Source organism: Streptomyces sp. NPDC058701, assembly GCF_042715295.1.
Classification (GTDB): domain Bacteria; phylum Actinomycetota; class Actinomycetes; order Streptomycetales; family Streptomycetaceae; genus Streptomyces.
This window is the reverse complement of the sequence record NZ_JBHXSY010000053.1, coordinates 1-42,601: the sequence shown is the minus strand read 5'-3', so window position 1 is coordinate 42,601 and position 42,601 is coordinate 1. Positions and strand designations below refer to the sequence as shown.

Sequence of the window (42,601 nt, the reverse complement as noted above, 5' to 3'; positions counted from 1 at the left end):
CCCCTCCGGACCACCGAAGGACAACAGCAACAAAGCGTCGTAAGGGGCGGCGGGATGGAGGGCGGCGGGCGGCGGGAGCTGGTCTGACATACCTGGAATCCTGCCACCCGGGATCCCCGGGCGGGAAACGGGCCCGGCTCCCGTCCCACCGCTCAGGACGCGCTACCGGGGCCGCCCGGTCCCGCCGCCCCGGCGCCCGTCCGGTTCTCCCCGCGCGGGTGCCCCGCCGGCGGCCGTAACCTGTACGGGCCTATGACATCCCTTACGGAGGGCCCGTGCCCAGTCCCTACCGCGCGATCTTCGCGGCCCCCGGCACGAAGGCGTTCAGCGCCGCCGGCCTCGTCGGCCGGATGCCCCTGTCCATGGTCGGCGTCGGCATCCTGACCATGATCTCGGAGATCACCGGCCGCTACGCGATGGCCAGCGCGCTCACCGGAACCCTCGCCCTGGCCGCCGCGGTCATCGGCCCGCAGGTCTCCCGCCTGGTCGACCAGTACGGGCAGCGGCGCGTCCTGCGCCCCGCGACCCTCGTCTCGGTGGCCGCGGTGGCCGGCCTGCTGCTGGCGGCCGCGAACGGCCTGCCCGACTGGATCCTGTTCGTGTGCGCCGCCGTCGCGGGCTGCGTACCGAGCGTCGGATCGATGATCAGGGCCCGCTGGACCGTGATCTACCAGGACTCCCCGCGCGAACTGCACACCGCGTACTCCTTCGAGTCCGTCGTCGACGAGGTGTGCTTCATCTTCGGACCGATCCTCGCCATCGGGCTGTCCACCGCCTGGTTCCCCGAGGCCGGCCCGCTGATCGCCGCCCTGTGCCTGCTGGTGGGCGTCTGGCTGCTCACCTCGCAGCGCGCCACCGAGCCCGCGCCGCACCCGCGCGGGGAGCACACGGACCGCACCTCGGCGCTGCGCTCCCCCGGCCTCCAGGTGCTGACGGCGACGTTCGTCGCGACCGGCGCGATCTTCGGGTCGATCGACGTGTCCACCCTCGCCTTCGCCGAGGAACAGGGCTCCAAGTCCTCGGCGAGCTTCGTCCTGGCGATCTGGGCCCTGGGGTCCTGTATCGCCGGAATCGTCTTCGGCCTGCTCCACCTCAAGGGCCGAAACGAAGTGCGCTGGGTACTGGGCGTATGTGCGATGGCCGTGAGTATGATCCCCCTCCTACTGGCCGGGAACCTTCCGTTCCTGGCCGTGGCGCTCTTCGTCTCGGGCCTCGCCATCGCTCCCACGATGATCACCACGATGGCCCTGATCGAGGCGCACGTACCCCGCGCGAAGCTGACCGAGGGCATGACCTGGATCAGCACCGGCCTCGCGGTCGGCGTCGCGGTCGGCTCCTCGGTGACCGGCCTGGTCATCGACGCGGCCGGCGCACAGCGCGGGTACGTCGTCTCCATCGCGGCGGGGACCGCCGCGGCGGCGGTCGCGTTCGCGGGATACCGCCGGCTGACGAAGCCGGCGCAAGGGGAGGAGCCAGCTACCGATGGGGACGGCGACAGCAGGGAAGAGCCGCGGGGCGACCGCGTGGCGTAACTGGGCGGGGAACGTCACCGCCACACCCGCCCGCGTGGTGACCCCGGCCTCGGTCGGGGAGCTCCGGGAGGCGGTCCGCCGGGCCGCCGAGGAGGGACTGCGGGTGAAGGCGGTCGGCACCGGCCACTCCTTCACCGCGGCGGCCGCGACGGACGGGGTGCTCGTACGCCCCCAGGCGCTGGCCGGGATCAAGGAGATCGACCGGGCCGCGGGCACCGTCACGGTGGCGGCCGGCACGGTCCTGAAGGACCTCAACCGGGCTCTGGCCGCCGAGGGCCTGTCGCTCACCAACATGGGCGACATCATGGAGCAGACGGTCTCCGGCGCGACCAGCACCGGCACCCACGGCACCGGCCGCGACTCGGCCTCGATCGCCGCCCAGATCCGCGGCCTGGAGCTGGTCACCGCGGACGGCGGGCTGCTGACCTGCTCCCGCGAGGAGAACCCCGAGGTCTTCGCGGCGGCGCGGCTGGGCATCGGGGCGCTCGGCGTCATCACGGCGATCACCCTCGCCGTGGAGCCGCTGTTCTTCCTCACCGCCCGCGAGGAGCCGATGGGCTTCGACCGGGTGACCGCGGAGTTCGACGAGCACGTCGCGGAGAACGAGCACTTCGAGTTCTACTGGTTCCCGCACACCGGCAACTGCACCACCAAGCGCAACAACCGCAGCCAGGGCCCGGCCGCCCCGCCCGGCCCGGTGAGCGCCTGGATCGAGGACGAGCTGCTGTCCAACGGCGTCTTCCAGGCCGTCAACTCGCTCGGCCGCGGAGTCCCGGCCGCCATCCCCTCCATCGCCCGGGTCGCCAGCCGCGCCCTGTCGGCGCGCACCTACACGGACATTCCGTACAAGGTGTTCACCAGCCCGCGCCGGGTGCGGTTCGTGGAGATGGAGTACGCCCTCCCGCGCGAGCAGCTCGTCGCGGCGCTGCGGGAGCTGCGGGCGGTGGTCGACGGCTCGGACCTGCGGATCAGCTTCCCGGTGGAGGTGCGGACGGCTCCGGCGGACGACATCACGCTGTCCACGGCCTCGGGGCGGGAGACGGCGTACATCGCGGTGCACATGTACCGGGGCACGCCGTACCAGGCCTACTTCACGGCGGCCGAGCGCATCTTCACCGCGCACGGCGGCCGCCCGCACTGGGGCAAGGTGCACACCCGGGACGCGGAGTACCTCGCGCGGGTGTACCCGCGGTTCGGCGAGTTCACCGCGCTCCGGGACCGGCTGGACCCGGGCCGGGTGTTCGGCAACGACTACCTGAGGCGCGTCCTCGGCGGGTGAGCCGGGGCGCACCCCCGTCGTGCGCACGCACCGTCAGGCGCACTCCCCGTCAGGCGCACGCCCCGTCAGGAGCCGCTCGACGGACCGCTCCCGCCGCCCGCGGGCGGGGCCGGCGGGGTCGCGGGGTCCGGGGTGGCCGGCTTCGAGGGCCTGGTGCTCGGGCTGACCGGGGCGCTCGGGGTCACGGGCGGCGCGCTCGGGGTGACCGGCGGGCTCGGGGTGCCGGAGGGCGAGGTGTCCGGCCCGGGGCCCGGGCTGCGGCCGCCGCTCCCGCCGCCGTCCCCGGAGCCGGACGGGCGCGGCGAGGACGTGCCGGGCTGCGGGGTCCCGCCGCCCTCGCGGCCCTTGCCCTCGCCGCCGGTTCCCGGCTCCTGCCTGCGGTCCCCGTCGTTGTGGTCGCGGGCCGTGCCCGCGCCGCCGGTGAGCAGGGTGCGGCCGTCGGAGCTGACGGAGGTGCCGGCGATCGCCTCGTAGGCGCCGAGGCCGCCTATCGCCATCGCGAAGGCGGCGCCGGCGGCGACGGCCGTGCGCTTCCACCCCCGGACGCGGGTGCCGTGGACGGTGCCCCGGCCGAAGTCCCCGCCGGGTTCCGGGGCGGCCGGGACCGCGCGCAGCAGGATCGTTCCGTCGGGCAGCTTCTCCTCCGCCGGGAGGGGCACCCGCCGGGCTCCGGGCCGGACGGTCTCGCGCAGCTGGTCGCCGGTGCGCCGGAAGAAGTGCTGGATGACGGGCCCGCCCGCGGTGGCGACCACGCTGACCACCGCCGCCCCGCCGATCGTCCCGTAGACCCCGAGTTGCGAGGCGAGCACGGCGGCGGCGACCGTCGCGAGGGAGGTCCCGGCCACCTGAGCCACGCTCAGGTCGAGCTTCTTCTGCGGTTCGACGTCCTGCGTAGCCTTCTGACCCATCGCCATCCCCTGCGTGTCCTGCCTCTCGCGCGTCATCCCTTACATGAGTGAGGGACACCTGGGCGAAACGATTAGTTCCGTTTCGGGGGATTCTGTGAAGCAGGACACCCATGAGCGGATGCGCGCGCAGGTCAGAGCCGACGGAGGGCAGCCCAACTCCCGCCGCCGATGAGAACTTCGGCGGCGCGGCGGTCCACCCGGGTGGCCCGAATGGAGTACTGTGGCGAGCCCTGGGGCCGTCCTTCCTTTCGGATGTCCGGACCCGGGAGAGGGGGCCGGCGGATGAAAAACGGCACTCAAAGACCGGTGATGCCGCGGTATTGCACGGGCGCCTGCTGCGCACAGTAACCGTTCGGTCACTGTGCGTGCCCAACAGGTAACCGTGCCATGACGGCGATCAAGGGCGCATGCCCGACACGCCGGTTTAACTCGGCAAGGTTGTGGCAGGCTGCACCCGGGCAGGCCACACTCGACTAGCGGAAGCAGCGACGCACGTGACGTCGGCAGGCACCACCCGGGAGGTCCCCATGCCCGAACTGCGTGTCGTGGCCGTCTCAAATGACGGCACACGACTGGTGCTCAAGGCTGGGGACAGCACGGAGTACACGCTTCCGATCGACGAGCGGCTGCGGGCCGCCGTGCGCAACGACCGCGCGCGGCTGAACCAGATCGAGATCGAGGTCGAGAGCCACCTCCGCCCCCGCGACATCCAGGCCCGCATACGGGCCGGTGCCTCCGCGGAGGAGGTGGCCCAGCTCGCCGGCATTCCCGTCGACCGCGTACGCCGCTTCGAGGGCCCTGTGCTCGCCGAGCGCGCCTTCATGGCCGAGCGGGCCCGCAAGACGCCCGTGCGCCGGCCCGGCGAGAACACCGGACCGCAGCTGGGCGAGGCCGTGCAGGAGCGGCTGACGCTGCGCGGCGCCGAGAAGGAGTCCGTCCAGTGGGACTCGTGGCGCCGCGACGACGGCACCTGGGAAGTCCTGTTGGTCTACCTGGTCGCGGGCGAGCCGCACTCGGCGAGCTGGACGTACGACCCGCCGCGCCGACTGGTCGTGGCCGTCGACGACGAGGCCCGCTCGCTGATCGGGGAGTCGGACGACCTCCCGGCGACGCCCGAGCCGAGCTTCCCGTTCGTGCCCCGGATCGCGCGGCTGCCGCGCGACCGGCCGCTGGACCGCGCCCTCGACCGCCAGATGGAGCGACCCGTCGCCCCCACGCCGGAGGCCGAGGAGGAGCGGGACACCCTGACGAGCCTGCTGGAGGCCGTCCCGAGCTTCCGGGGCGACCTCGTGGTCCCGGACCGCACCGAGCCGCCGGCCGAGGAGCCGGAGGCGGAGGAGCCGCCGGCACCCGCCGCGTCGGCGGGCGCGGGTTCCGCGTACGCCGATGTGCTGATGCCCCGTACGGTGGCGGGCCACCGCGACCGGCTGACCGGCACCACCGACCGCCAGGCCGAGGCCGACGGGGTCCGCCCCGGGCGGCGGGCGGCCGTGCCCAGCTGGGACGAGATCGTCTTCGGCACCCGCCGCAAGAAGCAGGAGTAGCGCCGCCGCCGGACCCGCGGGTCCGGCGGTGTGGTGCCCCGCCCGGGTCGTCGCGGGCGGGGCGCCGCCGCGCGCGCTATCGGGGGTCCGGACCCGTGGCCACCGGGCGCGCGGGGTCCGCGGACCACTCCGACCAGCTGCCGGCGTAGAGATCGGCGGCGATGCCCGCCACCTCCAGTGCGAGCACCTGCTGGGCGCCGGAGACCCCCGAGCCGCAGTAGACGCCCACCGGTGTCCCGTCCGCGACGCCGAGCCCGGTGAAGCGGGCCCGCAGGGCCGCCGCCGGCAGGAAACGGCCGTCCGGCCCCACGTTCTGCGCGGTCGGCGCCGACAGGGCGCCCGGAATGTGACCGCCGACCGGGTCGATCGGCTCGACCTCGCCGCGGTAGCGCTCCCCCGCACGGGCGTCCAGGAGCACCCCCGCACGGGCCCGCTCGGCGGCCCCGTCCGCGTCCAGCAGTCCGATCGCCCCCGGGGTTGGCTTGAAATCACCCTCCTCGGGAGTCACCCGTTCGGCCGTCACCGCGCCGCCCGCCGCGGTCCACGCGGCCAGGCCCCCGTCCAGAACCCGTACCCCGGGGTGACCCGTCCAGCGCAACAGCCACCACGCCCGGGCGGCGGCCCAGCCCTGGCCGCCGTCGTACACCACCACCGGAGCGTGCGCCGAGACGCCGGCCCGCCGCATCACCGCCCCGAAGGCCTCCGGGTCCGGCAGCGGGTGGCGGCCGCCCGACCCCGCCGGACCTGCCAGTTCCCGGTCGAGGTCGACGTACACGGCGCCGGGCAGGTGTCCGGCCTCGTACGCGGGCCGCTGATCGGGGCCCCCGAGCTGCCAGCGGACGTCCAACAGCACCGGTGGCCGGGGGCCCGCCAGCTCGCTCTTCAGTTCGGCGGCGGAGAGGATCGCAGGGGTCGCAGTCATACGGGCCATCTTCCTCCCCGCCCGCCGCCCGCGGCACGGGGCCGGAGTACGTTTGACACGCCCGTCAATTACAGGGCACACCGATCCGGTCATCTCTGCCCCGCGCCCGGCCGATCCGGCGCGGTCGGGGCGCGCCGAGCCCTCCGGGGTGGAAGCATCAGCACCGGCAAGCGGTACGACGGAGGAGACGCTGAGATGACCGAGGACGCGAACGCAACGCGGCGCACACCCGGCACACCGTGCTGGGTGAGCCTCATGGTGCACGGCCTCGGAACCACCGAGGACTTCTACGCGGACCTGTTCGGCTGGGAGTTCGTCCCCGGCCCGGACCAGCTCGGCCCGTACGTCCGGGCCCTGTTGAACGGCAGCGAGGTGGCCGGCATCGGCGAGATGCCGCCCGACCGGCACCTGCCGGTGGCCTGGACCACGTACCTGGCCACGGACGACGCCGACGCCACCGCCGAGGCGATCCGCTCCTGCGGGGGCACGGTCGCGGTGGGCCCCCTGGACGCCGGCATCGCGGGGCGGGTGGCCATCTGCTCCGACCCCCTGGGCGCGATCTTCGGAATCTGGCAGGCCCAGACCCCGATGGGCACGGGCATGCACGGCGGTCCGGGCACGCCGGTGTGGAACGAGCTGGTCACGCAGGACACGTCCACGGTCGGCAAGTTCTACGAACACGTCTTCGGCCACGAGGCCCAGACCCACGCCACCGCCTCCGACGACTTCGACTACCTGACCCTGCACCTGGACGGCCGGCCGGTGGCCGCGGTGCACGGGGTCGGGCGCTCGCTGCCGCACGACCGCGGTCCCCACTGGATGGCGTACTTCGAGGTCGAGGACACGGACGCCGCCGCCGACCGGGTCGCGGAGCTCGGCGGCCGGATCGTCGAGCCGCCCCGCGACGGGGTCAGCGGCCGCCTGGCGGTCGTGGCGGACCCGGAGGGCGCGGTCTTCACCCTGGTGCAGTCCCGTCAGCGGTGAGGCACCGGGGCCCTGAGACGCGCGGGCGCTGAGGGAGCGCCCGGCCGGCTCCCGGCGGGGGGGACGACGCTGCCCGGCCGGCGCGGGCGCCGGCCGGGCAGCCGAGGGAGACCGTGGCGGGATTCGAACCCGCGTCACCGGCTTTGCAGGCCGGCCCCTGAGCCACTCGGGCACACGGTCGTGGTGGTGCTGGTGGTGCTTCGTGCCCCGACCGTACGGGCCCCGGTCACCGCCGGGGAAGGGCGCGGCCCCGGCCGCCACACACCTGTCACACGCCGTTCACGGTCGGCAGCCGGCTCCCGGCGCCGCACCACGCACGGGGTGGGCCGCCCGGCGGGCGCCCGGCGGCGGCACAGCCCGCGGCCGACCGGTGACCGGTGAAGTACCCGCCGTCCGGCTTGGGTTCGGCGTGACCCGGTCGTGACGGCACCGGCGATCACGCCGGTCGCACGGGGCTGCCGTCCGCCGCTCGCCCGCCGGTGACCGCCGTGACCGCCGTGACCGCCACGGTGCGTACGCCGCCGGGCCGATCGCCAAGAGGGGTACTAGCACCCCTGAGATCCGCTCCGCTGATCGCCATGCTGAGATCACAGCGAAACGGTGGCGAACGCGAAGTGAGGCAGGACATGAGTGCACGTCGGAGCGAGATCGAGAAGACGGGCCGGAACCCCGGTGGTTCCGCGGCGATGGTGCTGCGGGGCGTGGCGCTGACGGGACTGGCCCTCTACGAGGCGCTGTTGCTCCTGTGGGTGTCGCTCGTGGTCTGTCTCAGCGCCGTCGGCATCGGCCTCCCCCTCCTGCCGGGTGCGCTGAACGCCGTCCGCAGGGACGCCCGCAACCAGCGCAGGCTGGCCGGGGAATGGTCCGGCGTCCGGGTGGAGTCCTCGTACCTTCCCGAGCCCGCCGGAGCGCCCGGCCCGGTCTGGAAGCGGGCGCACCGCATGCTCGGTGACGGCGCCACCTGGCGCGACCTGCTGTGGACGCTGGTCAACCCGCTGGTCGGCCCGCTGCTGGCGTTCCTTCCCGCGGCGGCCGTCCTCGGCGGACTGTGGGGTCTGAGCCTGCCGTTCCTGTGGGACAGCCTGCCGGAGTCCTGGGACAGCGTCTGGTTCACGTTCATCCCCGTCGACAGCCAGACCGCGGCCCTCCTGGCCGCGGCGCTCGGCCTCGTGGAGATCGCGGCCGGAATCGCCCTGCTGCCCCGCCTGACGCTGCCGCTGCACGGCCGCTGGGTCCGGCTGGTCCTGGGCTCCACCCGCGCCGACCTGACCCACCGCGTCGAGCACCTGGCCAGCACCCGCTCCGACGCCATGGACATGAACGCCACCGAGCTGCGCCGGATCGAGCGGGACCTGCACGACGGCGCCCAGGTGCGCCTCGTGGCCCTGGGCATGACCCTGTCCGCCGCCGAATCGCTGCTGGAGCGGAATCCCGAAGCCGTCCGCGCCCTCCTGGTCGAGGCCAAGGACAGCTCCACCAAGGCGCTGAACGAACTCCGCGACCTGGTGCACGGCGTGCACCCGCCGCTGCTCGCCGACCGCGGGCTCGTCGACGCCGTCCGCACCCTCGCCCTGGAACTCCCGCTGCGGATCCGCGTCACCGGCTCGGTTCCCGGGCGGCTCCCGGCTCCGGTGGAGTCCGCCGCGTACTTCGCCGTCGCCGAACTGATCAGCAACGTGACCAAGCACGCCAAGGCGTCCGAGGCCACCGTCGACATCCGCTACTCCGACCACAGCCTTCGCGTCGCCGTCCACGACGACGGCGTGGGCGGCGCCGACACCCGCAACGGCACCGGCCTGGCCGGGGTCGAGCGTCGGCTGGCCGCCTTCGACGGCCTCCTGGTGGTCACCAGCCCTCTGGGCGGCCCCACTTCGGTCGTCTTCGAGATCGCCTGTGAACTCCTCAGGGACGCCTCGGCCGACGCCTCGGCCGGCTGAACCCCCGCTCCGGCTCCGGGAAAAGACATGCGCACACCACCGTTATCACCGACCGAAGGACATCTCGACATGCCGGTCAGCAACCGCCACTTCGCCTCCCGGATGGGACGCTGGGGCGCCACCCACCCGTGGACGGCCATCCTCCTGTGGCTCGTCATGGTCGTGGGCGCCTTCTCCGTCGGCAGTGTGGTCGAGACCAAGCAGGCCACCAACCAGGACCTGCTGGTCGGCGAGTCCGCCGTCGCGGCCCGGCTCGTCGAGGAGAGCGGGCTGCGGGACCCCGCCGCGGAGAACGTCCTGATCGGCGCCCGCGCCGGTCAGGCGACCACCGCGCAGGCAGCCGCCGCCACCGAACTGCGCGAGCGCCTCGCGGCCCTCCCCGAGGTGTCCTCGGTGAGCGACCCGATCGCCTCGCCGGACGGCAGGGTGCTCCTGCTCCAGGTGGCGATGAAGGGCGACCCCGACACCGCGGCGGACCGGGTGGACCCGCTCCTGGCGGCCACCGCCGACGCCCAGAAGCAGCACGCCGACCTCGTCATCGAGCAGGCCGGCGACGCCTCCATCAAGCACGACTTCCAGGAGTGGCTCGCCAAGGACGTACAGAAGGCGACCACGATCAGCGTCCCCGTGACGCTGGCGATCCTGCTCGTCATCTTCGGCGCGATCGTGATGGCCGGCGTGCCGGTCCTGCTCGGCCTGATGGCGGTGGCCTCGGCGATGGGTCTGTGGGCCCTGGCCTCGCACCTCGTGCCCGACCCCGGCATGGTGGCGGACGTCATCGTGCTGATGGGCCTGGCGGTCGGTGTCGACTACTGCCTCTTCTACCTGCGCCGCTATCGCGAGGAATGCGCCAACGGCTACGACCCGTCCTCCGCGGTCAGCATCGCGGCCGCCACCTCCGGCCACTCCGTGATGGTCTCCGGGATCGCGGTGATCGTCTCCGCCGCGGGCCTCTACCTCTCCGGCGACGTGATGCTGGCCTCCATGGCCACCGGTGCGATCATCGTGGTCGCCGTCGCGATGATCTCCGCGGTCACCGTGCTGCCCGCCCTGCTGGTCAAGCTCGGCCGCGCCGTCGACCGCCCCCGCGTCCCCTTCGTCTGGCGGCTCTCACAGCGCAACGGCACCCCCCGCGTCTGGGGCTTCCTGCTGCGCCCGGCCACACGGCACCCGCTGGTCACCCTCGTCGTCGCCGTCGGCGCGCTGTCCGCCCTGGCCCTGCCCGCCCTGGGCATGAACCTGAAGGCCACCCAGGTCGACGACTTCCCCCGCTCGCTGAGCTCCATGCAGACCTACGACCGCCTGGTCGACGCCTTCCCCTCCACCGCGAACACCGACGTCGTCGCCGTACGGGTCCCGGCCGCCGAGGGCGAACTGCTGCGCACCCGGCTGACCCGGCTGTCGGAGTCCATCGGGCAGGACCCCCTGTTCGCCCAGGACAGCCCGCCCCGGATCCGCTACTCCGAGGACGGCCGCGGTGCGGTCCTGGAGGCCGGTACGCCGACCGCCGCCGGCACCGGGCCGGCCCGTGACTCGGTCACCCGCCTGCGCGCCGACCTGGTCCCGGAGGCTCTGCGGGGAGTGACCGGCGTCGAGTACGCCGTCGGCGGTGCCCAGGCCGAGGACATGGACTACACCTCCAACCTCAACAGCCGGCTGCCGCTGGTGATGGGAGGCGTGTTCGCGCTGACCTTCCTGATCATCCTGCTCGCCTTCCGCTCCGTGGTCGTGGCCCTGACCACGGTGGTGCTGAACCTGCTGTCCGTCGCCGCCTCGTTCGGCTTCCTCTGCCTCGTCTTCCAGCGGAACTGGGCCGAGGACCTGCTGGACTTCACCTCGACCGGGCACGTGGTGTCCTGGGTGCCGATCCTGCTGTTCGTGATCCTCTCCGGCCTGTCGCTCGACTACCACGTCTTCGTGGTCAGCCGGATCAGGGAGAGCGTGGTCGCCGGCATGACGACGAAGAACGCGGTGGTGGACGGGATCACCCGCACCGCCGGTGTCGTGACCGGAGCGGCGGCGGTCATGGTCGCGGTGTTCGCCACCTTCGGCACCCTGACCTTCATCGAGATGAAGCAGATCGGCATCGGTCTCGCGGTGGCGATCGTCATCGACGCGACGATCATCCGGATCTACGTCCTGCCCGCCGCGATGACCCTCCTCGGCGGGGCCAACTGGTGGCCGTCCCGGACCGGGCCCGCCGGCCGCCCGCCCAAGCCGCAGGGCACCGAGGAGTCGCGCCGGGAGAAGGCGCGCGTCTGATCCCGCACGGCGCCGGACACCGGCGCGACAGGGGCGGGGCGGGGACCTGCGGGTCTGCGCCCCGCCCCCGCGATCAGCCGTCCGTCAGCCTCTCGTCAGTACCCATGACGCATAGTGGTCAAGGAAGTTGACCATGACGAACAGACAGGACGACCGCAGATGAGCAACCCGTTCGACGATCCTGAAGGCACCTTCCACGTGCTGGTCAACGACGAGAACCAGCACAGCCTGTGGCCGTCCTTCGCCGAGGTCCCCGCGGGCTGGCGCGCGGTGCTGAGTGATGCCGCGCGCGAGGACGCCGTGCGCTACGTGGAGGAGAACTGGACCGACCTGCGCCCGCTGAGCCTCATCGAGCACGGGGCCTGATCCCGGTGGCGCACGCAGCGGCGGCGATCGAGGCCGAGGGCCTCCGCAAGAACTACAAGGACCACGAGGTCCTCAAGGGGATCGACCTCCACGTCCCCGCGGGCACCGTGCTCGGGCTCCTCGGCCCGAACGGGGCCGGCAAGACGACGACCGTCCGCATCCTCAGCACGCTGCTGCGACTGGACGGCGGCCGGGCCACGGTGTGCGGCTTCGACGTGTCGAAGGACCCCCGGGAGGTGCGCCGGAGGATCGGGCTCTCGGGCCAGTACGCCGCCGTGGACGAGGAACTGTCCGGGCGCGAGAACCTGGTCCTGCTCGGCCGGCTGCTCCACCTGGGTACCGCCGCCGCCCGCGCCAGGGCCGAGGAGATGCTGTCCCGCTTCCATCTGAGCGACGCGGGCGACAAGCCGTTGCGGGAGTACTCGGGCGGCATGCGGCGCAGGCTGGACCTGGCGAGCACCCTGGTGGGCAGCCCGGAGGTCATCTTCCTCGACGAGCCGACGACCGGTCTCGACCCCAAGAGCCGCCTGGACCTGTGGGCCGTCGTACGGGAGCTCGTGGCGGAGGGCGTCACGGTCCTGCTGACCACGCAGTACCTGGAGGAGGCCGACGAGCTCGCCGACCGCATCGCGGTGATCGACAAGGGGTCGGTGGTCGCCGAGGGCTCGGCCGACGAGCTCAAGCGCAGGGTCGGCGACGAGCGCCTGGAGATCACCTTCACCGATCCCGCCGACGTCCCCGCCGCGCTGACGGCGCTGAGCGGCGTACTGGTCGGAGAACTGACCCGGGACGACCAGAAGGGGGTGCTCGGCATCCAGCTGCAGGACGGCCTGGCGGGCATCGCCCGTGCCGCGGACGCGCTGCACCGGGCGGGCATCCCGGTGTCCGACTTCGCCCAGCGGCGGCCGTCACTGGACGAGGTGTTCCTGACGCTGACCGACCATCAGGCGGCGTAGCGGCATGCCGGAGCGGGCGTCAGTCGCGTGCCTGGTCCTGTGGGCGCCCGCGCTCGACCGGGCCGAGATCCGCGGGCTCCTGTCTGCCGACGAACGGGCCCGGTACGAGCGGTTCGCCGAGCCGGCGGACCGGGCGCGCTTCGCCTCGGCGCGGGCCCTGGTCCGCACCGCGATGGGCCGCGCCACCGGCGTCGCCCCGGACCTCGTACGGTTCGACCGGCGGTGCCGGTACTGCGAGGGGCCGCACGGGAAACCGCGCGTCCCCGACGCGGCCGTGAAGTTCTCGGTCTCCCACTCCGGCGGGCGCGTCGCCCTGGCCCTCGCCGCGCACGCCGAGCCGGGGGTCGACGTGGAGCGGATCTCCGCCCGGCCGATCGCGCGGCTGGCGCCGCGCGTCCTGTCCGCGGGGGAACTGCTCGACCTCGAGGCGGTGGCGCCCGGGGACCGGTCGGCTGCCTACCACACCTACTGGACGCGCAAGGAGGCGATCCTCAAGGCCGTGGGCCTGGGACTCTCGTCCTCCCTGCGCGGCATCACCGTCTCGGCGCCGGACCGGCCGGCGGAACTCACGCGCTGGGATGCCGACTTCACCCCGCCCGCGATCGCCATGTCCGACCTGCGTCCGGGCGCCGGGTACGCGGCGGCCCTCGCCGTCGAGACCCGCGGGCCCATCGACCTGACCGAGTGCCACCTCGACGACCCGCTGGACGCCCCGTGACGGCTCGGTCGGTCACCGGTCGGCGAAGACCATCCCCGCGTCGATCGCCGGGTCCTGCATGAGGATGGCCTCCTGGATCCGTCTCATCTTCTTCCGCGGCTCCAGGCCCAGTTCGGTGTTCAGCCAGGCACGCACCCGCTGGAAGACGGCCAGTGCGTCGCCCTGCCGGCCCACGCGGTAGAGGGCGAGCATCAGCAGCTCCGACATCCGCTCACGCTCGGGGTGCTCGCAGGCGAGCTGCTCCAGCGCGCTGACGACGGCGGCCTCCCGGCCGATGCTGAGCCTGGCCTCGTAGAGGTCCTCCAGCGCCCCCAGCCTGCGTCCGGCGAGCCGGTTCGCGTAGGCGGCGCAGCGGAGTCCGCCCTCGACGTCGGCGAGGGCCTGGCCGCGCCACAGGCGCAGTGCCTCGTCCAGCAGCCGTGCCGCCTCGTGCGGCGAGTCGTGGAGCAGCGCGGAGCCGCGCATGGCCAGGTCGTCGAAGCGGTGCGCGTCGACGGCGGCCGGCGGGAGGTCGAGGAGGTACCCGTTGGCCGAGGTCCGCACCAGGAGGTTCCCCGGGATGCCGGTCATGCCCTCCAGGGAGGTCCGCAGCCGGCGCATGTTGGCCTGGAGCGCGTTCTTCGGGTTCTTGGAGTCCTGGTCGGTGGAAAGCTCCTCCATCAGCAGGCCGACCGATACGACCTCGCCGGGAGCGGATGCCAGGACCGCCAGCAGGGTTCGCACGCGATTCGCCCCGAGGCTACGCGGATGATTCCCCACCGTAACCTGCGTCGCCCCGAGCAGTTCCACCGAGAATCGCACGTCTACCGGCTGGTAAGATTTCACTAGTCCCCGTCCCAAAAGCTTCGATCATTAAATGGTCGACCTTCATTCCATTTCCGGAGCGCCCGCCTGGGGCGGGCGCCGGCTGGAATCCGAGGGAGCCAAGGGAGGGGTGGACACTTTTTGAGGCGCACGAAACCACATGGTCGAGCACAAGAAGTCCCCCCGGACACTTCGTTATTTCGGCGCGGCTGACGGATTCATCGTGACGAACCGGTCACGATATGTCCGTTCACGCCGCAAACCTCAATTCCCCCGGCTGCGAACCTAACACGCCCCCCGCGCGCGGGGCTTCCCGTGTTTGAGCGAAAGCACGCGATTTTGCTTGATTTTGATGCCTCGTCGGCTGAAAATCGCCGTAGGCGCGGCCCCCCGGGCCCGGGCCGGCCGGCCCGGGCCCGGGGGGCGCCCGTATCGCGCACCCCCCGGAGGCGTCACAGCAGGTCGAGCCGCTGACCGACGCCGAGGTCCAGTGCGGTGCGGTGGACCGCGTCGATCAGCCCCACGTCCAGGATCGACATGCCGAAGGGGTTGCTCACCACGTAACCCTCCGTCGGCCGGATGGCCGGAACCTGGCCGAGCAGTACCTGCCCCAGCGTTCCCTCGACGGACCTGCCGGTCCCGCGCGCCGGAGCGCCCTCCGTACCCGGCCGGGTCACCTTCCCCTCCTGCAGCAGGCTGCCCAGGATCCGGCGCGGGTTCTCCTCGATCAGGTCGAGGTCGTCCCCGTAGACGGCCTGAGCCCCGAGGAAGACCCCCTCGGTCAGGTCGCCGAGGGAGACGTGCGCGACGAAGCCGCCGGGCGCGAACAGGTCGGCGCACAGGTACGGTTCGCTGCTCGTGGTCAGCGTGACCGTGACCGGCGTGGCCCTGATGGCATCGGCCGCCGTGGCCGCGACGGTCACCTTCAGCTGCGGGTGCGTCTGCCCGGCCCAGGCGGCCAGCTCCGCCGCCCGCTGCTCGGACAGGTCGAAGACGACCACCGTGCGGACGTCGGGAAACGCGCCCGTCAGCAGGTCCAGGTGCGCGCGGGCCAGGGCTCCCGTACCGATGAGCGTGATGCCGTCCCACTGCTGCGGGCCGAGCACGCGCAGGCTGACCATCGTGTACGCGGCGGTGCGGACGGCGCTCAGGTAGCCGGCCTCCGCCATCAGCCGGGGCCGCGCCGTCTCCGGGTCGAAGACGAAGCTCAGCCCGCCGGCCCGCTCGATCCCCTTGGAGGGGTTGTTCACCGCGGCGTTGATGAGCTTCATGCCGTACACCGGGCCCTCCTCCCGGTGCAGGGCGCCCAGCATCGCGATGGCGCGGCTGTAGGCGCCGTCGCTGTTCGTCCAGGGCAGGTAGCCCTCTGCCGGGATCTCGGTGCGGCCGGCGGCCTGGACGCGCAGGACGTCCGCGGCGACCTCGACCGGGTCCAGCTTGTCCAGACAGGCGAGTACGGCCGTCCGGTTGAGAAAGAGCAGGCTCTCCTGGGACATGAGATTTCCTCACCTCTGAGAATCGGGAATGCGCTCCGGCGCCATGACGGGACTGCGGCGGAGAACCGGCCGTTCGGCGGCCGGTCGACGTGCGCGCGCCCGTGAAGGACCAGCCTCGGAATCGCGGAGTACACACGGACCCGGGCTGCGTCATGCGGTGAGCTGTCGCAGAGTAGCCGACCGACTTCCCTTTCCAGTAGGGGAGTCCGCATGAATTTCACCGGGACGACCAGGGGCTCCCGCGGCGAAACCGTCTGGTCCCGGCCGATCGAATCACGTCAGCGCTCGGTCAGCAGCATGTCAATTCGGCCCACTAGCTTGATCAGCGTCCCCCGGAGCGTACGGCTCGGGGGATCAGGTGTGCATGGGCCCGGTCGGGACGACGGTGGTACGCATTCAGCGCTCCGTGCCGACCTGTTCTTTCGACGACTGCGCTGAGAGGAGCCGGCCAGCCGTGACCTCACTGACCGAAGTATCCGCCCATTGGCCCACCCAGGTTTCCATCACGAGCCGCCAGGAGGCCCTGGGCCTGACCGACACGGAACTGCGCCGCTACGGACGGGGATTCGGCCTGTCGCAGATCTGCTGGGACGACACGGAGTCCGAGACGGAGAGCCTGCTGGCCGCGGTCCAGAAGCTGTCCCTCCTGCGGGGCCAGGAGGACCGGGTCCGCTACGTGCTCCGGCCCCGCACGCAGCGCTTCACATCCCCCTACCCCCTGAGCCCCCTGCACGAAGTGCGGCGCGAGGCCGGCCTGCGCCACGCGAAGACGTTCGCCCTGACCGAACAGGCCTGTGCCTCGGGCCTGCTCGCCGTCGACGTGGCGGGCATGCTGCTGGCCGAGGAGGAGGACCCCGACGCGCTGGCCCTGGTGCTGGTCGGCGAGAAGGCCCACGGCGAGATCTCCCAGGTGCTCGGCGGCATGGGCATCACCGGCGAGGGAACCGCGGCGGTGCTGGTCTCCGCCCGCGGCACCAAGGACCGGGTCCTGGGCTTCGCCACCAGGACCGTTTCGGTGGGCGCACCCGGACTGGCCATGCCCGACGAGGCCTTCGTCCGCTTCCGGGAGATGTACGCCGACGTCCTCATGGAGGTCGTCGCAAGCGCCCTGGAACAGGCGTCCCTCACGGCCGACGACATCAGCCTGGTACTCCCCCACAACGTCAACCGGATCGCCTGGGTGAGGCTCAGCGACCGGCTCGGCGTACCGGTGGAGCGCATGTTCCTGGACAACATCCCGCAGACGGGTCACTGCTTCGGGGCGGACCCCTTCATCAACTACGCGACCGCGACCGAACTCGGTCGGATCAGTCCCGGCGACCGCTACCTCATGGTCTCGGTCGGGCTCGGAGCGAGCTTCGCCGCGATGGTCGTGGAGCACTGACGTGAACCCACAGCAAGAGAGGCCCGCGGTGACAGGCAGGGAATTCAACCAGCGGCTGAAGACAGCGGTGGCCGGCGGTCCGTCGGGCTCCCTGGTCTTCCTGGGCAACTTCGAGGTGGAGGAGCAGTGGGCGCGCGGCGAGACCGGCCTGCCCCGGGTCTCCTCCACGGGCAACACCGCCGTCGTCAACCGCATGGACGAGTTCGCGCTGCTGCTCGGCGACGTGGAGGACCACGTCGTCCTGAAGACCGAACCCGACCCGGGCTACCTGGCCCACCTCCGAGAGCTGGGCCTCGGCCTGCCCACGGTCCACGTGGTGCGGGACCAGGTCCCCGGCAACACCGTCACCCAGGACGCCCTGGGCGACTCCCGGCTGCTGACCGTCCTCGGCGAGCTCGGCGCGCAGGGAGCCCTGCTGTCCCCGCACGGCGTCTCGGAGTGGGAGGAGGACCTCGCCGGCAAGGCGGGCATCGCCCTCGCCGCGCCCTCCGCCGAGCTGTGCAAGGCGGTCAACAGCAAGGTCTACAGCCGTCGCGCCGCCGACGGGCTGGGGTTGCGCCAGCCGCTCGGCTGGGCCTGCGAGACCCTCGGTGAACTGCGCGCCGCCGTCGCCGCCGCGGCCGAGCTGCTCGACGCGGGCGCCACCATCCTCGTCAAAGAGGCCTTCGGCGTCTCGGGCAAGGGCATCGCCGAGATCGAGAGCACCCGGCGCCTGGAGCGGATGGAGCGGATGGTCGCGAACTCCGTGCGGAAGTCGGGCGCCGGGGGCATCGCGTTCGTCCTGGAGGAGAAGGTGGCCAAGGTCACCGACCTGAACTACCAGTTCACCATCGCCCGCGACGGATCCGTACGCCTCGACTTCGTCAAGGAGGCCATCACGGAGGGCGGCGTCCACAAGGGGCACCGCTTCCCGCCGCGCCTGACGGCCGGGCAGCACGAGGTGATCGAGCGGACCGCGGCACTCCTCGGCCGCCGGCTCGCGGACGACGGCTTCTTCGGCGTGGTCGGGGTGGACGCCATGCTCGACCCCGACGGCGGGGTGTACCCCGTGGTCGAGATCAACGCCCGCAACAACATGTCGACGTATCAGGCGCGCCTCCAGGAGCAGCTGCTCGCCGAGGGCCAGCAGGCCCTCGCGCGCCACTACCCGCTGGTGCTCGACCGGCCGCTGCCCTTCGACACCCTGCGGCAGGTTCTCGACGGCCTCCTGCTGGACCGCCCGGGGGGCAGCGGACTGGTCGTCAACAACTACGCCACCGTCAACGCCGGCGCGGGATCCGGCAGCCCGTTCAGCGGCCGCCTCTACGGCCTGCTCACGGGCGACTCGGCAGAGGAGCTCGCCGCGCTGGACGCGGCCGTAACGGAGCGGCTCGGACCCGGCGGGGCGCTCGACGCCTCCCGCGTCCAGGACACCGCCCGGTCCCAGTGGAAAGGTCAGTCATGACAGTCGAGCCGACCGAGTTCCGGGTACAGGGCCTCGGGATCACCGAACTCGCCGCCCAGTTCGGAACGCCCCTGTACGTCTACGACGGCGCGGCTCTGCGCGCACGGATCACCGCGCTGCGGGAGCTGATGCACCCCCGCCTGGAGTTCTTCTACTCGCTCAAGGCCAACCCCAACGTCTCGGTGTGCGCGCTGCTCCACGCGCACGGCGCCCGCGCCGAGGTCTCCTCGATGGCCGAGCTGCTCACCGCCCGCAAGGCCGGCGTGCAGCCCCGCGACATCATGTTCCTCGGCCCGGGCAAGAGCCGCGCCGAGCTCCGGGAGTGCCTCGCCCAGGGCATCTACACGATCATCTGCGAGTCGCTCCCCGAGCTGGACCTGATCGAGGAACTCGCCGCGGAGCTCGGCCTGGTCGCCCCGGTGGCCCTGCGCGTCAACCCCAGCTTCGCGGTCAAGGGCTCCGGCCTCACCATGGGGGGCAAGCCGCGCCAGTTCGGCATCGACGAGGCGCAGCTGCTCGCCGCGGGACCGCTGGCCAAGGAGTTCGAGCACGTCCGGCTCATGGGTGTCCAGGCGTACATGGGCACGCGCATCCTCAGTGAGGACGCGATCGTGGAGAACACCCGCCGCATCCTCGAACTGGCGGAGCGCATCGCCGCCCACCACGCCTTCGAGCTGGACATGGTCGACGTCGGCGGAGGCCTCGGCGTCTCCTACTTCGAGGGCGAGCGCGACCTGGAGCTCGGGGTGCTGGCGGAGGCCGTCAACCCCGTCCTGGAGGCCTTCGCGCAGAGCCGCCCCCGGACCCGTCTGATCATGGAACTGGGCCGTTACCTGGTGGCGGAGAGCGGCACGTACGTGACCCGCGTGCGCTACACGAAGACCTCGCTCGGCGAGAACTTCGCGGTCGCGGACGGCGGCACCAACCACCACATGGCCGCCGTGGGCATCGGCTCCTTCGTCAAGCGCAACTTCCCGATCCGGGTGCTCAACCGCTACGACGAGCCCGCCACGGAGGTCTGGAACGTCACCGGCCCCCTGTGCACCCCGAACGACACGCTCGGCAAGAAGGTCGCCCTCCCGCCGCTGCGCGCGGGCGACCTGATCGGTGTCGAGCGGTCCGGGGCGTACGGGCCGACCGCCTCGCCCGTGCACTTCCTGAGCCACGGCTACCCGGCCGAGGTCCTCGTCCACGACGGCCGCGCCCACCTGGTGCGCGAGGCCGACAGCGCCGAGGACCTGCTGGCCAAGCAGCACCTGTTCGATCCGACTCCGGTCGTACCCGGCGCCGACCGCTAGCCCGGGTTCCTCCCGCTGTCCTCCACGACCACCGCACCGACGCCGCGAAAGGGCGCTATCCACATGACCGAGACCATCGAGACCACGGCCGACCGACAGGTCGTCGACGCCATCACCGAGGCCCTCGGGGCCGTCCTCCAGCGCGACCTGGGCGACCTGGCCCCCGACACGAAGCTCTTCGACACCCTGGGACTGGACTCGACGGGCGTGCTGGACCTGCTGCTGCGCCTGGAGGAACTGCTCGACGGGGAGTTCGACACCGACGAGCTCGAGATGGGCCACTTCGCCACGGTGCAGTCGCTCGCCGACTTCATCACCGCCGAACTCGGCCGCTGACCATGTCCCTCGCAGCAGCGCCACCGGCCGGCGCCGGGACGCGGCCGGCCCTCCTCACGGGTCTCGCGGTGACCGGAGCCGTCCACCGGACCTTCGGCACCGGTACCACGCCGCTCGGCCAGGAGGCCGAGCGGCGGTTCTTCCCCAGCCACACCGGGCACGCCGGTGTGGTCCTCCGCGAGGAGCTCCTCGACACGGCGGTCGGCAACACCTTCGAGGACATGGGCGCCGAACTGCTCGCCGCACTGGGCGAGCAGCCCGAGACCGATCTCGTGGTGCTCGCCTACTCCACGCCGGACTTCCTGCCGACCGTGCTGACGGCGCCCACGCTGGCGGAGCGGCTGCCGGGCCGCCCGCTGCTCCTCGCGGTGTCCGACCAGGGTCCGACCGGCCCGTTCAGCGCCCTCGCCCTCGCCCGGAGCTATGCCCGCAGGCACGGGTTCCGGCGGGTACTGGTCATGGCCTTCGACCAGCACGTCGTGCCGTACGACGTACCGGGCTCCGGCCCGCGCGGACTGGCCGGGGACGGCGCGGTCGCCCTGGTCCTGGAGGCCTCCGAGGACAACTGCCGGGTGCGCCAGGTCTGCGGGCTGGACCCGCGGGAGGCACCGGGACAGGTGGCCGCGCTGATCCGGGAACTCGACCCGGAGGGTACCGCCGAGGTCGTGGCGGGTCCCGGCGTGGACCCGGCCTGGGAGCTTCCGGTGTCCCGCGGCCCGGTGCGCCGGGCTCCGGCGGGCTACCCCTGCACGTCCGTTCTGGGGGCGTTCGCCGAGCGCCTTCCGGCGGCCGGCGGGAGCCCGACCCTGCTCGTCGAGTACGACCCGGTCCTGGGGGACCTGTCGGTCTGCCGGGTCGACCCGGCGGCAGCCGCGTGACGGCGACCGGTCCCGGCACCGCGTCGGTCACCCGGCCGCCGGAGCGGCCCGTCCGGGACGTGGCGCGCAGGGAGGGCCTCGCGCCGGCCCTGCGCCTGCTCCTGGGCGGACCCGGCCCCGGCCCGGTACCGCTCGGGCCGGCCGGGTTCGCCCTGCTGCCGGAGGAACGGGCGGCGGGACACACGGTCGTACGCCGCTACGCGCTCGCCGGGGGCCCGGTCGTGGTCGTCCACGATCCGCGGCCCGCACCGCCCGGCGGCGCCGTCGACCCGGTGGGGCTGCTGCGGCTCCGGCTCGGGGTGGCCGAGGGCCTGCGCGACGCCTGCGTCGCGCACCTGGGCTCCCGGCCGAGCGGCGAGAGCACCGTCCTGATGCAGCAGATGGTCAAGGGGCAGCTGGCCGAGGCACTCGCGCACCAGCTGGAGCTGTCCGCCCTGCTGGACTCCGGCACCCCGCTGGAGGGCCCGTTCCTGCGGAGCCTGCACGGCCAGATCACCCTCAACGGGCGGTCGCTGCTGCGGCTGCTCGGCGCGTACGGCTATCTCGCGGACGGACCGGGCGCGACGGCCGAGGCGTCCGAGCTGCTGGCCGACGTCCACGACCCGGCGAAGGAGGACAGGTGAGCACGCTGGACGCCCGTCTGACCGCCCTGCGCGGTCAGGCCCGCGAATGGGCCGCCGACTTCCGGGCGGCCGCGCTGGACCTCGACCGGGACCCCGGCCTGATCAAGGACCACCTCGATCTGCCTGGAGTGCGCTTCCTGAGCACGTTCGGCGTGCCCGCCGCCTTCGCGACGGAACCGCCGGCCGCGGGCCCGTACCGGTTCGACGGTACGAACGGTCTGGAACGCGCGGTGGTCCTGGAGGAGTTCGCCGCCGGCGACATCGGCATGACCCTGGCCGCACCGGGGCCGTCCATGTCGGGCGTCCTGGTCGCGAAGCTCGGGGACCGGGAGCAGCAGGAGTGGTTCTTCGGCCGGATGACCGCCGCCCCGGCCTGGACCTGTTTCGCGCTGACCGAGCCCGAACGGGGATCGGACGCCTCCGCGCTCGGCACCGCCCTGCGCGAGGAGGACGGCGAGCTGCGGCTGACCGGTGCGAAGCGGTACGTCGGCAACGCGGCCCGCGCCCGGTACGCCGCCGTCTTCGCCCGCACCCGGCCCGGCCCGCTCGGGGTGACGGCCGTCCTGCTGGACACCGCGGTGGCGGGCTACCGCGCCGAGCCGCTGGACAGCCTGGGGATCCGCGGCGCCCAGATCGGGGCGATCACGCTCGACGGGGCGGTCGTCGACCGCGACCGCGTCCTCGGCCGCCACCTGTCGCCCGCCCGGCGCGGCATCTGGGCCTCCATCCAGGTGTTCAACGAGCTGCGGCCCTCGGTCGCGGCCCTGGCCCTGGGCATCGCGGGCGCGGCCCACGCCTACGTACGGGAGCACTACGCGGGGGCCCGCGGCGCCGACCGGGACCGGATCGAGGTGATGGGCCGGCGGCTCGACGCCACCAGGGCGCTGGTGCACGCGGCGGCGAGGGCCGTGGACGCGACCGGGGAGGGGTACCTCGCCTCCGCGGCCAAGGCCCGGGCCTGCGCGCTGGCCGAGGAGACGACGCTGGCGGCCTGCGACCTGCTCGCTCCGGCGGCCCGGCTGGCCCATCCCCTCCTGGACAAACTGGCCCGGGATGCCCGGGGAGTCGAGTTCATGGAGGGGACCCGGAACGTGCAACACCTGAACCTGTTCCAGGGGTTGAAGTCCGGGAGGGTCGGGGCGTGAACGCCCCGCGGGCCGTCCGCGGGGCTCAGGCCCTGTTCAGGAACGTCAGCACCGCCATGACCCGGCGGTTGTCGTCCTTCGACGGCGGCAGGTCCAGCTTGGCCAGGATGTTGTTGATGTGCTTGGCGACCGCCTTCTCCGTGATCACCAGCGCGGCCGCCACGGCCGCGTTGGACCGGCCCTCGGCCATGTACCCGAGGACTTCGCGCTCCCGGTCGGTGAGTCGGGCGACCTGCTGGTCCTGGGAGTTGTGGCTCATCATCCGGGACACCACGTCGGGGTCCATGACCGTACCCCCCGCGGCGACCCGGTGCAGGGCCTCGATGAACTGGGAGCCGTTGAACACCCGGTCCTTGAGCAGGTAGCCGACGCCGCCCTCACCGTCGGCGAGGAGCTCCTGCGCGTACAGCTGGTCGACGTACTGCGACAGCAGGAGGGAGGGCTGGCCGGGCCGGCGGCGCCGCGCCTCCAGGACGGCCCGCAGCCCCTCGTCGGTGTGCGTGGGCGGCATCCGTATGTCGACGAGGGCGATGTCCGGCTCGTGTTCGGCGAGCGCCCGGGTGAGCTCGGGACCGGTGCCCACCGCGGCGACGATCTCGAATTCGTTCAGCTCCAATAGCCGCGTCAGCCCCTCGCGGAGCAGGAACTGGTCTTCTGCGAGCACCAGACGCATGTCATTTCCCCCATGGTTCCCCGTCAGCCCCGGCCCGGCCGGGGCGGGGCTCCCGGGGCCACAAGCTAGCAATGCCCGGTTGCGACGGGCAACCAAGGTGCGACAAGCGGTCAGCGCCTGGTCAACTGATCGTCAGCGGCGTTTGACAAGCTCTCGAAGTCCGACGCCGAAAGGGCATTTGACCACTCATGGCCGATGAAGACATCCCAGTAGCAGGCAAGCCGGCCTGGTTCACCGCCTCCGCCGGACACATCGACGTGGAGAGTGTCCCATTCAAGTCATATCCGCCCCGCATGAATTCAATGCCGACGACCTCTACGTCGACCTTGAATCCGTTGTCGGCGAACGTTTGATCCTGAAGTGCGAGGGATTCAATTTCGCCGGCTCCATCAAGCTCAAGGCAGCCCATGCGATGGTCTCGGCCGCGGAACGTTCCGGGGAACTGCGCGCGGGCTCGACGATCGTGGAGAGCTCCTCGGGGAACCTCGGCGTGGCGCTGAGCATCGTCGCCTGCAGCCGCGGCTACCGCTTCATCTGCGTCACCGATTCCCGCTGCACCCTCGCCGCGCGCCAGCTCATGCAGCTGCTGGGCAGCGAGGTGCAGGTGGTCACCGAGCCGCACCCGGTCGACGGGCTGCTCGGAGCCCGCATCCAGCGGGTCCGTGAACTGTGCGCGGGGATCGACGGATCGGTCTGGCTCAACCAGTACGCGAACCCGAACAACTGGATGGCCCACTACCGGCTGACCGGTCCCGAGATCCTGAAGGCGTTCCCCGACCTGGGCGTGCTGTTCGTCGGCGCCGGCACCACCGGGACGCTCATGGGATGTGCGCGCTACATGCGGGAGCACAAGCCCTCCGTACGGATCGTCGCGGTCGACGCCGTCGGATCCGTCACCTTCGGGGGACCGTCGCAGAGCCGCATGATCCCCGGTCTCGGAACGGGCGTGCGCCCGCACCTGCTCGACGAGTCCTACGTGGACGACGTGGTCATGGTTCCGGAGATCGACACCATCCGGTCCTGCCGGCAACTGGCCAGTCGCGGCTTCCTCTTCGGCGGGTCCACCGGAACCGTCGTCAGCGGGGCCACCGCCTGGCTCGCCGGGAACGGCCTCGCGGCCGACGTGTCGGCCGTGGCGATCGCACCCGACCTGGGCGAGCGCTACCTGGACACCGTCTACCAGGACCAGTGGGTGAGCGACCTCTACGGTCCCGGCGCCCTCCAGGAGGCGGTGGCGGCCGAGAGCCTCTGACCCCGGAGGCGGTGGCGGCCGAGAGCCTCTGCCCCCTCCCCCGTCCCGGGCCCCGGGCCCGTCCGCACCGCACGTCCTGAGCCAACGGGCGGGCGTCCTCACCGGCACACCTCGCCCCAGCACTCATGGAGACCGTCATGACTTCGCGCACCCTTCCGGACCTGCCCCTCACGGGGGCACAGAAAGGCATCTGGTTCGACGAGCAGCTGTCCAGCGGTCGGCTCGCGTACAACATGGCCGACTACCTGGACATCAGCGGGCCGCTCGACAAGCAGCTGCTCCGGAGCGCGCTGCGACGGGTCCTGGACGAGGCACAGTGCACGCGGGCGCGCTTCTTCGACGTGGACGGGCTGCCGGTGCAGCGGATCGAACCGCTGGACGGGCTCCCGCTGGAGGTCCTGGACCTCGGCGGGGGCCCGGACCCGGTCGGCGAGGCGCTGAGGCTGATGGACGGGGACCTGCACCGGCCGTTCGAGCTCGCGGGCGGGCTGCTGTTCCGCACGCTGCTCTTCCGCGTGTCCGAGGACCGCACGCTGCTCTACCTGGCCATGCACCACCTGCTGTCCGACGGCTACAGCCGGCTGGCGGTCTACCGGCGCCTCAGCGAGGTCTACGGGGCGCTAAGCACGGGCGAAGAGCCGCCGGGGGACCCGCTGCCCCCTCTGGAGCTGCTGCTCCGGGAGGAGGCGGCGTACCTGGAGTCGCCCGCCCTGGAGCGCGACCGCCGGTTCTGGGCGGCCCATCTCGACGGCGCCGCGGAGCCGGTCAGCCTCGCCGCCGGCGATCCGGTCCCGGGCACCGGTTTCCTGCGCCGCACCCGCGAAGTCGACGCGGCCGGCGCCGGGCGCCTGCGCGCCGCGGCGTCCGCCGCCGGCGTCACCTGGCCCACGTTCGCCATCGCCGCGACGGCGGCGTACGTGGGCAAGGCGGCCGGCCGTGACGACGTGCTGCTGACCCTCCCCATGACGGCACGCCTGACCGCCACCGCGCGCAACGTGCCCGGCATGGTGGCGAACTACCTGCCGCTCCCGGCGCGCGTCGCTCCCGCGACCACGGTGTCCGAGCTGCTGGGCAGCACCTCGAAGGCGGTCGCCCGCTCCCTGCGCCACCAGCGCTACCCGGCGGAGCGCATCCGCCGCTCGCTCGGCATGCAGGCCGACCGGCGGCCCTTCGGCCCCTTCGTCAACGTGCTCCCGCAGACACCGGAGTTCCGTCTCGGTCCGTGCGGGGCCCGGCTGCACAACCTTTCCACCGGCATCGTCGACGACCTGATGATCACGGTGCTGGACGGTGCCGACGGCACCCTCGAACTGCACATGAACGGCAACCCCGAGCGGTACTCCGAGACCGAGGTCGTGGACCACCTGCGCCGTTTCGGAGCGTTCCTCCAGGTGCTCGCGGCCGCCGATCCGGCCACGCCGCTGGGCCGCCTCGACCTCGCGACCGAGCAGGAGCGGGGCGCCCTCCTGGCGGCCGGCACCGGACCCCGCGGCGAGGCGCTCGCGGGCGGCGTGGTGGAACTCGTACGGGAGTTCGCCGCCGCGACGCCCGCCGCCCTGGCGGTCACGGACGGCACCACGGACGCCTCCTACTCCTCGCTGGCGATCTGGGCGGACGAGCTCTCCGAGACGCTCGTCTCGGCCGGCGCCGGGCCCGGGACCCTGGTCGGCATCCTCGCCGAGCCGAGCGCCGCCTTCGTGGGCGCCGTCCTCGGCGTCCTCGGCGCGGGTGCGGCCTGGGTGCCCCTCGACGTGCACGCGCCGACGGCGCGCACCGACAGCCTGGTCACCGACTCCCGGATCGGCCACCTGCTCGTCGGACCGGGGCTGCAGGGCCTGGCCGCGGAGCTCGGCGACGGCAGCGTACGGACGCACCCGCTGCCCGGCGGCCTGACCGCCCACCCGGTGCCGCTGGACGAACTGCGCGCACCGGCCGGCGGGCCGGCCGACCTGGCGTACGTCATCTTCACCTCGGGCTCCACGGGCAAGCCCAAGGGCGCCATGGTCCACCGCGGCGGCATGCTCAACCACCTCGGCGCCAAGATCGACGACCTGGGGCTGACCGCGGCCGACCGGGTCGTGCAGAACGCCCCCGTCACGTTCGACGTGTCGGTCTGGCAGATGCTGGCCCCGCTCGTCGTCGGCGGCACCGTCCACGTGGTCCCCCGCGAGGTCGCGGCCGACCCCGACGCCCTGTTCGCCACCGCGACCGACGACCACGTCACCGTCCTGGAGGTCGTCCCCACCCTGCTGCGCGCGGCCCTCGACAACTGGGACACCGCACCCGGCACTCCGGCGGCCCGGCACCTGCGCTGGCTCATGGTGACCGGCGAGGCCCTCCCGCCCGACCTGTGCACGCGCTGGTGGCAGCGCTACCCCGAGGTCCCGCTGATCAACGCGTACGGGCCGACCGAATGCTCGGACGACGTCACGCACGCCGTCCTGCGCGCCGGCGCGCCGGTCGGCGCGCGCGTGCCCATCGGCCGTCCCGTCCGCAACACCCTGCTCTACGTCCTCGGCGACGACCTGCGGCCCGCCGCCCCGGGAGCGATCGGCGAGCTGTACGTCGGCGGCGAGGGCGTCGGCCGCGGCTACCTCCTGGACCCGGCGAAGACCGCCGCCGCCTTCGTGCCCGATCCCTTCGCGCCCGACCCCGGAAGCCGCATGTACCGCACCGGCGACCATGTCGTGTGGCGACCGGACGAGCAGTTGGAGTTCCTGGAGCGGCGCGACCACCAGGTGAAGATCCGGGGCCACCGCGTCGAGCTCGGCGAGATCGAGGCGGCTGTGCGCTCCCTCCCGCACGTCGTCGACGTCGCCGTCACCGCGCCCGGCAACGCCTCCGGCGCCGCCCGTCTGGTGGCCTACCTGGTCGCCCCGGGCACCGAACCGGTCGCCGTGCGGGACGCGCTGGCCGAGCTGCTCCCCCCGTACATGGTCCCCACCAGCTGGGTCCCGCTCCCGGCGCTGCCGCTGACCCCGCACGGCAAGGTCGACCGCCGCGCGCTGCCCGCGCCGACCGGGCCGGGTGCCGCGCCGGCCGCCGTCACCGCGGCCACCGCCGTCACCGTGCCGTCCCCGGCCGCGGCCACCGGGCGCCGCGGCCGCCTCCCCCGCCACCCCGCCGAGCAGGCGCTGTGCGAGATCTTCGCCCAGGTCCTGGGCCTCGACACGGTGGGCGCGGACGACGGCTTCTTCACCCTGGGCGGAGACTCCATCAGCTCCATCCAGGTGGTCAGCCGCGCCCGGGGCCAGGGCATCGTCCTCACCCCCCGCGACGTCTTCGCCCTCAAGACCCCCGCCGCCCTCGCCGCCCTCGTGGGGACGGTCGCCGGACCGGGCGGGGAGGGCGCTTCCGTCCCGCGGGCCGCCGAAGACGGCGTCGGCGAGGTCGAGCCGACCCCGATCATCTCCCAGCTCGCCGAGGACCTCGGTGAACTGACCGGCCCCGCAGGCCAGTTCAGCCAGTACGTCCTGCTCCGGGTGCCCACCGCGATGACGGCCGGCACCCTCGCCCCCGCCCTGCAGGCGCTGCTCGACGGGCACGACGCACTGCGCCTGGCGGTGGCCGAGCCCGCCCCCGGCATCTGGTCCCTGCGCACCGCCGAGCGCGGGTCCGTGGCCGCCGGCCGGCTGATCCGCACCGTGGACGCCTCCGGCGCCGCCGGTGATCCCGGCGCTCTGGACCTGCTGGTCACGGCCGAGGCGGACGCGGCACGGACCCGGCTCGCCCCGTCCGACGGGGTCATGCTCCAGGCCGTGCTGCTCCACGGCGGCGCCGCACCCACCTCGCACCTGCTGCTGCTGGCCCACCACACCGTCGTCGACGGCGTCTCCTGGCGGATCCTGACCGGCGACCTGGAGGCCGCCTGGACCGCTGCCGCCGCCGGCCGGACACCCGAACCGGAGGCGGTCCCGACCTCCTACCGGCGTTGGGCGGCGACCCTCGCCGAGCAGTCCCGCACCGCCGGGCGGATCGCCGAACTGCCCTACTGGCAGGCCCAGCGCGAGGACGAGCCGTCCGTCCTCGGCAGCCGCCCGCTCGACCCCTCCCGGGACACCTACGGCACGGCCCGGCGGCTGCGGCTCGAACTGCCCGCCGACCAGACCGCGGCCCTGCTGACCACGGTGCCCGCCGCCTTCCACGGCGAGATCAACGACGTCCTGCTCGGCGCTCTGGCCTTGGCCGCCGCCGACTGGCGGGGCCGCTCCGCGCCGGACTCCGCGCGTCCCCTCCTGATCGAACTCGAAGGCCACGGCCGCGAGCAGATCACCGACGACGTCGACCTCTCCCGCACGGTCGGCTGGTTCACCACCGTCTTCCCCGTCCGCCTCGACCTCGGCGCCCTCGACCGGGAGGACGCCCGGGCCTCGGGTCCAGCCCTCGCCACCGCCGTCAAGCGGGTCAAGGAGCAGCTGCGCGCCGTCCCGGACCGCGGGATCGGCTACGGCCTGCTGCGCCACCTCAACCCGCGCACCGCCCGGGTGCTGGCCCCGGCGCCCGCCCCGAGCCTCGGTTTCAACTACCTCGGCCGGTTCCGCGTCGACGGGTCGGCCGGCCCCTGGACCCTCGCCGGCGGCTCCTCGGTCATCGCCACCGGCTTCCACCCGGACACCCCGCTGCGCCACGCCCTGTCCGTCACCCCGGTGACCGAGGACCGTGCCGACGGTCCGCGTCTGGTCGCCGACTGGCTGTGGGCGGACGGGCTCCTCGACGAGGACGAGGTCCGTGAACTCGCCGCGGCCTGGTTCGCGGCCCTGCGCGCCCTCGTCAGTCACGCGGCCCTGCCCGGAGCCGGCGGGCACACCCCCTCGGACCTGCCCCTGGTGGCGCTGGGCCAGGAGGAGATCGACGCGATCGAGCGGGCCCCGGACGCCCCGGGCGACACCGCGGTCACCGACGTGCTGCCGTTGACGGCGATGCAGCGGGGCATGCTGTTCCAGGCCGAGTTCGACCAGCGGGGAACCGACCTCTACACGCTGCAGGTCGCGGCCGACCTGATCGGCGTAGTGGACGCGGACGCCCTGGAGCGCGCCCTGGCCACCCTCCTGGAGCGGCACCCCGGGCTCGCAGGCGCCTTCCGCCACCGGGACGCGGGCGACCCGGTCTCGGTACTGCGCTCGGGGGTCCGCGTACCGCTGCGCCGCGTCGACCTGTCCGGGCTCGCGCCCGACGGGCAGCGGGCCGAGCTGGACCGGCTCGCCGAGGCGGACCGGCTCCTGCGCTTCGACCTGGCCCGTCCGCCGCTGATGCGCTGGGCCCTCGTACGGCTGGACGACGGGCGCCACCGCCTGGTCTGGACCCTGCACCACATCCTGGTGGACGGCTGGTCCATGCCGGTGCTCGTGCGCGAACTGCTCGCCTGCTACGAGGACGGGGGCGCCGGGGGGACCCTCCCGCCCGCCGTTCCCTTCCGCGCCTACCTCTCCTGGCTGGCCGGTCAGGACCACGACGCGGCGAGGGCGGCGTGGGCCGACGCCCTCGCCGGCCTCGACGAGCCGACCCTGCTGTGCGGAGCGGCCCCCGACCGGCTGCCCGTCGCGCCGGACTCGCTGCCCCTGCGACTGACCGCCGAGGAGACCGCCGCGCTCTCCGGCTTCGCCGCGCGTCAGGGTCTGACCCTCAACACCGTCTTCCAGGGCGGCTGGGCCGTGCTGCTCGGCCGGCTCACCGGCCGCTCCGACGTGCTGTTCGGGTCGACGGTGTCCACCCGGCCGGCCGCGCTGCCGGGCGTGGAGGGCATCGTGGGGCCGTTCCTGAACACCCTGCCGGTCCGCGCGGTCCTCGACCCCGCCGAGACCGTCGGCGCGTTCCTGCTCCGGATCCAGGACGCCCAGTCCGCCCTGCGGGACTTCGACCACCTCGGGCTGGCCGAGATGCTCGGCGGCTCTCCGGGACTGGCCGCGTACGGCGAACCCTTCGACACGGCGCTCGTGTTCGAGAACTTCCCCCTGGCCGAGGCCGCGGGCGGTGTCGCCACCGGCCGCGGCGGACTGCGCATCGCCGACGTCACGGCCCGCGACGCCCGCCACTACCCGCTCAGCATGGTCGTCCTGCCGGGCCGGGAGTTCGAGGTCCGCTTCGACTACGCGCCCGACCTGCTGTCCCGTGACGAGGTGGCGGCCGTGGCGCAGCGCCTGCGGGGGCTGCTCCTGGACCTCGCCGCCGCACCCGGCCGGAGCATCGGCCGGCTCGACGTCCTGACCGAGGACGAGAGCGGACTGCTGCGCAAGTGGAACGACACCGGGAGCGCCGCCGCCACCGGCATCGCCGGGGGCGTGGTGGAGCGCGTGCGCGCGTTCGCCCGGCTCACCCCCGCGGCCGTCGCCGTGGCGGACGGGGAGCACGAGGTCGGCTACGCGTCCCTCGTCCGCTGGTCGGACGAACTGGCCGGACGGCTGACCGCTGCCGGAGCGGGCCCCGGCTCCCTCGTGGCGGTGCTGGCCGAACCGGGCGCCGCCTTCGTCGGCTCCGTCCTGGGCGTCCTGCAGGCCGGAGCGGCCTGGATCCCGCTGGACGTGGGCGCCCCCGTGGCCCGCATCGCCTCGCTGTTCGCGGACTCCGGGGCGCGGTGCCTGCTGACGGGCCCGGGCTGCGAGGACCTGGCCGCCGAGGTGCTGGAGCTGGCCGGGCCGGGCGCGAGCACGCTGGGGGCGGCCGCCGGCTTCGAGGAGGCAGGGGACGTACCCGGGGCGCCGGACGGTCTGGCACGGCCCCTCGGCCGGCCGGACGACCTCGCCTATGTGATCTTCACGTCCGGTTCCACGGGCAAGCCCAAGGGCGCCATGGTCCACCGCCTCGGTATGGAGAACCACCTCCTGGCCAAGGTCGAGGACCTCGCACTGGGCGCCGGCGACCGGGTCGTGCAGAACGCCCCCGTCACCTTCGACGTGTCGGTCTGGCAGATGCTGGCCCCGCTCGTCGTCGGCGGCACCGTCCGCGTGGTCCCCCGCGAGGTCGCCGCCGACCCCGACGCCCTGTTCGGCGTCGTGTCGGCCGAGGACGTCTCGATCCTGGAGGTCGTGCCGTCCCTGCTCCGGGCGGCCCTCGACTCCTGGGACGCGGTCGGCGCCGCCGCCGGAGCCGGCGACCTGCGCCGGCTCGTGGTCACCGGCGAGGCGCTCCCGGCCGAGCTGTGCGACCGGTGGTGGGGCCGCTTCCCCGCCATCCCCCTGGTCAACGCGTACGGCCCCACGGAGTGCTCGGACGACGTCACGCACGCGGTGCTCCACGCGGAGGACCGGCCGGGTGCCCGCGTGCCGATCGGCGCCGCCGTCCGCAACACCTTCCTCCACGTGCTGGGCGACGAGCTGCGCCCGGTTCCGGTGGGCACGGTCGGCGAGCTGTACGTCGGCGGGGCCGGAGTCGGCCGCGGCTACCTCGCCGATCCGGCCAGGACGTCCGCCACCTTCGTCGCGGACCCCTTCGCCGGGGTCCCCGGCGCCCGGATGTACCGCACGGGTGACCGCGTGGTGCGGCGGCCGGACGGGCAGCTGGAGTTCGTGGAGCGCCGCGACCACCAGGTCAAGGTGCGGGGCCACCGGATCGAGCTCGGTGAGGTCGAGGCCGCCCTGCGCGCCCTGCCGCAGGTGGCCGACGCGGCCGTGGTCGCGCTCACGGACCCGGCCCCGGCGACCCGCCTCGTCGCCTACGTGGTGGCGCCGGGCACCGACGACCTCGCGGGGGTCCGGGCCGACCTCTCCGCGGTGCTGCCGCAGTACATGGTCCCGTCCGCGTGGGTCGCGCTGCCCGCCCTGCCGCTGACTGCCCACGGGAAGGTGGACCGCAAGGCCCTCCCCCACCCGGCGGGAGCGGCGGACGCGACGCCCGCCGGAACCCGGCGGGAGGGCCGCGACCCGGTCGAGCGGTCGCTGTGCGCGGTGTTCGCCGAGGTGCTCGGGGTCGACGGCGTCGGCATCGACGACAACTTCTTCACCCTCGGCGGGGACTCCATCAGCTCCATCCGGGTCGTGGGCCGGGCCCGCGCCCACGGCATCGTGATCACCCCCCGCGACGTCTTCGGACACCGCACCCCCCTCGCCCTCGCGGCCGTCGTCGCCGCCGCCGGTGCGGGCGTACCGGCGCAGCAGCCGGCCGTCTCCGCACCGGCACCGCTCCTGGAGCTGAGCGACGACGAGATGGACGAACTCGACACTGAGCTGGAGTCACTGGATTCATGAGAGAGCACACGGTGAAATCCGCACGAAAGAGCGAGTTCCTGCCGCTCGCCCCGCTGCAGCAGGGGTTCCTGTTCCACGCGGACTTCGTGGGGCAGGACCTCGACATCCACGTTCTGCAGCTGGTGGCCGACCTCGAGGGCCTCCTGGACGAGGACCGGATGCGGGCCGCGGTGGGCGGGCTGCTGGAGAACCACTCCGGTCTGCGGGCCTGCTTCCGGACCCTGCGCAACGGCAAGCCGGTCCAGGTCGTCCCGCACGGCGTCGACGTGCCCTGGGACACGGTGGACCTCTCCGCCCTCGCGGGGGACGCGCAGGCGGCCGAGCTGGAACGGGCCACCGAGGCGGACCGGGTCCGGCCCTTCCGCCTCGACCGCCCGCCGCTGCTGCGCTGCACCCTCGTCCGGCTGGGCGGGCACCGGTTCCGGCTGCTGCTGACGGTGCACCACATCGTCCTCGACGGCTGGTCGATGCCGATCATGCTGGACGAGCTGTTCACCCGGTACGCGACCGGGGAGGCGGGCTCCGCCGCCCCCGCACCGCACTACCGGGACTACCTCGCCTGGCTCGGGCGCCAGGACCGCGACGGTGCCCGGGACGCGTGGCGCTCCGCCCTGGCCGCGGTGGAGGAGCCCACCAACGTCGCCCTGCCCGACCCGGCCGGTGCCCCGTCGCTCCCCCGTTCGGTGAGCGCCGCCCTCGGACCCGCGCAGACCGCGCGCCTCACCGAGTGGGCCCGCTCCCGCGAGCTGACCCTGGGCACCGTGGTCCAGGGCTGCTGGGGCATGCTCGTCGGCCATCTGACCGGCCGCACCGACGTGCTGTTCGGCATGGTCGACTCGGGACGCCCCGCCGAACTGCCCGGCGTCGAGTCGATGGTCGGCATGTTCGCCAACACGCTGCCCGCCCGCGTCCGCCTGGACTCGGCGCGCACCGTCGCCGAGCTGCTCACCGGCTTCCAGGACCAGCAGAGCGAGCTCCTCCCGCACCGCCACCTGGGCCTCGCCGACGTGCAGGAGATCGTAGGCGCGGGCAGCCTGTTCGACACCGCCGTGATGTTCCAGAACTACCCCAGGACCGATGCCGCCGCCTTCACCGCGCTGACCGGTCTGGTGTTGCGGAGCTCCGACATCCGCAACGCCACCGAGTTCCCGCTGAGCCTCGTCGCGCTCCCGGGGAACGACCTGGAGCTGACGGTCCAGTACCGTCCGGACCTCTTCGGCGCCGATGCGGCCGGCCTGCTGGTCCGGCGTCTCGCCGGCCTGCTCGCCCGGCTCCCGGCCGCCGCGGACCTGCCGTTCGGCCGACTCGAACTGATCGAGCCGGACGAACGGGAGCTCGTCCTGCGGACGTACAACCTGACCGGGGCGCCCGCACCGGCCGCGCTGCTCCCGGAACTGATCGCCCGGCGCGCCGCCGCGGACCCCGACCGGGTCGCCGTGGAGTGCGGGGACGACTCCGTGACGGCCGCCGCCCTGGAGGACCGCGCCGACCGCCTCGCCCGGCTGCTGATCAGCCGCGGCACCCGGGCCGGCGGCCTGGTGGCCCTCGCCCTGCCCCGCTCCGCCGACCTGGTGGTGGCGGCTCTGGCCGTGCTCAAGACGGGCGCCGCCTACCTGGCCCTCGACCCCGGGCATCCCGCCGACCGCATCGGCCTCATGCTCGACGACGCGGAACCCGCCGTGCTGCTGAGCACGACGGACGCGGCGAGGGCCCTGCGGTGGACCGGCGCCACGGTCCTGCTCGACGACGCCGGTACCGCGGCGGAACTGCTCGGTCAGCCCGCCGGCCCGGTCTCCGACGCCGAACGCGGCGGGAGCCTGAGCCCGGACCTCCCGGCGTACGTCATCTACACCTCCGGTTCCACGGGCCGCCCCAAGGGCGTCGTCGTCCCGCACGGCGCCTTCGCCAATCTCGTCGACGACATGGCCCGGCGCGTGGCGGTCACCGAGCGGGACCGCCTCCTCGCCGTGACCACCTTCGGCTTCGACATCGCCATGCTGGAGCTGTTCGTACCGCTGCTCGCCGGCGCCGGCCTGGTCCTCGCGGACCGTGCGACCGTCCAGGACCCGGTGGCGCTCGCGAGGGCGATCGCCGCCGCCGCCGCGACCGTCGTGCAGGCCACCCCGAGCCACTGGCAGGCGCTGGTGGCCACGGCCCCCGAATGCCTCGCGGGCCTGCGCCTGCTGACCGGAGGCGAGGCGCTCGGCGAGCCGCTGGCCGCCGCGCTCGTGGAGGCCGCCGCCACGGTCCTCAACGTCTACGGGCCCACCGAGACCACCATCTGGTCGACCGCCTCGGTCCTGGACGGCACCCGCCCGGGTGCCCCGTCCATCGGCCGGCCCATCGCGAACACCCGGGTCTACGTCCTGGACCAGGCGCTGCGCCCGGTCTCCTGCGGCGTCGTCGGCGAGCTGTACATCGCCGGCACCGGCCTGGCGCAGGGGTACCTGCGCCGCCCGTCGCTGACCGCCGAGCGGTTCGTCTGCGACCCCTACGGGCCCGCCGGAACCCGCATGTACCGTACGGGCGACCTGGTCCGCTGGGGCGCGGACGGGCAGCTCGACTACATCGGGCGGGTCGACCACCAGGTGAAGGTGCGCGGCCACCGCCTGGAGCTCGGCGAGATCGAGACGGTGCTGACCGGGCTGCCCGGCGTCGCCCGCGCCGTGGTCGTGGCCCGCGAGGTCGAACCCGGGGACACCCGGCTCGTCGCCTACCTGGTGCCGGAGGCCGACGCCGGCGAGGGCGCGACGGCCCTGGACACCGCGGCCCTGCGGGAGCGGGTCAGGGAGGCGCTGCCCGAGTACATGGTCCCGTCGGCGTTCGTCCTGCTCGACACCTTCCCGCTGACGCCCAGCGGAAAGGTCGACCGCAAGGCGCTGCCCGCGCCCGAACTGGAGCGGCCCGCCGGCCGGGAGGCCGAGGGCCCCGCCGAGGAGATCCTGCGCGGGTTGTTCGCCGACGTCCTCGGGCTGCCCGACGTGGGCGTGGACGACGACTTCTTCGCCCTCGGCGGGCATTCCCTGCTGGCCACCCGGCTGGTGAGCCGGGTGCGCGGAGCCCTCGGCGTCGAACTGTCCGTACGGGCCCTGTTCGAGCACCCCACCCCGGCCGCGCTCGCGGCCGGGCTGGTCCCCACGCCCACCTCCCGCACCCCGCTGCGGGCCGGGCCACGGCCCGGCTTCGTCCCGCTGTCGCACATGCAGCGCCGCATGTGGTTCCTCAACCGCCTGGACCCCGGAGCGGCCGGCTACCACATCTCCCTGGCCGTCCGGCTGCGCGGTGACCTCGACCGGGACGCCCTGCGGGAGGCACTCGGCGACGTGAGCGAGCGGCACGAGGTGCTGCGGACCGTCTTCCCGAGCATCGGGGAGGAGCCGGGGCAGATCGTGTGCGAGCCGCACGATGCCCGGACGGCGCTGGAGGCCGTACCCGTACCCGGCGGCGAGCCCGCGCTGGGCGCGCTCCTGGACGCGGAGGCCGACCGCCCCTTCGACCTGACCTGCGACCTGCCGGTGCGCGCCCGGCTGTTCTCGCTCGGCGAGCGGGACCACGTCCTGCTGCTCGTCGTCCACCACATCGCCTTCGACGGCTGGTCCGTCCCGGTGCTGGCCTCCGACATCGCCCGCGCCTACCGCGTCCGTACCGGGGACGACCTCCCCGAACAGGCCGGACTGCCCGTCCAGTACGCCGACTTCTCCCTCTGGCAGGAGCGGGAGCTCGGCTCCGAGGAGGACCCGGACAGCCTCCTCGGCCGGCAGCTGGCGTACTGGACCGAGACCCTGCGCGGCATCCCGGAGGAACTGGCCCTGCCGAGCGACCACCCGCGGCCGGCGATCGCGAGCTACGCGGGCGGCGTGGTGCCGTTCGCCGTCCCCGCCGCACTGCACGAACGGCTCACCCGCCTGGCCCGCGCGTCCGGTGTCAGCCCCTTCATGGTCGTCCAGGCCGCCCTCGCCACGACCCTCGGCAAGCTGGGTGCCGGCACCGACATCCCGTTCGGCTCGCCCATCGCGGGCCGCACCGACGAGGCGCTGCACGACCTGGTCGGCTTCTTCGTCAACACGCTCGTCCTGCGCACCGACACCAGCGGCGACCCGACGTTCCAGGAGCTGCTGCACCGCGTCCGCGAGGCCGACCTGGGTGCCTTCCAGCACCAGGAGCTGCCCTTCGAACGGCTGGTGGACGCGCTGAGCCCGGTCCGCTCGCTGTCGCGGCAGCCGCTGTTCCAGGTGATGCTCGCCTTCCAGAACACCGCCGTGCCGCAGTTCGACCTTCCCGGCCTGGAGTCCTCGTTCGTCGAATCCGGCTCCACGACCGCGAAGTTCGACCTCGTCTTCGAGTTCACCGAGGGCGGGCCCGGCGAAGGGCTGTCCGGGCGGCTGGAGTTCGCGACGGACCTGTACGAACGCGACACCGCGCAGCTGCTCGTCACCTCCTTCCTGCGCCTGCTCGAAGCGGCCGTCACCACGCCCGCGGCACCGCTCAGCCGGCTGGACGTCCTCGACGCGCGGGAGCGGAGCCGGCTGCTGGACGACTGGAGCACCGGCTCCCGTACCGCGGTGGAGTCCACCGAGACCGTGCACGGCCTGTTCGAGGGCTGGGCCGCCCGTCGCGCCGGACATCCCGCGTTCGTCTCCGAGGAGGTCACCCTCGGCTACCGGGAGCTGGACGAACGGGCCAACCGCCTCGCCCGCGAACTCGTGGCCCGCGGGGCGGGACCGGGCCGCTTCGTGGCCCTGGTGCTGCCCCGCTCGCCCGAGCTGCTGGTCTCCGTGCTCGCGGTGCTCAAGTCCGGCGCGGCGTACCTGCCCGTCGACCCGGCCTACCCCGTCGACCGCATCACCCACATGCTGACCGACTCCGGGGCGCAGCTGCTGGTCACCTCGACCGCCGTGCTCGGCTCCGGGGCCCTGCTGCCGGAGACCGCGGGGACGCGTCACCTGGTGCTGGACGACCCGGGCACCAGGGCCCTGATCGCCGGCCACGGCGCGGCCGGGCTCGACGACGCCGAGCGCAGCCGGCCGGTGACCCCCCGGGATCCGGCCTACCTCATCTACACCTCCGGCTCGACCGGCCTGCCCAAGGGCGTGCTGGTCTCCCACGGGACCGCGACCGCCCTGGCCGCAGATCACCGGGAGCGGTTCGGCGTGGGGCCGGACACCCGGGCCCTGCAGTTCGCCACGTTCAGCTTCGACGCGGCCGTCTGGGAGCTGTGCGTCTCCCTGCTGGTCGGCGGCACCATGGTGCAGGTCCCGGACGACCGGCGGGCCGGGCTGCCGCTCGCGGAGTTCATCAACCGGCACCGGGTCGACATCGCCCTGCTGCCGCCCGTGGTCGTGGACGCCTTCCCCGAGGAGGCGCGCCTGCCCGAGGGGCTGGTGATGACGGTCGGCGGAGCGGCGATGACCCCGGAGCTCGTCGAGCGCTGGGCGCCGGTCACCCGGCTCCACAACCTCTACGGCCCGACCGAGAACACCGTGGTCACCACCGCGAGCGACCGGATCACCGGCGGCCACCCGCCGATCGGCCGGCCCATCGCCGGCCACCGCGCCTACGTCCTCGACGGGAGCCTGACGCCCGTTCCGGCCGGGGTCGTCGGTGAGCTCTACGTGGGCGGCACGGGCCTCGCCATCGGCTACGTGAACCGGCCCGGTGTGAGCGCCGAGCGGTTCGTGGCCGACCCGTACGGCCCGGCCGGGTCCCGCATGTACCGGACCGGCGACCTCGTACGCTGGCGCGCCGACGGCAACCTCGACTACCTCGGCCGCTCCGACCAGCAGGTCAAGGTCCGGGGCTTCCGCATCGAACTCGGCGAGATCGAGAGCGTGCTGCTGGAGCACCCGGGCATCGCCCAGGCCGTGGTGACCGCCCGGGAGGACCGGCCGGGCGTCCAGACGCTCGTCGGCTACCTCGTGCCCCTCCCGGGCGCCGGCGTCGAGGACGCCGACGTACGCGGTCTGCTCGCCCGGCGGCTGCCCGATTACATGGTGCCGTCCGCGCTGGTCACCCTGCCCGAGCTGCCGGTCACCGTGAACGGCAAGGTCGACCGGGAGGCGCTGCCCGCGCCCGAACCGCGTCCGGCGGCCGGCCGTGAAGCCGTCACCGAGACCGAGAAGACCCTGGTCCGGGCGTTCGCCGACGTGCTGGGCCTCGACACGGTCGGCGCCGACGACGACTTCTTCGCCCTCGGCGGCAACAGCATCGGGACCGTCCAGGTGGTGGCCCGCGCGGCGAAGAGCATGCTGGAGCTCACCGTGGCGGAGGTGTTCACCCGGCGGACGCCCGCCTCGCTCGCCGCCCTGGTGGACGGCCGCACGGCCGGCGCGGAGCACCTGGCCCGGCAGTTGCGGACCAGCTCGCTCGGTGCGGACCCGCAGGACCCGTTCGCCCCCGTGCTCCCGATCCGGCCGGCCGGCTCACTGCCCCCGCTGTTCTGCGTGCACGGCGGTCTGGGGACGAGCCTGCCGTACCTCGGCCTCGCCTCCTACGTCGACGAGGAGCGGCCGATCATCGGGCTCCAGGCTCCACAGGTGAGCGGGTCCGAGCCGGCGGCGAGCATCGAGGCGCAGGCCGCGTCGTACCTGGAGCGCATCCGGGAGGTGCAGCCCGAGGGCCCGTACCACCTGCTGGGCTGGTCCTTCGGCGGTCTGCTCGCCCACGAACTGGCCGTCCGGCTGCGCGCCGACGGCGCCGAAGTCGCCCTCCTCGCCAACCTGGACGCCTTCCCGTACGACAGCGCCCTCGACGGGCCGCTGCCCGACCGCGACGTACTGCTCCGCCGCTTCCTGGAGTACCTCGGGGAGGAGCAGGCCGCGGCGGCCGGGGAGGTCCCGGACGCGGCGGCGGTCGCCGCGGTGCTGCGGCGCCACGGCGGCGCCTTCGGATCGCTGACCGAGCAGGACGTCGACCGCCTGGTGACGGTGATGCGCCACCACGTCGTCCTCGCCGAGCAGTTCCGGCCCGGCCGCTTCGACGGCGACATGACGCTGCTCGTCGCGACGTCCGGACGGACGGCGGCCGACACGGACACCGCGGCCCGCCGCTGGGACGGGCACGTCGCCGGAACCGTCCGGGTCCACGAACTCCCCTACGCCCACGAATACCTGATGCATCCGGAACCGCAGGCAAAGGTCGGTGCGATCGTCGACGCGGAGCTGCGACGGACCGACCGGCCCACCCGAGGGAACGCACCCATGAGCACACTCGTCAACAGTCCGGCCGCGGACACGGTCCCCGACCCCGCTCCATCCCCCGCTCCCGCTCCAGTCCCCTCTCCCGCTCCCTCTCCGGTGCCCCGGGTCACCACCGGCCATCCCCTCACGGAGACGTTCGCGCTCGCGGGCAGGCGGCTTCGCCACCTGCGCCGCACCCCGGGCCGGCTCGTCGGGATCGTGCTCAATCCGCTGGTGATGCTGCTGGCGGTGGGATACCTCTTCAAGGAGGCCATCGTGGCGCCCCAGGGGGGTGACTACCAGGAGTACCTGATGGCGGGCATCGCGGTGCAGGTCGGCCTGGCCGGCATCGGACCGACCGCGATCAGCATCGCCATGGACCTCCGGGCCGGGCTGATGGACCGCTTCCGGTCGCTGCCCATCTCCCGGTCCGCCGTCCTGGTGGCACACGCGCTGGCCGACCTGTTGGTGGGCCTCGGCGTCCTCGTGGTGATCACACTGGTCGGTCTCGCCATCGGCTGGCGCCCGCACGGCGACCCGCTGTCCGTCGCGGCCGGTTTCGCCGTGGCCGGCGGCTTCATCTTCCTGATGGTCTGGGTCGGCATCACGCTCGGGATGATGGTCAAGAACATCGAGTCCATCGACTCGATCGGCGCCCTGATCCTGGTCGTCTGCACCTTCCTGTCGAACGCGGTCTTCCCGGCCGCGTCCATGCCGGGCTGGCTGCGCCCCTTCGTCGAGTGGAACCCGATCAGCGCGGTGGCCGACTCCTGCCGCCACCTGTGGGGCAACCCCACGGCGCAGAGCACCAGCTTCCCGGGCGAGCACCCGCACCTGGTCGTGGCCATGTGGTTCGCCGTGCTGCTGGTCGGCACCGTCTGGGCCAGCCTGAGCCGCTTCCGCCGGGCGGCCGCGTAACCCCGACGCACCGGAGCCGCCCGTACGGGCGGCTCCGCCGGGCACGGCAGCCCGGGGGTGTCGGGGAGGGGGCGCGCGGCAGGGGTGCCCGCGCGGACGCCGGCCGAGGCCGTGCGCCATGCTGGCCGCGCGCGGCCGGCGCCGGCCCCCGAACCCCGAACCCCGAACCCCGAGTGAGAAGTCCATGACCCGCACCACCCCGCCCCGCCCGGTCGACGCCGAGGCCTTGTTCCCCGCCCTCGGCGACCACCGCCGCACCAGCACCCGCCTCCACCCGCGCCCCGGCTCCCCGAAGGCCGACGAGAGCTCGGTCGCCGGCCCGCTCCTGTGGCCCGCCGACGAGCCGTGGCCCGTGTGCACCGCGGTCCACCCCAAGGGCAGCGGGCACCGTCTGTCGGACGTGCGCCTCCAGCGGCGGATCCTCGACGAGGCATGGCACCGCGATCCCTGGTCAGGTCCTACGGCTGCGGAACGCGGGGTCTTGGACGCCATCCAACCGGGACCGCACGCCCCGCAGATCGGCGAGGCGGACCCGATTCCGCTGCTCGCCGCCGCCCAGCTCTTCACCCGCGACGTCCCCGACCTCACCGGACCGGACGGCTGCGACCTGCTCCAGGTCCTCTGGTGCCCCTTCGAAGCGCACGGTCCCGACCGGACCATCGACGTCGTACTGAAGTGGCGCCGCTCCCAGGACGTCGCCGAGGTCCTCGCCGTGATCCCGGAACCGGTGGTGGTGGGCAGGGCCGAATGCGTCCCGAACCCGTGCGTGCTCGACCCCGAACAAGTGGTGGAGCACGAGTACGAGGGTCTGCTGGACGAGGGCCTTCAGGAGGCCATCGAAGTGTGGGAGGTGGGAGACGAAGAGGACGCTGACGCCTTCGACTCCTCCGGCTCCTCCGGCTCCTCCGGCTTCGACACGTACGAGGAGTACGAGGCCGCCATGGCCGCCGCGCGCGCGGACGAGGATGACGAGGTGACCTACCGGGGCGACCTCTCCCTCGCGCCCGGCTGGAAGGTCGGCGGCTTCGCCTCGTGGCACCTCACCGACCCGGCGGACATCGATTGCGGAGTCTGCGGAGCGCCCATGCCTCCCTTGCTCACCGTGGGCGGCAGCGAATGGGACGGAGCCTCGGAGAGCTGGATCCCCCTGGAGGACCAAGGCTCCCTACCGGACAGTCGGATCAGCGATCCGACCGGCGTCCACCTCGGCCGCGGCCTCATGCGCGTCCACACCTGCCCCACCACCCCGACGCACCCGCACCGACTCAGCTTCCAGTAGGAGGCGCGTGCCGCCCGGCGGTCAGCCGTGGTTGACCGGGAGGACGTCCGGGGAGAGGGCGCCCGCGTGGGCCGCGGCCGAGGTCGTGCGGCGGCGGTGGTGGCGACGGCAGAGGACCTCGTAGCCGATCTCACCCGCCGGGCGGTTCACGTCGCCGACGACGACCTGGGCGCCCTCGACGACCATCTCGCCGTCTATCGTCCGGGCATTGTGCGTGGCACGGGCGCCGCACCAGCACAGGGCCTCGACCTGAAGCTGCTCGATGCGGTCCGCCAGCTCGATGAGGCGTTGCGAGCCGGGGAAGAGTT

General features: G+C 73.5%; 25 protein-coding genes, 1 tRNA gene and 1 pseudogene. 20 read left to right on the top strand and 7 right to left on the bottom strand.

All coding sequences use genetic code 11. The annotated features are described in order from the left end of the window. Window positions 1-275: 275 nt before the first annotated feature. Window positions 276-1,532 (top strand): MFS transporter, encoded by a 1,257-nt coding sequence (locus ACFWW8_RS33675; RefSeq protein WP_386535359.1) that lies wholly within the window; start codon window positions 276-278, stop codon window positions 1,530-1,532. Beyond that, a complete protein-coding gene (locus tag ACFWW8_RS33670; RefSeq protein ID WP_386535357.1) occupies window positions 1,483-2,811 on the top strand; it encodes a D-arabinono-1,4-lactone oxidase in 1,329 nt (442 codons plus the stop codon). The genes ACFWW8_RS33675 and ACFWW8_RS33670 overlap by 50 nt, the downstream gene beginning before the upstream one ends. Before the next feature lie 65 nt (window positions 2,812-2,876). Here ACFWW8_RS33670 and ACFWW8_RS33665 read toward each other — a convergent pair whose 3' ends face one another. Next, window positions 2,877-3,719, bottom strand: coding sequence for a hypothetical protein (locus tag ACFWW8_RS33665; RefSeq protein ID WP_386535354.1), 843 nt, complete (start codon window positions 3,717-3,719; stop codon window positions 2,877-2,879). A 494-nt stretch (window positions 3,720-4,213) separates the two neighbouring features. Between ACFWW8_RS33665 and sepH the strand changes: the two genes are divergently transcribed. After that, the gene (gene sepH / locus ACFWW8_RS33660; protein ID WP_386535351.1) at window positions 4,214-5,263 is read left to right on the top strand and encodes a septation protein SepH; all 1,050 of its coding nucleotides are present in this window, start codon (window positions 4,214-4,216) and stop codon (window positions 5,261-5,263) included. A gap of 76 nt (window positions 5,264-5,339) precedes the next feature. Here the strand turns inward: sepH and ACFWW8_RS33655 are convergent, their stop codons facing one another. Next, a complete protein-coding gene (locus ACFWW8_RS33655; protein ID WP_386535348.1) occupies window positions 5,340-6,185 on the bottom strand; it encodes a sulfurtransferase in 846 nt (281 codons plus the stop codon). A 195-nt stretch (window positions 6,186-6,380) separates the two neighbouring features. Here ACFWW8_RS33655 and ACFWW8_RS33650 point away from each other — a divergent pair, with 195 nt between their 5' ends. Beyond that, window positions 6,381-7,169 (top strand): VOC family protein, encoded by a 789-nt coding sequence (locus tag ACFWW8_RS33650; RefSeq protein ID WP_386535346.1) that lies wholly within the window; start codon window positions 6,381-6,383, stop codon window positions 7,167-7,169. Window positions 7,170-7,277: 108 nt separating this feature from the next. Here ACFWW8_RS33650 and ACFWW8_RS33645 read toward each other — a convergent pair. Beyond that, window positions 7,278-7,349, bottom strand: a tRNA-Cys gene (locus tag ACFWW8_RS33645). A 446-nt stretch (window positions 7,350-7,795) separates the two neighbouring features. Between ACFWW8_RS33645 and ACFWW8_RS33640 the strand changes: the two genes are divergently transcribed. The 5 genes from ACFWW8_RS33640 to ACFWW8_RS33620 all read left to right on the top strand — a co-directional run bounded on the left by ACFWW8_RS33640 (window position 7,796) and on the right by ACFWW8_RS33620 (window position 13,408). Then, the gene (locus ACFWW8_RS33640) at window positions 7,796-9,106 is read left to right on the top strand and encodes a sensor histidine kinase (RefSeq protein WP_386535343.1); all 1,311 of its coding nucleotides are present in this window, start codon (window positions 7,796-7,798) and stop codon (window positions 9,104-9,106) included. A 69-nt stretch (window positions 9,107-9,175) separates the two neighbouring features. Then, window positions 9,176-11,368, top strand: coding sequence for an MMPL family transporter (locus tag ACFWW8_RS33635; RefSeq protein WP_386535341.1), 2,193 nt, complete (start codon window positions 9,176-9,178; stop codon window positions 11,366-11,368). A gap of 159 nt (window positions 11,369-11,527) precedes the next feature. After that, on the top strand, window positions 11,528-11,734 hold the full coding sequence (locus tag ACFWW8_RS33630; RefSeq protein WP_386535338.1) for an MbtH family protein: 207 nt from the start codon (window positions 11,528-11,530) through the stop codon (window positions 11,732-11,734). 5 nt (window positions 11,735-11,739) lie between these two features. Then, entirely contained in the window at window positions 11,740-12,690 is a 951-nt protein-coding gene (locus ACFWW8_RS33625; protein WP_386535335.1) for an ATP-binding cassette domain-containing protein, read from the top strand. Between the two features lie 4 nt (window positions 12,691-12,694). After that, entirely contained in the window at window positions 12,695-13,408 is a 714-nt protein-coding gene (locus ACFWW8_RS33620) for a 4'-phosphopantetheinyl transferase family protein (RefSeq protein ID WP_386535334.1), read from the top strand. 12 nt (window positions 13,409-13,420) lie between these two features. Here ACFWW8_RS33620 and ACFWW8_RS33615 read toward each other — a convergent pair whose 3' ends face one another. Both ACFWW8_RS33615 and ACFWW8_RS33610 read right to left on the bottom strand, forming a co-directional pair. After that, window positions 13,421-14,131 (bottom strand): BTAD domain-containing putative transcriptional regulator, encoded by a 711-nt coding sequence (locus ACFWW8_RS33615; RefSeq protein WP_386535331.1) that lies wholly within the window; start codon window positions 14,129-14,131, stop codon window positions 13,421-13,423. A 533-nt stretch (window positions 14,132-14,664) separates the two neighbouring features. Continuing rightward, window positions 14,665-15,708 (bottom strand): hypothetical protein, encoded by a 1,044-nt coding sequence (locus ACFWW8_RS33610; protein WP_386535329.1) that lies wholly within the window; start codon window positions 15,706-15,708, stop codon window positions 14,665-14,667. 454 nt (window positions 15,709-16,162) lie between these two features. On the opposite strand from ACFWW8_RS33610, the gene ACFWW8_RS33605 reads away from it, so the two are divergent. The 7 genes from ACFWW8_RS33605 (at window position 16,163) to ACFWW8_RS33575 (ending at window position 22,816) form a co-directional block, all read left to right on the top strand. Continuing rightward, window positions 16,163-17,092 carry a 3-oxoacyl-[acyl-carrier-protein] synthase III C-terminal domain-containing protein gene (locus tag ACFWW8_RS33605; RefSeq protein WP_386535326.1) on the top strand — a complete coding sequence of 310 codons (930 nt, stop codon included), beginning with the start codon at window positions 16,163-16,165 and terminating at the stop codon, window positions 17,090-17,092. A gap of 28 nt (window positions 17,093-17,120) precedes the next feature. Continuing rightward, window positions 17,121-18,536: an ATP-grasp domain-containing protein gene (locus ACFWW8_RS33600; RefSeq protein ID WP_386535323.1), complete on the top strand. Its 1,416-nt coding sequence runs from the start codon at window positions 17,121-17,123 to the stop codon at window positions 18,534-18,536. Continuing rightward, entirely contained in the window at window positions 18,533-19,834 is a 1,302-nt protein-coding gene (gene lysA, locus ACFWW8_RS33595; protein WP_386535321.1) for a diaminopimelate decarboxylase, read from the top strand. Before ACFWW8_RS33600 ends, lysA begins: the two co-directional genes overlap by 4 nt. A gap of 63 nt (window positions 19,835-19,897) precedes the next feature. Continuing rightward, window positions 19,898-20,170, top strand: coding sequence for a phosphopantetheine-binding protein (locus ACFWW8_RS33590; RefSeq protein ID WP_386535318.1), 273 nt, complete (start codon window positions 19,898-19,900; stop codon window positions 20,168-20,170). Window positions 20,171-20,172: 2 nt separating this feature from the next. Further along, window positions 20,173-21,048: a hypothetical protein gene (locus ACFWW8_RS33585; protein ID WP_386535315.1), complete on the top strand. Its 876-nt coding sequence runs from the start codon at window positions 20,173-20,175 to the stop codon at window positions 21,046-21,048. Further along, window positions 21,045-21,671, top strand: a complete 627-nt coding sequence (locus tag ACFWW8_RS33580; protein ID WP_386535313.1) for a hypothetical protein — start codon at window positions 21,045-21,047, stop codon at window positions 21,669-21,671. The genes ACFWW8_RS33585 and ACFWW8_RS33580 overlap by 4 nt, the downstream gene beginning before the upstream one ends. Further along, window positions 21,668-22,816, top strand: a complete 1,149-nt coding sequence (locus ACFWW8_RS33575) for an acyl-CoA dehydrogenase family protein (protein ID WP_386535311.1) — start codon at window positions 21,668-21,670, stop codon at window positions 22,814-22,816. Before ACFWW8_RS33580 ends, ACFWW8_RS33575 begins: the two co-directional genes overlap by 4 nt. A 25-nt stretch (window positions 22,817-22,841) precedes the next feature. Here the strand turns inward: ACFWW8_RS33575 and ACFWW8_RS33570 are convergent, their stop codons facing one another. Beyond that, window positions 22,842-23,489 (bottom strand): LuxR C-terminal-related transcriptional regulator, encoded by a 648-nt coding sequence (locus ACFWW8_RS33570; RefSeq protein WP_386535308.1) that lies wholly within the window; start codon window positions 23,487-23,489, stop codon window positions 22,842-22,844. 271 nt (window positions 23,490-23,760) lie between these two features. On the opposite strand from ACFWW8_RS33570, the gene sbnA reads away from it, so the two are divergent. The 4 genes from sbnA (at window position 23,761) to ACFWW8_RS33550 (ending at window position 42,293) form a co-directional block, all read left to right on the top strand. Then, a complete protein-coding gene (gene sbnA / locus ACFWW8_RS33565) occupies window positions 23,761-24,741 on the top strand; it encodes a 2,3-diaminopropionate biosynthesis protein SbnA (RefSeq protein WP_386535362.1) in 981 nt (326 codons plus the stop codon). A 137-nt stretch (window positions 24,742-24,878) separates the two neighbouring features. Further along, window positions 24,879-32,921: an amino acid adenylation domain-containing protein gene (locus ACFWW8_RS33560; RefSeq protein WP_386535306.1), complete on the top strand. Its 8,043-nt coding sequence runs from the start codon at window positions 24,879-24,881 to the stop codon at window positions 32,919-32,921. Window positions 32,922-32,932: 11 nt separating this feature from the next. After that, on the top strand, window positions 32,933-41,014 hold the full coding sequence (locus ACFWW8_RS33555; protein WP_386535304.1) for an amino acid adenylation domain-containing protein: 8,082 nt from the start codon (window positions 32,933-32,935) through the stop codon (window positions 41,012-41,014). A gap of 184 nt (window positions 41,015-41,198) precedes the next feature. Next, window positions 41,199-42,293, top strand: a complete 1,095-nt coding sequence (locus tag ACFWW8_RS33550) for a hypothetical protein (protein WP_386535301.1) — start codon at window positions 41,199-41,201, stop codon at window positions 42,291-42,293. Between the two features lie 21 nt (window positions 42,294-42,314). Here the strand turns inward: ACFWW8_RS33550 and ACFWW8_RS33545 are convergent. Continuing rightward, window positions 42,315-42,601 (bottom strand): annotated as a pseudogene (locus tag ACFWW8_RS33545) (thymidine kinase); the annotation flags it as partial.

Coding starts and splice junctions, on each gene's coding strand:
- ACFWW8_RS33670 (WP_386535357.1), top strand. CDS start 1,483: ATGGGGACGGCGACAGCAGGGAAGAGCCGCGGGGCGACCGCGTGGCGT.
- ACFWW8_RS33665 (WP_386535354.1), bottom strand. CDS start 3,719: ATGGGTCAGAAGGCTACGCAGGACGTCGAACCGCAGAAGAAGCTCGAC.
- ACFWW8_RS33655 (WP_386535348.1), bottom strand. CDS start 6,185: ATGACTGCGACCCCTGCGATCCTCTCCGCCGCCGAACTGAAGAGCGAG.
- ACFWW8_RS33650 (WP_386535346.1), top strand. CDS start 6,381: ATGACCGAGGACGCGAACGCAACGCGGCGCACACCCGGCACACCGTGC.
- ACFWW8_RS33640 (WP_386535343.1), top strand. CDS start 7,796: ATGAGTGCACGTCGGAGCGAGATCGAGAAGACGGGCCGGAACCCCGGT.
- ACFWW8_RS33635 (WP_386535341.1), top strand. CDS start 9,176: ATGCCGGTCAGCAACCGCCACTTCGCCTCCCGGATGGGACGCTGGGGC.
- ACFWW8_RS33630 (WP_386535338.1), top strand. CDS start 11,528: ATGAGCAACCCGTTCGACGATCCTGAAGGCACCTTCCACGTGCTGGTC.
- ACFWW8_RS33620 (WP_386535334.1), top strand. CDS start 12,695: ATGCCGGAGCGGGCGTCAGTCGCGTGCCTGGTCCTGTGGGCGCCCGCG.
- ACFWW8_RS33610 (WP_386535329.1), bottom strand. CDS start 15,708: ATGTCCCAGGAGAGCCTGCTCTTTCTCAACCGGACGGCCGTACTCGCC.
- lysA (WP_386535321.1), top strand. CDS start 18,533: ATGACAGTCGAGCCGACCGAGTTCCGGGTACAGGGCCTCGGGATCACC.
- ACFWW8_RS33590 (WP_386535318.1), top strand. CDS start 19,898: ATGACCGAGACCATCGAGACCACGGCCGACCGACAGGTCGTCGACGCC.
- ACFWW8_RS33585 (WP_386535315.1), top strand. CDS start 20,173: ATGTCCCTCGCAGCAGCGCCACCGGCCGGCGCCGGGACGCGGCCGGCC.
- ACFWW8_RS33570 (WP_386535308.1), bottom strand. CDS start 23,489: ATGCGTCTGGTGCTCGCAGAAGACCAGTTCCTGCTCCGCGAGGGGCTG.
- ACFWW8_RS33560 (WP_386535306.1), top strand. CDS start 24,879: ATGACTTCGCGCACCCTTCCGGACCTGCCCCTCACGGGGGCACAGAAA.
- ACFWW8_RS33550 (WP_386535301.1), top strand. CDS start 41,199: ATGACCCGCACCACCCCGCCCCGCCCGGTCGACGCCGAGGCCTTGTTC.